44 protein-coding genes and 1 pseudogene (1 of these 45 running past the window's edge) are annotated in these 57,671 nt (G+C 40.9%); 35 read left to right on the forward strand and 10 right to left on the reverse strand.

Annotated features, from left to right (window positions below; translation table 11 throughout):
• Nucleotides 1-252: 252 nt before the first annotated feature.
• The 3 genes from rlmD to rocF all read left to right on the forward strand — a co-directional run bounded on the left by rlmD (nt 253) and on the right by rocF (nt 4,835).
• Nucleotides 253-1,626 (forward strand): 23S rRNA (uracil(1939)-C(5))-methyltransferase RlmD, encoded by a 1,374-nt coding sequence (gene rlmD / locus AAHB12_RS19140; RefSeq protein WP_342046531.1) that lies wholly within the window; start codon nt 253-255, stop codon nt 1,624-1,626.
• Between the two features lie 756 nt (nt 1,627-2,382).
• Complete coding sequence (locus tag AAHB12_RS19145; RefSeq protein WP_342046533.1) at nt 2,383-3,819, forward strand: amino acid permease; 1,437 nt, start codon at nt 2,383-2,385, stop codon at nt 3,817-3,819.
• A gap of 83 nt (nt 3,820-3,902) precedes the next feature.
• Nucleotides 3,903-4,835 (forward strand): arginase, encoded by a 933-nt coding sequence (gene rocF / locus AAHB12_RS19150; protein WP_342046535.1) that lies wholly within the window; start codon nt 3,903-3,905, stop codon nt 4,833-4,835.
• An 85-nt stretch (nt 4,836-4,920) separates the two neighbouring features.
• Here rocF and AAHB12_RS19155 read toward each other — a convergent pair whose 3' ends face one another.
• Nucleotides 4,921-6,279, reverse strand: a complete 1,359-nt coding sequence (locus AAHB12_RS19155) for a sigma-54 interaction domain-containing protein (RefSeq protein WP_425455960.1) — start codon at nt 6,277-6,279, stop codon at nt 4,921-4,923.
• A gap of 290 nt (nt 6,280-6,569) precedes the next feature.
• Here AAHB12_RS19155 and AAHB12_RS19160 point away from each other — a divergent pair.
• From AAHB12_RS19160 to AAHB12_RS19210, 10 genes and pseudogenes are all read left to right on the forward strand, one after another.
• Nucleotides 6,570-6,950, forward strand: a pseudogene (locus tag AAHB12_RS19160) (aldehyde dehydrogenase family protein); the annotation flags it as partial.
• A gap of 156 nt (nt 6,951-7,106) precedes the next feature.
• Nucleotides 7,107-8,309 (forward strand): ornithine--oxo-acid transaminase, encoded by a 1,203-nt coding sequence (locus AAHB12_RS19170; protein WP_342046588.1) that lies wholly within the window; start codon nt 7,107-7,109, stop codon nt 8,307-8,309.
• 45 nt (nt 8,310-8,354) lie between these two features.
• Complete coding sequence (locus AAHB12_RS19175; RefSeq protein WP_342046537.1) at nt 8,355-9,647, forward strand: Glu/Leu/Phe/Val family dehydrogenase; 1,293 nt, start codon at nt 8,355-8,357, stop codon at nt 9,645-9,647.
• A gap of 68 nt (nt 9,648-9,715) precedes the next feature.
• A complete protein-coding gene (locus AAHB12_RS19180; protein WP_165350912.1) occupies nt 9,716-9,859 on the forward strand; it encodes a hypothetical protein in 144 nt (47 codons plus the stop codon).
• 341 nt (nt 9,860-10,200) lie between these two features.
• Nucleotides 10,201-10,683, forward strand: coding sequence for a Cys-tRNA(Pro) deacylase (gene ybaK / locus AAHB12_RS19185; RefSeq protein WP_342046539.1), 483 nt, complete (start codon nt 10,201-10,203; stop codon nt 10,681-10,683).
• Between the two features lie 32 nt (nt 10,684-10,715).
• The gene (locus tag AAHB12_RS19190; RefSeq protein ID WP_342046541.1) at nt 10,716-11,336 is read left to right on the forward strand and encodes a class I SAM-dependent methyltransferase; all 621 of its coding nucleotides are present in this window, start codon (nt 10,716-10,718) and stop codon (nt 11,334-11,336) included.
• Nucleotides 11,337-11,342: 6 nt separating this feature from the next.
• Entirely contained in the window at nt 11,343-12,797 is a 1,455-nt protein-coding gene (locus tag AAHB12_RS19195; RefSeq protein WP_342046543.1) for a DEAD/DEAH box helicase, read from the forward strand.
• A gap of 439 nt (nt 12,798-13,236) precedes the next feature.
• A complete protein-coding gene (locus AAHB12_RS19200; RefSeq protein ID WP_342046545.1) occupies nt 13,237-14,712 on the forward strand; it encodes an NCS1 family nucleobase:cation symporter-1 in 1,476 nt (491 codons plus the stop codon).
• Between the two features lie 399 nt (nt 14,713-15,111).
• Complete coding sequence (locus AAHB12_RS19205; RefSeq protein ID WP_342046546.1) at nt 15,112-16,302, forward strand: MFS transporter; 1,191 nt, start codon at nt 15,112-15,114, stop codon at nt 16,300-16,302.
• 45 nt (nt 16,303-16,347) lie between these two features.
• Nucleotides 16,348-17,226: a sugar phosphate isomerase/epimerase family protein gene (locus AAHB12_RS19210; RefSeq protein WP_342046547.1), complete on the forward strand. Its 879-nt coding sequence runs from the start codon at nt 16,348-16,350 to the stop codon at nt 17,224-17,226.
• A gap of 234 nt (nt 17,227-17,460) precedes the next feature.
• Here the strand turns inward: AAHB12_RS19210 and gntK are convergent, their stop codons facing one another.
• Together gntK and AAHB12_RS19220 are read right to left on the reverse strand one after the other, a co-directional pair.
• Nucleotides 17,461-18,987: a gluconokinase gene (gene gntK, locus AAHB12_RS19215; RefSeq protein ID WP_379947835.1), complete on the reverse strand. Its 1,527-nt coding sequence runs from the start codon at nt 18,985-18,987 to the stop codon at nt 17,461-17,463.
• Nucleotides 18,988-19,077: 90 nt separating this feature from the next.
• Nucleotides 19,078-20,421 carry a GntT/GntP/DsdX family permease gene (locus AAHB12_RS19220; RefSeq protein WP_342046549.1) on the reverse strand — a complete coding sequence of 448 codons (1,344 nt, stop codon included), beginning with the start codon at nt 20,419-20,421 and terminating at the stop codon, nt 19,078-19,080.
• Between the two features lie 259 nt (nt 20,422-20,680).
• On the opposite strand from AAHB12_RS19220, the gene AAHB12_RS19225 reads away from it, so the two are divergent.
• The 12 genes from AAHB12_RS19225 (at nt 20,681) to AAHB12_RS19280 (ending at nt 33,611) form a co-directional block, all read left to right on the forward strand.
• Nucleotides 20,681-21,523: a MurR/RpiR family transcriptional regulator gene (locus tag AAHB12_RS19225; protein WP_129730517.1), complete on the forward strand. Its 843-nt coding sequence runs from the start codon at nt 20,681-20,683 to the stop codon at nt 21,521-21,523.
• Between the two features lie 420 nt (nt 21,524-21,943).
• Nucleotides 21,944-23,407 carry a sodium/proline symporter PutP gene (gene putP, locus AAHB12_RS19230; RefSeq protein WP_342046551.1) on the forward strand — a complete coding sequence of 488 codons (1,464 nt, stop codon included), beginning with the start codon at nt 21,944-21,946 and terminating at the stop codon, nt 23,405-23,407.
• Nucleotides 23,408-23,665: 258 nt separating this feature from the next.
• On the forward strand, nt 23,666-24,667 hold the full coding sequence (locus AAHB12_RS19235; protein ID WP_342046552.1) for a LacI family DNA-binding transcriptional regulator: 1,002 nt from the start codon (nt 23,666-23,668) through the stop codon (nt 24,665-24,667).
• A 76-nt stretch (nt 24,668-24,743) separates the two neighbouring features.
• Nucleotides 24,744-25,730, forward strand: coding sequence for a DUF4003 family protein (locus AAHB12_RS19240; RefSeq protein WP_342046553.1), 987 nt, complete (start codon nt 24,744-24,746; stop codon nt 25,728-25,730).
• 650 nt (nt 25,731-26,380) lie between these two features.
• Nucleotides 26,381-28,327 carry a BglG family transcription antiterminator gene (locus tag AAHB12_RS19245; RefSeq protein ID WP_342046589.1) on the forward strand — a complete coding sequence of 649 codons (1,947 nt, stop codon included), beginning with the start codon at nt 26,381-26,383 and terminating at the stop codon, nt 28,325-28,327.
• A 502-nt stretch (nt 28,328-28,829) separates the two neighbouring features.
• Nucleotides 28,830-29,156 (forward strand): PTS sugar transporter subunit IIB, encoded by a 327-nt coding sequence (locus AAHB12_RS19250; RefSeq protein ID WP_342046590.1) that lies wholly within the window; start codon nt 28,830-28,832, stop codon nt 29,154-29,156.
• 49 nt (nt 29,157-29,205) lie between these two features.
• Nucleotides 29,206-30,504: a PTS cellobiose transporter subunit IIC gene (celB, locus tag AAHB12_RS19255; RefSeq protein WP_410776883.1), complete on the forward strand. Its 1,299-nt coding sequence runs from the start codon at nt 29,206-29,208 to the stop codon at nt 30,502-30,504.
• Nucleotides 30,505-30,601: 97 nt separating this feature from the next.
• Nucleotides 30,602-30,931, forward strand: coding sequence for a PTS lactose/cellobiose transporter subunit IIA (locus tag AAHB12_RS19260; protein WP_342046555.1), 330 nt, complete (start codon nt 30,602-30,604; stop codon nt 30,929-30,931).
• A gap of 164 nt (nt 30,932-31,095) precedes the next feature.
• The gene (locus AAHB12_RS19265) at nt 31,096-32,424 is read left to right on the forward strand and encodes a 6-phospho-beta-glucosidase (protein ID WP_342046591.1); all 1,329 of its coding nucleotides are present in this window, start codon (nt 31,096-31,098) and stop codon (nt 32,422-32,424) included.
• Nucleotides 32,425-32,646: 222 nt separating this feature from the next.
• Nucleotides 32,647-32,958: a PTS sugar transporter subunit IIB gene (locus AAHB12_RS19270; RefSeq protein ID WP_342046556.1), complete on the forward strand. Its 312-nt coding sequence runs from the start codon at nt 32,647-32,649 to the stop codon at nt 32,956-32,958.
• Between the two features lie 35 nt (nt 32,959-32,993).
• Complete coding sequence (locus AAHB12_RS19275) at nt 32,994-33,320, forward strand: PTS lactose/cellobiose transporter subunit IIA (RefSeq protein ID WP_342046558.1); 327 nt, start codon at nt 32,994-32,996, stop codon at nt 33,318-33,320.
• Nucleotides 33,321-33,344: 24 nt separating this feature from the next.
• Nucleotides 33,345-33,611: a phosphocarrier protein HPr gene (locus AAHB12_RS19280; protein ID WP_129730535.1), complete on the forward strand. Its 267-nt coding sequence runs from the start codon at nt 33,345-33,347 to the stop codon at nt 33,609-33,611.
• Between the two features lie 58 nt (nt 33,612-33,669).
• Here AAHB12_RS19280 and AAHB12_RS19285 read toward each other — a convergent pair whose 3' ends face one another.
• Complete coding sequence (locus AAHB12_RS19285) at nt 33,670-35,319, reverse strand: glutamine--tRNA ligase/YqeY domain fusion protein (protein WP_342046559.1); 1,650 nt, start codon at nt 35,317-35,319, stop codon at nt 33,670-33,672.
• Between the two features lie 134 nt (nt 35,320-35,453).
• Complete coding sequence (locus AAHB12_RS19290; RefSeq protein ID WP_129730539.1) at nt 35,454-35,651, reverse strand: hypothetical protein; 198 nt, start codon at nt 35,649-35,651, stop codon at nt 35,454-35,456.
• Between the two features lie 221 nt (nt 35,652-35,872).
• Between AAHB12_RS19290 and AAHB12_RS19295 the strand changes: the two genes are divergently transcribed.
• Both AAHB12_RS19295 and purU read left to right on the forward strand, forming a co-directional pair.
• The gene (locus tag AAHB12_RS19295) at nt 35,873-38,248 is read left to right on the forward strand and encodes a WG repeat-containing protein (RefSeq protein ID WP_342046560.1); all 2,376 of its coding nucleotides are present in this window, start codon (nt 35,873-35,875) and stop codon (nt 38,246-38,248) included.
• Between the two features lie 153 nt (nt 38,249-38,401).
• Entirely contained in the window at nt 38,402-39,301 is a 900-nt protein-coding gene (gene purU, locus AAHB12_RS19300; protein WP_342046561.1) for a formyltetrahydrofolate deformylase, read from the forward strand.
• Nucleotides 39,302-39,427: 126 nt separating this feature from the next.
• Here purU and AAHB12_RS19305 read toward each other — a convergent pair whose 3' ends face one another.
• From AAHB12_RS19305 to AAHB12_RS19315, 3 genes are all read right to left on the reverse strand, one after another.
• A complete protein-coding gene (locus AAHB12_RS19305) occupies nt 39,428-40,984 on the reverse strand; it encodes an ABC-F family ATP-binding cassette domain-containing protein (RefSeq protein WP_129730545.1) in 1,557 nt (518 codons plus the stop codon).
• 539 nt (nt 40,985-41,523) lie between these two features.
• Entirely contained in the window at nt 41,524-41,916 is a 393-nt protein-coding gene (locus AAHB12_RS19310; RefSeq protein WP_129730547.1) for a C40 family peptidase, read from the reverse strand.
• 365 nt (nt 41,917-42,281) lie between these two features.
• Complete coding sequence (locus tag AAHB12_RS19315) at nt 42,282-43,952, reverse strand: glycoside hydrolase family 13 protein (RefSeq protein WP_342046562.1); 1,671 nt, start codon at nt 43,950-43,952, stop codon at nt 42,282-42,284.
• 812 nt (nt 43,953-44,764) lie between these two features.
• On the opposite strand from AAHB12_RS19315, the gene ilvA reads away from it, so the two are divergent.
• From ilvA to AAHB12_RS19335, 4 genes are all read left to right on the forward strand, one after another.
• Complete coding sequence (gene ilvA / locus AAHB12_RS19320) at nt 44,765-45,973, forward strand: threonine ammonia-lyase (protein ID WP_342046563.1); 1,209 nt, start codon at nt 44,765-44,767, stop codon at nt 45,971-45,973.
• Nucleotides 45,974-46,166: 193 nt separating this feature from the next.
• The gene (locus AAHB12_RS19325; RefSeq protein WP_342046564.1) at nt 46,167-47,399 is read left to right on the forward strand and encodes an aminopeptidase; all 1,233 of its coding nucleotides are present in this window, start codon (nt 46,167-46,169) and stop codon (nt 47,397-47,399) included.
• A gap of 510 nt (nt 47,400-47,909) precedes the next feature.
• On the forward strand, nt 47,910-49,268 hold the full coding sequence (locus tag AAHB12_RS19330) for a glutamine synthetase family protein (protein ID WP_129730555.1): 1,359 nt from the start codon (nt 47,910-47,912) through the stop codon (nt 49,266-49,268).
• A 394-nt stretch (nt 49,269-49,662) separates the two neighbouring features.
• Nucleotides 49,663-50,034, forward strand: coding sequence for a DnaJ family domain-containing protein (locus AAHB12_RS19335; protein ID WP_342046566.1), 372 nt, complete (start codon nt 49,663-49,665; stop codon nt 50,032-50,034).
• Between the two features lie 49 nt (nt 50,035-50,083).
• Here AAHB12_RS19335 and AAHB12_RS19340 read toward each other — a convergent pair whose 3' ends face one another.
• Nucleotides 50,084-50,854, reverse strand: a complete 771-nt coding sequence (locus tag AAHB12_RS19340; protein ID WP_129730559.1) for a class I SAM-dependent methyltransferase — start codon at nt 50,852-50,854, stop codon at nt 50,084-50,086.
• A gap of 130 nt (nt 50,855-50,984) precedes the next feature.
• Here AAHB12_RS19340 and AAHB12_RS19345 point away from each other — a divergent pair, with 130 nt between their 5' ends.
• The gene (locus tag AAHB12_RS19345) at nt 50,985-51,857 is read left to right on the forward strand and encodes a LysR family transcriptional regulator (RefSeq protein ID WP_342046567.1); all 873 of its coding nucleotides are present in this window, start codon (nt 50,985-50,987) and stop codon (nt 51,855-51,857) included.
• Between the two features lie 200 nt (nt 51,858-52,057).
• Here the strand turns inward: AAHB12_RS19345 and AAHB12_RS19350 are convergent, their stop codons facing one another.
• On the reverse strand, nt 52,058-53,050 hold the full coding sequence (locus tag AAHB12_RS19350) for an NADPH:quinone oxidoreductase family protein (RefSeq protein ID WP_342046569.1): 993 nt from the start codon (nt 53,048-53,050) through the stop codon (nt 52,058-52,060).
• Nucleotides 53,051-54,301: 1,251 nt separating this feature from the next.
• Between AAHB12_RS19350 and AAHB12_RS19355 the strand changes: the two genes are divergently transcribed.
• The 3 genes in view from AAHB12_RS19355 to hydA are tightly spaced (at most 48 nt apart) and all read left to right on the forward strand, a layout consistent with a single transcriptional unit that may run on beyond the window.
• Nucleotides 54,302-55,651: an NAD(P)-dependent oxidoreductase gene (locus AAHB12_RS19355; protein WP_342046593.1), complete on the forward strand. Its 1,350-nt coding sequence runs from the start codon at nt 54,302-54,304 to the stop codon at nt 55,649-55,651.
• 23 nt (nt 55,652-55,674) lie between these two features.
• Nucleotides 55,675-56,961 (forward strand): NAD-dependent dihydropyrimidine dehydrogenase subunit PreA, encoded by a 1,287-nt coding sequence (gene preA / locus AAHB12_RS19360; protein WP_342046571.1) that lies wholly within the window; start codon nt 55,675-55,677, stop codon nt 56,959-56,961.
• Nucleotides 56,962-57,009: 48 nt separating this feature from the next.
• Nucleotides 57,010-57,671 carry the 5' portion of a dihydropyrimidinase gene (gene hydA, locus AAHB12_RS19365; RefSeq protein ID WP_342046572.1) on the forward strand. 757 nt of this gene lie beyond the right edge of the window, so 662 of the gene's 1,419 nt are visible here — the first part of the coding sequence; its start codon is at nt 57,010-57,012; its stop codon lies off the right edge, out of view.

Below are 57,671 nucleotides of genomic sequence, written 5' to 3' on the forward strand. Positions count from 1 at the left end.
TATTGTAAGAAAGTATAAATTTCCAAGTGGAAGTGAATTCAGCGTAGTCGGAAATTTTGGAAATACAGTATAGGTAGGACTACCTTCTGTCTTCGTCAATCAGCGGGCTCTCTTGCTCGTGATTTAGAAGCTGTTGCTTTATAGGTGTAGGGTTTTGGAGCACTAGTAAGGTGTTGTATGAGGAGTTTTCTCTTTATAATTAAAATATGATAAAATGAACAGCAGCATAAAACTGAAAATGAGGTTGAATCAATGAAGATGGCACCACCCGTTGAAAAAAACGAGTATATAGATGCAGTATTTGAGGATGTAACACATGATGGTGCCGGCGTGGCGAAGGTGAACGGCTATCCTATTTTCGTTCCGTACGGCTTGCCTGGCGAAGAGGCAAAGGTTAAGGTTATTAAGGTGAAAAAAAATTATGCATTTGGGCGTCTTGTCGAGCTGTATAAAGAAAGCCCATATCGTCAAGAAGCGCCTTGTCCTGTTTATAAGCAGTGCGGCGGCTGTCAGCTGCAGCATGTAAGCTATGAGGGGCAGCTGCAGATTAAAGAAAAGCAGGTACGAGATGTGATGGCGCGCATTGGCGGCCTAAAGGATGTAACAATCCACCCTGTGCTTGGGATGGAGCATCCGTGGCTGTATCGAAACAAAGCACAGGTGCCAATTGGAGAACGTGAAGGAGGCCTTGTTGCCGGTTTTTATCGTCAAGGAACGCATGATATTATTGATATTGAAGCATGTCTTATCCAAGTTGAGGAAAATGATGTGCTTATCCAAAGGGTAAAGCAAATTTGCAGTAAGCATGGCGTTCAAGCTTACAATGAGAAGCTGCATAAAGGCACACTTCGTCATGTGATGGTTCGTTATGGTCAAGTAACAGGAGACATTATGCTTGTCTTTATTACCCGGAGCGATGAGCTGCCAAATAAGCAAGCGATGATTAAGGAAATTACAGCGGCATTTCCGAACATCAAATCGATCGTACAAAATGTAAATGAGAAACGAACAAATGTGATCTTTGGAGAGAAAACAAAGCTGCTTTGGGGTTCTGAATATATATATGACTATATTGGAAATGTAAAGTTTGCGATTTCCGCCCGTTCTTTTTATCAAGTGAATCCTGTGCAAACGAAGGTACTCTATGAAAAAGCGCTAGAGTATGCAAAGCTAACAGGAGAAGAAACCGTGATCGATGCCTACTGCGGAATTGGGACAATCTCTCTATTCTTGGCGCAAAAGGCAAAGCATGTATACGGCGTAGAAATTGTGCCGGAAGCAATTGAGGATGCAAATCGCAATGCGGAGCTAAATGGCATTAAGAACGTAGAATTTGCCGTTGGCGAGGCTGAGAAGGTGATTCCAAATTGGTATGAGCAAGGTGTTCAGGCAGATGTTATTGTCGTCGACCCACCGCGTAAAGGCTGTGATGAATCATTGCTTGAAACAATTATCGCGATGAAGCCAAAACGTGTTGTGTATGTGTCATGTGATCCGGCAACTTTAGCCAGGGATTTGCGCGTTTTGGAGGATGGCGGATTTAAAACCGTTGAAATTCAGCCAGTTGATATGTTTCCTCAGACGATGCATGTGGAAAATGTTGCAGTGCTTGAGAGGAACTTGTAGCCGTATAACACAAACATTTCTGGAATAACAGACCGAAGAACATCAGGTTCGTTGCCTGAGGATCTTCGGTTCTTTCATTTGGAAAGCAGTAAAAGGTAGGAGGAGTTGCACCGTCCCTCAAAATTTTGATAGAGCAGTGGTATAATGATTAGCTCGGATTAGCATTTACTGACTAAGCAGATGCTAATCATCGATTTTATATGAATCCCACATGAATTCTTAATGGGTAATCGGATAGGGGACATTACAGCTATATTTTATATTTAAAGTGACAGGACCCCTTTAATATGAGAAAGTAATTATAGTAAAATATTGTGAGAAAATATTGCAAATTAATGGGGGGAGAGAACATTATCAATTATGATCTTTTTGTATGCCTGTTTCCAACTAGAAAACGAGATCCAGGTACTGGTTTTAAGGCATTATTAAAAGTTTATCTTTATAAACGATAGATATTAGCAGATTTGTTTTATTATTAAAACCCGTTAAAAATTAGATAAATGGATATAGGGAAGCTAATAAATATTGTAGATAAACTGCCTTAGATGTCATAAAAATCTACATAAACCGCATGTAACCAAAAATTTTGCACTTAATATGCAAAAAAATTGTATATATGCATAAGAATTTGGCTGCAATCTCCGGAAAGTATTTAAAAATTCAGTTATTTTTTTGGCACGAAACTTGCATATGGAATAAATGAAGGTAAATGCTGGCTAGGTACAGTTGTTTACTATAATCGAAGGGGGAGCAGGAATGGAAAAAGCGGGAAAACAAGAGTATGAATTAAAGCGAGGAATGAAGGCAAGACATTTATTCATGATTTCATTGGGAGGGTGTATCGGTACAGGATTCTTTCTCGGGTCTGGTTATACGATCCATGAGGCAGGGGCGCTGGGTGCTATTCTTTCATACGTAGCAGGCGGCTTTATTATGTATTTAACAATGCTATGTCTTGGTGAACTTTCTGTAGCCATGCCGGTTTCCGGTTCATTCCAAACGTATGCAACAAAGTTCATTAGTCCTGCTATGGGGTTTGCAATTGGCTGGCTGTACTGGCTAGGATGGGCGGTAACAGTTGCATTGGAGTGCTTGTCGGCATCTCAACTCATGCAACGGTGGTTTCCTTCATCTCCCGCTTGGATGTGGTGTGCATTGTTCGTATGCTTGCTATTTTTGCTCAATGCCTTATCCGCAAAGGTATTTGGCGAGTCAGAGTTCTTTTTTTCTAGTATTAAGATACTAGCTATTATTCTATTCATTGTTCTTGGGGGAACTGCTATGTTTGGTGTTATTCCAATCAAAGGTGGACAAGAGGTACCATTATTCTCCCGCTTTTTCGATGAAGGATTGTTTCCGAATGGGGTAAGTGCATTACTTATCACGATGATTACGGTAAACTTCTCCTTTCAGGGAACAGAATTAATTGGAATTGCGGCAGGGGAAAGTGAAAATCCTGCTAAAACAATCCCAAAGTCTATTAAACAAACAGTTTGGCGGACCCTTTTCTTCTTTGTTCTATCTATAATTGTACTTTCAGCTCTTATCCCGAGGGAACAAGCTGGGGTTGCCGAGAGTCCATTCGTTGTTGTGTTAGATAGTTTAGGAATCCCGTACGCCGCAGATATAATGAATGTTATCATTTTGACAGCATTGTTATCCGTAGGTAATTCAGGCTTATATGCAGCAACTCGTATGTTGTATGCGCTTTCTAAGGAGGGGATGGCAAAGCCGTGGGTCGGCCAAGTAAATAAAAGGGGAGTGCCAATGAATGCCTTAATTATTACAATTGCTATCGCGTGTCTTTCGCTGTTATCAAGTGTAGTAGCAGAAGAGACAATATTCGTTTGGCTGCTCTCACTTGCTGGATTAGGCGCACAAATTGGTTGGATTGCCATTACAGCATCGCAAATTGCGTTTCGAAGAGCATACACTCGTAAAGGCGGTAAGGTAGAGGATTTAAAATTTAAAGTTCCACTCTATCCAATCCTTCCGCTGATTGCACTGCTGTTAAATTGTATTGTGATGATTAGTCTTGCGTTTGATTCGGAGCAACGGACCGCACTTTATTGCGGGGGTGTGTTTTTTATTGGTTGTTATATATTGTATGAATGGAAGATTAAGAGAACGCGTCAAGCAGAAACAAGACCGCAGGAAGTACAGCTTGAATCTAATAAAGAGATGATTATGTAAATGCTTCTGAGGGGCAACTGCAGGGGAGAAGCAATTCTTAGAAATAATTTATAGATTTCGCAGATATGGAGAGGGGAAAAAACATGAAAAGGAAGATAAGAGTAATTGGATGTCCAATGGATTTAGGTCAGACACGCCGCGGGGTAGATATGGGGGCAAGTGCTATTCGTTATGCAGGCCTTGTGGAGGAATTGGAGCATTTAGGATACGAAGTAAATGATATAGGTGACATATATGTAGCACCTCGTTCTAAGGATCAAGATGGTGTAAATGAAAAGTTGAAAAATCTACCCCAAGTACGTAATACGTGTGTACTTCTTGCTGAAGCAGTAAACCAGGCTGTACAGTCAAACAGCTTTCCGCTTGTACTAGGGGGGGATCATAGCATCGCAATTGGGACATTAGCAGGACTTGCTAGACATTATAGCAATTTAGGGGTAATTTGGTTTGATGCCCATGGGGATTTAAATACGGCGGAAACATCACCTTCAGGAAATATACATGGTATGTCATTAGCTGTTAGTTTAGGGTACGGTCATCCTTCACTGACGGAACTGTATGGAGCATATCCGAAGGTAAAGAAAGAAAACATTGTTATTATCGGGGCACGGTCACTGGATGAAGGGGAGAAAGAACTGATTTTTGAACAAGGTATTAAAGTATTTACAATGCAGGAAATTGACCGAATGGGTATGCCCCGTGTGATGGAAGAAACCATTGCTTACCTGGCCCATACGGATGGTATACACTTATCATTAGATTTAGATGGTTTAGATCCAAGCCACGCACCTGGGGTAGGAACACCGGTTATAGGAGGGCTGACGTATAGGGAGAGCCACCTTGCTCTAGAAATGCTGGCAGAGGCCAACATAGTCAAATCGGCTGAATTTGTAGAAGTGAATCCAATCTTAGATGAAAGAAACAAAACAGCGATTACAGCAGTGGAACTCATCCAATCATTAATGGGAAAGAGCTTGAAGCCTCAGCCTGTATTCGCAGAGCAAGTAAACAATTAACTATATTTATGCACACAAAAACGACCTGTTTTGGCAGGTCGTTTTTGTGTACTGCTATGGGGAAGACCGCGTCCTGTAGGGAGAGTTATCTTTCATTAAGTGTAATGTTGAGCTTTTTCATCCGATATTGCAAGCTTTGGCGACTTAGACCAAGCAGCTTTGCCGCGCGTGAGATGTTGTAGCTGCTTTTACGCAGTATATGCTCGATATAATGTCTTTCAAACAACCCCAACTGATCCTTTAAGTTGACTGTAATATCTAAATCCTCATTAATAAATGATTTAGTACTTGGAACAGATGCAGCCTGTTCTTTTGCCTGTATGCGGCTGCGATATTGAAACGGTAGGTGAGAATACTGAATAACATCTTCATCCGCTATGAAATTCATAGCTGCCTCAATTACATGCTCTAGTTCACGTACGTTACCAGGCCAATCATATTTAGAAAATAATTGAAGAACCTCGTCTGTTAAGCCTTTGACATCCATTTGAAATAAGGAGTTATACTTTTCAATAAAGCTTTGTGCCAAAAGAGGAATATCTTCTTTTCGTTGCCGTAAAGGAGGAATGAATAATGTTACGACACCCAGGCGGTAATATAAATCTTTACGCAAATGGTTATTAGCAATCGCATCGATCGGATCTTCATTAATATTTGCGATAATTCGCACATCAATAGGTATATCCTTTGTGTCACCAATACGCCGGATTGTTTTCTCCTGCAGCACACGCAGCAGCTTTGCCTGCAGGTTCGGGTTTAAGGAGTTAATCTCATCGAGCAGCAATGTACCTCCTTGCGCTTGTTCGAATAGGCCCGGGTGGTCAAGAGCACCTGTGAATGCACCACGCTTTGTACCAAATAGGAGCCCTTCTATTAAATTATCAGGAAGAGCGGCACAGTTTTGTGAAATAAATGGTCCTGATGCTCGGGCACTTCCATTATGAATGCTTTGAGCGAATAATTCTTTTCCTGTTCCAGTTTCCCCAACGATGAGTACATAAGAAGAGGTACGGGTTGCGCGTATTGCATTTTCAATGACCTCCTTGAGGTAGGGGCTGTCTCCAATAATGCTTTCGAAGGTAAATCTTGTGCTTCCCTTCTTTTTCATACTGCCTATTAATTGCTCCATCTTTGTGACGTCCTTAGCGATCTCAACAGCGCCGCGAATTTTACCATCTTCTATAATTGGAAAGGTATTGTTAATTGTTGTGATTTTCTTTCCCTTATTGTTGAAATACGTTTGCTTTACATTTACGGCCTCTTTTCCTTGCTGTACAGCCCGAACTAATGTACTCCCTTCTTCTTTAAAGGCGAATACATCGAGTAAGTCCTTATTTAACACATCCTTACTATCCATTGATTCCATTTGCATCATTTTTTTGTTATAAATGATCGTTGTTCCTGTTTCATCAACTGCATGTAAGCCTATATCTATCTCGTTCATAATTCTTTCATATACACGATTTATGTACTTTAAATGCTGTATAGATTGCTTAGAATATTCTGCCATGGCCCTACACCCCTTTATCTAAGTATCTCTTTTACTATTTAATCAAACATACTCCTCTGATGCAAAATATTTTTGCGTTTTTGAAAAAATAAATAATTACAAGCAAAAAAATATTGCATTTATTATTTGCGAGTTCCGAAAAGAATGTATATTTTCTCTGTTTCAAAGTTGGCATGAAAATTGCTTTATAAAATAGTGAAATCAAAATATTAGGGGGGAAATGTATGTCGTTTCCATATTCACATGAACAATTTACAAATTTTACAAAGGAATAAAATGTAAAAGAATTTCAAGAAGCACTATTATATGTTCAAACTCAGCTTGGCGCATCATACCCACTTGTAATTGGCGGTAAGCGTATTAAAACAGACAAACATACTATTTCGAGAAATCCAGCCAATAGGGAAGAGGTTATCGGCATTATGTCTATGGTTGATGAGAATTTAGCAGGACAGGCAATGTAAGCCGCACTAGCAGCATTTGAAAGCTGGAAGAAATAGGATCCGCAGCATCGTGCTAACATTTTATTTCGTGCTGCAGCCATTCTGCACCGCTGGAAGCATGAATTTTCCGCGTATCTTGTGAAGGAAGCAGGAAAGCCGTGGATGCACTGGGGCAATCGTCGGATACCAGCCATTTGGGGGATTTAATATGTCAGGTACGGATTCTAAGGCAGGCAGCCCTGATTATTTACTCCTTCATATGCGGGCAAAAACAACATCGGAAACTTTTTAAAATCTAAAGAGGGAAGGGGATATATGATGAAAACAATAGTGAATACAAAAAACATTATTAATCAAACAGAACAATATGGGGCGAACAACTATCATCCACTGCCAATTGTTATTTCGGGGGCAGAAGGTGTATGGGTAACAGATCCAGAAGGCAACAAATATATGGATATGTTAAGTGCATATTCGGCAGTTAATCAGGGACATCGGCACCCAAAGATTATTCAGGCGTTGAAGGATCAAGCAGATCGTGTAACCCTAACATCCCGTGCATTTTATAACGACCAGCTCGGTTCATGGTACGAAAAAATTTGCAAACTAACAGGAAAAAGTATGGCCTTGCCAATGAACACCGGTGCTGAAGCAGTGGAAACTGCGATAAAAGCGGCACGGCGCTGGGGGTATGAGGTAAAGGGGATCGAAGAAAATTGTGCTGAAATTATTGCATGTACGGGTAACTTTCATGGCCGTACAATGGCTGCCGTCTCGCTATCCTCAGAGGCGGAATATAAGAGGGGATTTGGCCCAATGCTACCGGGCATCACGTTAATTCCATACGGGGATATAGAAGCATTACGGGAGGCTATTAAGCCAAACACAGCAGCATTTTTACTTGAGCCGATTCAGGGAGAAGCCGGAATTATAGTACCGCCTGCCGGATTTTTAAAAGCTGCTTCTGATATATGCAAGGAAAATAATGTCTTACTCATTGCAGATGAGATTCAGGTCGGCTTAGCACGTACTGGGAAGATGTTTGCTTACGAGTGGGAGGATATCACTCCTGATATATTAATTTTAGGAAAGGCGCTTGGCGGCGGTGTATTTCCAATTTCCTGCATTGCGGCAAATAAAGAAATTTTACATGTATTTAATCCAGGCTCACACGGGTCTACATTTGGCGGAAATCCGCTTGCTTGTGCGGTATCGATTGCAGCACTTGAGGTGTTGGAGGAGGAAAACTTGACGGAGCGTTCCTTGAAATTAGGAGAGTACTTTAAACAGCAGTTACTTCAGATTTCAAGCCCAATTATTAAGGAAGTAAGGGGGAGAGGCTTGTTTATTGGCGTGGAACTTCATGAAGCCGCTAGGCCTTACTGTGAGAAATTAAAGGAAACAGGGCTGCTCTGTAAGGAGACACATAGTACTGTTATCCGCTTTGCACCGCCGCTTACTATTTCCCAAGCGGAGCTTGATTGGGCAATTAATAGAATTCACAATGTATTATCTTACTAATTATGAAATGGGAGCTTGTATTCTACTATGAATGAGGTGAAGTGTATGTCGTCTGTAAAAGAGAAGGAAGAGGTACTTAAACGGGAGGAAGAGAAGGATGGATCTGATGATCTATTTTTCTCTACACAACAGGTTATTAAAGAAGCACTTACAAAGCTAGGATACAGAGATGAGGTATTTGAGCTGTTAAAGGAACCAATTCGTATGCTTACTGTCCGTATACCCGTAAAAATGGACAATGGTTCAATCAAAATTTTTACCGGTTTCCGTTCACAACATAACGATGCTGTAGGCCCGACCAAGGGGGGAGTTCGCTTTCATCCTGAGGTAACGGAGGAAGAGGTAAAGGCATTATCTATTTGGATGACTTTGAAGTGCGGGATTACTAACCTGCCGTATGGAGGGGGAAAAGGCGGCATCATTTGCGACCCAAGGAAAATGTCCTTTGGTGAACTTGAACGGCTTAGCCGCGGGTATGTCCGGGCTGTTAGTCAAATTGTTGGACCAACGAAGGATATACCAGCACCCGATGTGTATACAAACTCTCAAATTATGGCTTGGATGATGGATGAGTACAGTCGCCTTCGCGAATTTGATTCCCCTGGCTTTATCACAGGTAAGCCAATTGTACTGGGCGGTTCGTACGGACGAGAGACGGCTACGGCACGAGGTGTGGCTATCTGTATTGCAGAGGCATTAAAAACAAAAAATCTGCGGTTGCAGGATGCTCGCATTGTTGTGCAAGGCTTTGGAAATGCCGGAAGCTTCCTCGCAAAGTTCATGCATGATGCGGGTGCGAAAGTAGTTGGGATTTCAGACGTACACGGAGGATTGTATGATCCTAATGGATTAGACATCCCATATTTACTTGATCGTCGTGATAGCTTCGGGATGATTTCACAGCTATTTCAGAATACAATTTCTAATGAGGAACTGCTCGAGCTTGATTGTGATATTTTAGTGCCAGCTGCTGTATCCAATCAAATTACAGCACAAAATGCACATCGTATAAAGGCATCTATTATCGTCGAAGCGGCAAATGGACCGACAACAATGGAAGCGACAAATATATTGACGGAACGAGGTATTTTGCTTGTTCCTGATATATTAGCAAGTGCAGGTGGCGTGACAGTTTCATATTTTGAATGGGTACAAAACAACCAAGGGTACTATTGGTCAGAGGAAGAGGTTTATGGGAAATTGCAACGTGTAATGATCGATTCCTTCGAAACGGTTTTTGAAACGGCACAAGCTCATCAAGTCAATATGCGCATGGCAGCCTATATGATAGGTATTCGGAAAACAGCCGAAGCAGCTCGCTTTAGAGGGTGGATTTGAACTATAAAACTCTTTCCTTTTGCAGTTTGTAGAAGGTAAGGGAATAACAGGGGAGGGGGAACTCCTTCATGTGGGTCATTACCGTGTATGTAAAGAATGATATTGAAATCTTTGAATTTGAAAATGAGAAGGAAGCAAAGGAAGTATATAAGGGCATACAAGGATGTAAAATTTTGTCCGAGATAATTTGTGAGCCGCTCAGTTCGTTGTGATCATCCTGCAATAATGTAATATGAAAGGGAAAATAATGGAGTAGAGGAGCAGGTCACTATGGGGACTTGCTCTTTTTTTGACTTATGCTGCTTATTCCGTTTTTCTTTTAGAGAATTCTGGTAAAGGATAGACTATGTTATATGAAAGGGAAGTTTTTTTGTTATATCTTAATTTCTGAAAGAGATGATGTTAATTAATCTAGGATTATTTATAAGTTAGTAAAACAATATTAATAGGGTATCGTACATACTCACGAAACAATTAACTTAGGGACAGGATAAGAAAAAATAGTACAATTTAGGATAAAATAGAGCTAAGTAATTGGAAAAGGGGAAACAAAATGGCACAAGGAAAAACGAATGCAATGCGGATGTTAGATGCGAAAAAGATGATGTATAACGTTATGACGTATACTAATGAAGATGGACAGATTGATGGTGTGTCAGTGGCCAGGAAGATTGGTAAGGATGCAAAGGTTGTATACAAGACGCTTGTAACGCAAGGGTTGACAAAGAGCTTATATGTATTTGTAATTCCGGTTGAGGCGGAGCTTGATTTGAAAAAGGCGGCAAAGGCAGCGGGAGAAAAGAAATTGGAAATGCTGCCTGTCAAAGATATTCAAAAGTGGACAGGCTACATTCGCGGCGGCTGCTCGCCAATCGGGATGAAAAAGTTATATCCTACCTTTATTGATGAAAGTGCCGCAGAGCTTTCCAGTATAGTAGTAAGCGGCGGGAAGATTGGGATGCAAATTGAGTTAAGTGTAGGGGATTTACAGACTGTTGCAGAAGCTGTTATGCATGATGTTAGAAAGACTGTATAATAGAAGTTTCTGCATGAGAAAATGAAGGAAACATGGTGATAAGGTTGGAATGGACTGGAGAACGAATTATTCCGAAGCTAATGAAGCCAATGAACGGGATGCTGCTTGAGCATATTGCCCGTTATTATTTTGCGATCCCTTATATAAAGGGGAGAGTATTGGATATTGCATGCGGGACAGGGTATGGCTGTCATATGGTAGCGAAGGATCGCAAACGGGAGGTTCATGAAATTATTGGTGTCGATGTGGACCCAGAAACGATTTTGTATGCAAATCGGGAATATAATCATCAAAAGGTGACATACATACAGGGAGATGCGTTAGATCCAGAGCTTCCGGAGAAGCTTGGGTTGTTCGATACAATTTTAAGCTTTGAAACAATTGAACATGTGCAGGATGACCAGTTATTTATGGATAACTTATATCGGATACTAAAGCCTGGAGGGAGGCTAATCTTATCGAGCCCATTTGGAAGAGGCAGGGGGATGCCTACGAGTGAGCCATTTCATGTTCACCAGCTCACACCGAAAGAGTTCGAAGAGCTTTTTACTCGCTTTTCCAGTATGGAGATGTATTACCAAAGAGGAGTAACCTTTGAAAAACCAAGGGATGACGTTCGTTATTTTATCGGCGTTGCAGTGTGCACCAAATAAGAAGGAGTGAAGATTTTGACAGATTTTATACAGCTTGGTGTTGGCCAGCATCTGCAGAGGGCGTTGCGTTCGCATGGGCTTGTTCAGCCAACGCCAGTGCAGGAATGGGCAATTCCATTCTTACTCGAAGGAAGAGACGTAGTGGCACAGGCGCAGACAGGGACAGGAAAGACGTTGGCATTTGTTCTTCCTATGCTGGAAAGGATTAAACGGGATGAGTCTCATGTACAAGCTTTAATTGTTACGCCGACGCGAGAGCTAGCTGTGCAAATTACAAGCGAGGTGAGAAAGCTAACCGCTCATATAGAGGGTGTTCATGTGCTCGCTGTATATGGCGGGCAGGATGTAGAGCAGCAAATGAAAAGGCTAAAGGGGTCGACTCATATTGTTGTTGCTACGCCAGGCCGATTGCTCGACCATATCCGGCGCGGCACAGTAGACTTGTCAGGGGTGTCGATGCTAGTGCTTGATGAAGCAGATCAAATGCTGCATATTGGCTTTTTAGGGGATGTGGAGGAGATTATTAGAAAGACTCCTGCAGATAGACAAACAGCCTTGTTCTCGGCAACGATGCCTGCTGAGGTTCGCAAGCTTGCAAAGAAATATATGAATAGTCCGAAGGATGTACGTATCCAAAGTGAGGAAGTGACGCTGCGTGATATCCAGCAGCTTGTTGTGGAAACAACAGATCGTGCAAAGCAATCGGCACTTAGGCAGCTGCTTGATCAGTATCGTCCGTTTTTGGCGATTATTTTTTGCCGCACAAAGCGAAGAGCAAGCACGCTGCAGGCTGCCTTACGAGAGCATGGTTACAATTCTGATGAGCTGCACGGAGATTTATCTCAGGCAAAGCGTGAGAAGGTAATGAAGAAATTCCGCGATGCCGAAATACAATATCTCATCGCGACTGATGTAGCGGCACGCGGACTTGATGTCGAGGGTGTAACACATGTTTTTAACTACGATATTCCGCTTGATACAGAAAGCTATATTCATCGAATCGGCCGGACCGGCCGCGCTGGTGAAAAAGGTGTAGCGATTACGTTGGTTGCACCGAAGGATCGCCAGCTGCTAGAGGCTATCGAAAAAGGGATTGAATCAGTGATTCCAAAGACAAGAATAGAGGGGCAGCAGGCTGAGCAAAGAGAAGGAACGGCACCGCGCGGCCAGAATAATCATCCGAAGGCGGAGGCAGCACCGCGTAGTAAGGCTGCTTCAAGGGCAAAAATGGATCGGCGCGGTGAGAAAGGCACTTCAAAGCCAAGAGCGGAGCAGCGTGGTCAGAGCGCATCAAGCTCTAGGACAAAACAAGATAAGCAGCCGAGAAGTGCGGCAAAAGCAGATTCATCAACTTCTCGTTATTTCGGTCAGGATAAACAAAGGCAGGATGCGGCGTCGGGAAGGCAGAGACGAGGAAGAGCTGCTTCCTCAGCAAATAAAGGCCGTAGCAAAAAACGTTAATGTATTTCCTTTTATATCGAAAAGAATAGTACAAAACAGATGTCCCATCCAGTTGATTAAGCCGGATGGGATATTTTTTTACACTTGATCAAATAGAAGACAGTTCATTGTATCTATCAACTATGCTTTTAGCTAAAGGCTTGTTGATTGGTGAGGCTTCTTTCAATAGTGTTTATTTGCCATCCCGGAGTTCCCGCTGTTAACCCTTTTTTGTGAAAATATGTAATTAAATCTTACATATATTAGGACTTCAGTCTATCAGATATATAGAATGAGGATACAAGGGAAGTAAACGTGACAAGTAGATGGAAATTCAATTGAAGCATTTTCAGTCTATCGGTTTCCCTTGCAGGCATTAAAAATAACTTTTCGGGGAGGAGATCTTATCTAGTGCCATGCAGCTAAAGCTGCAAGTCCATTACAATAGGGAGGTGTCGTATTGAGTAAGGCGATGGAGGATACGAGCAACCTGATAGAATTGGACCCGGATCTTTATAATGAGGATCTTGCCCCTGTTGCAAAGGAAAAGCGAAATTGGAGCTGGATTAACTTTTCAACGGTATGGATGGGCATGGTTCATAACATCGTAGCTTACGAGACAGCAGGAAGCCTGCTTGGGCTAGGGATGAGTGTATGGCAAGCACTTGGCACCGTTATCGTTGCGAATATTGTCCTAATCGTGGCGATGTGGCTAAACGGTATTGCTGGAGCAAAATACGGATTGCCGTTTCCTGTACTAGTGAGAGCCGCGTTTGGCTATAAGGGAGCACATATTCCAGTATTAGTAAGGGCGTTCGTAGCTATCTTCTGGTTCGCTGTGCAGGCCTATGCAGGCAGTAAAGCTGTTGGTGCTGTTTTAGGAGTTTTAATTCCTGGCTGGGCTTCTCTCTCTTCCTATCATGTAATTGGAATGGGCTTAAATGATGCAATTGCTCTTGTGTTATTTTGGGTGCTGCATGCCTATATTATCTCCCATGGAATGGAGCGCGTTAAATTCTTTGAACTTTGGGCGGGACCGCTCGTTATCATCTTAGGACTTGGCCTGGTTGCTTGGGCAATTTATACAGCGGATGGAATGGGTCCATTGTTTCAGGAGAAATCCACATTGTCTGGCGCAGAGTTTTGGAAGGTTTTCGCGATCTCAGTTACCGGGCTTGTCGGAACATGGGCTACTTTGATTTTGAACATTCCAGACTTTACAAGGTTTTCGCGGAGCCAAAAAGATCAAGTGGTTGGTCAGGCAATTGGCTTGCCGGGAACTGCTATTATCTTCTCTCTTATGAGTGTTATTATTACCTCTGGAACAATTATTGCTTTTGGAAGGCCAATTTGGGATCCAGTAGAATTACTGCAGCAATTTGATAATCCTCTTGTCCTTATTTTAGGCGCCTTCTCTCTTTTAATTGCTACTTTATCAGTAAATGTTGCAGCAAACGTTGTTTCACCAGCGTATGATCTTGTAAACTTGTTTCCGAAAAAATTGAATTTTGTTAAGGCAGGTTTGATATCCATTGTTGTTGCGATCTTCTTCATGCCATGGCTCTGGTTTGATAATGCTGGAACCATTTTTAATATTCTCGGTGCCATTGGCGGTGCATTGGGCCCAGTTGCTGGAATTATGATTGCAGACTTTTATATCGTACGACGAAGAGAATACAGTATATCAGCCTTTTATACAAAACGAGGGGTATATACCTATAAAAATGGCTGGAATCCAGCTGCTCTCATTGCGCTTGCTATCGGTTTAGCTGCATCATTTATTGGTCTGGTTGTCCCTGCCTTGGAAGTGCTGTATACGTATTCCTGGTTTTTAGGAATCGGCTTTGGATTTGTTTCTTATGTGTTGTTAATGCGTTCTGCAAGTCAAAGTATGTCAGAAAGCAGTGTAGATGATATAACGCCTTCTGTACAATGAGAAGGATATTTGCTTGCACTGTAAGAAAGTATAGATTTCCAGCCGGAAGCCACTTCGACGTAGCCAGAAACTTTAGGAATACAGTATAAGTGCAACTACGCCTCTGTCTTCGCCAAAGGGCAGGGCTTGCTAATCGGCGAGTTTTCTTTAAAACAGACCCGGTAATCCATGCTGGGTCTGTGTTTTTTGCACTATAGCATTAAAATGAAATGGAGCTGTTTGTTCTTACTGACAGCTACTATATACAAGCAGCGAAGCTTATCATGCAGAGATATAATACAAAATTAATAAAAAATTGATGTAATCGATTGCAAATAAACATAGAATAGATTATAATCAGGGATGTAATCGATTGCATCACTGAATGTAATCGATTGCACTTGGAATGGAAGTGATATATTGGGTACACCGAGTCTCATTAGAGACAGATATCTTTTTCTGGTTGTTTCCTTTATCTTTTGGTTTTCACATTTTATTTACATTCCTACCTTGGCTCCTTATGTGCAGTCGCTAGGGGGAAGGTACACATTTACGGGTATTGTTTTGGGAAGCTATGGACTCATGCAGCTATTATTCCGGCTGCCGCTCGGGATTTTTTCAGATCTCACTAAGCTAAGAAAACCATTTATGATTTTTGGAATGGTAGTGAGCGCGTGTAGTTGTTTCGCGTTCGCTCTCACTGATAGCTTAGGCTGGACACTTGCAGCTCGTTCGCTTGCCGGACTTGCAGCTGCGACATGGGTTGCTTTTACCGCACTATATCCGACTTACTTTGCCAGTCACGAGGTTCATCGTGCGATGGGCAGTATCTCATTCATTGTCGTTTTAGCACAGCTGCTTGGTATGAGTTTAAGCGGTTATGTTGTAGATGAATGGGGGTGGCACGCTCCTTTTTGGATAGGCGGGGTAATTGGTATTGCAGGTTTAGTGCTCTCATTACTTATTTTTGAGAAAAAAGAGGAAGTGACAAAGGCTCCAATCAAGCTAAAGGATTTAATGTCCGTTATGCGGGAACCGTTATTGCTCAAGATTTCCTTCTTATCTATTTTGGCCCACAGTATTATTTTTACAACAATGTTTGGATTCATACCTGCCTATGCATTGAGTGTTGGGCTGAAGACGAGTGATATTAGCATGATTGTGTTTTCATTTATGATTCCTCATGCTATCGCCACCTTATTTATGGGAAAGGTGCTTGTGCCTCTTCTTGGTAAGTGGAGATCTTTAGAGATAGCTTTCTTTTTCACAACCTGCTTTACACTTATAACACCTTTTGTTCAGACAAAAGTATTACTATGTGTGATTCAAGGCTTTAATGGCTTCTCCCTGGGGCTGCTTTTCCCTCTGTTTCTGGGAATGGCCGTTGAATCAATCCCGCTTGAAAAACGAGCCACTGCTATAGGAGGATATCAAGCATTATACGCACTTGGCATCTTTGGCGGACCGTTTTTTGCAGGGATATTAAACTCCATGCTAGGAATTGAGGCAGGCTTTTATTTTGCGGGAGCATTAGGATTATTGGCTACTACTCTAGTTCTTATTTGGAGAAAAAGGGAACATACTTATGAAGTTCCGAGTCTGAACAGATAAAGATAGCAATTACATCAAAACAGTTAAAGAAAGGGGAAATTTACAATGCGTTTAGCATACGATCCGTCACATTATCGTGATAATACAAATTTAAAAGATACAATTGAGACAGTTGCTCGATTAGGGTATGAATATGTGGAGTTCTCTCCGCGTAAAGATTTCATTTGGTTTTATGAGTATCCAAAGGTTGATAGACAGCTGATCAAAGATTTAAAAAAATATTGTTCAGATGCTGGCGTTAAAATCTCTTCTGTACTTCCTGTTCAACAATGGTCTTCACCAAATGAAGAAGAGCGTCAGGCTGCAGTAAGAAACTGGAAACGTTGTATTGAAATCACTTCTGACCTAGGAGTAGATTTAATGAACAGCGAATTTGCCGGCGACAAAAGCCGTCCGGTTGAAAGTGAAGCTGCTTTTGTGAAATCAATGGAAGAGCTAATGCCAATTTTTGAAAGAGAAGGCATCAAGCTTAATTTACAATCCCACCCTAACGATTTTATTGAGTTGAATACAGAAGCAATTCGAATGATTCGTGCACTGGATAAAGACTGGATTAAACTGGTATACTCTGTTGCACATGCTTTCTTCTATGACGATGGTATTGGCGATGTAGCAAAACACTTAGAAGAAGCAGGAGATTTACTTGCTCATGTTCTAATTGCTGATACTTTGAATCATAAAGCAGGATTCGGATTACGATATATTGTGAATCCTCCGAATGCAAACGTAACAATTCACCAGCATTTGAACCCTGGTGAAGGTGAAATTAACTTTGAAGCATTATATCGACAATTAAGAGAAATGAAGTTCGATGGCATTGTGACAAACTCAGTATTCGCTTACCCTGATAGACCAGAATGGTCCAACGAATTAACGTTGAAGTCCATTAGAGAAGGATTAAATCTACAATCCATTAAACTTTAATTAGCTAGCTTTTGCTAATTCTAGCAGTCCAGACTGTGGGGAAGATATTCTCCGCAGTCTGTTTCTTTTTACACTGTAAGAAAGTATAAATTTCCAGCGAGACGCGAATTTGACGTAGCCAGAAATTTTAAGAATACAGTATAAGTAGGGCTCGTCAATCGGCGAGTTTTCTTTATTTGGAAAATGAAAAAGAGTTGGTTCAAAATTCAAACCAACTCTTTTATGTCTTTTTAATTAACCTAATGTTTTTCTTTGAAAGTCTGCAATGGCATTGTATTCTTCATTCAGCTTACGGGAAACACGCAGGAAAATAGGAACTAATTCACGATATACTTCAACATGCTCTTTTATCGGACGATGTGTATGGGTAGCTCCTACCATGTTGGAAACAACACGAAGTGAGTCAATTTCTTTTAAGGCATATAGGCCAAGAATAGCTGCACCAAGGCAAGAACTTTCAAAGCTTTCTGGAACGGTCACTTCTTGATCGAAAATATCTGCCATCATTTGGCGCCATAGCTCTGAGCGTGCAAAGCCGCCGGTTGCTTGTACCTTCGTCGGCGCACCAATCTGCTCCTCAAGTGCGAGCAAAACGCTATATAGGTTGAAAATTACACCTTCTAATACAGCACGAATCATATGTTCTTTTTTGTGATGTAAGGTTAGACCAAAGAAGGAGCCTCTAGCATTGGCATTCCACAACGGTGCGCGTTCTCCAGCTAAATAAGGGTGGAATAGCAATCCATCTGCACCGGGAGAAACACGTGCTGCAATTCTAGTGAGTACTTCGTATGGATCAACCCCTAAGCTTTTAGCTGTTTCCACCTCAGCTGCGGCGATTGTATCCCGCACCCAGCGGAATGTCATGCCGCCATTGTTTACAGGGCCGCCAATGACCCAGTGGTCTTCGGTTAAGGCATAACAGAAGATGCGTCCTTTTGGATCTGTAACAGGCCGGTCTGTTACGGTACGAATCGCTCCGCTTGTCCCAATTGTTACAGCTACAACTCCAGGATCAATAGCGTTTACACCAAGATTGGATAGCACACCATCATTTGCGCCAAGGACAAAAGGAGTAGAAGGAAGAATTCCTAATTCCTTTGCGATATCTTCGTTAAGTCCCTGCAAGTAGTGAGTGGTAGGAGCGAGCTTAGATAGGTGATCTCTTGTAATGCCGGCCACCTCAAGTGCTTCCTCATCCCAATCCAGGTTGTGTAAGTTCATCATCCCAGTTGCTGAAGCGATGGAGTGATCGACTACAAATTCTTTAAACAGTTGATAAAATACATACTCTTTAATGGAAATAAACTTAACAGAATTTGCGAAAATCTCTGGTTTTTCTTCCTTCATCCAGCGGATTTTGCATAACGGCGACATCGGGTGAATCGGTGTTCCCGTACGCATGTAAATGCTATGACCATTCCACTTCTCTTTAATCGCTTCTGCCCACTTTGTGCTTCTGTTATCCGCCCAAGTGATACAATTTGTAAGAGGCTTTCCTGATTCATCAATTGCAATGACACTGTGCATAGCTGAGCTGAATGAAACGCAAAGGAGATCCTCCGGTTGAATGGAGCTTTTTCCAATCGCTTCTTTAATCGTTGCTAGTACTGCTTCGTAAATTTCTCCAGGGTTTTGCTCAGCAGTTAAAGGCGTTGGAGTTAATAAGGGATATTCAACTGTGTGGTGGGTAATTACTGTGCCGTCCTTTGAGAAAAGGACCGCTTTCGTGCTTGTTGTTCCAATATCAACACCTAACATATATCCAGTTTGCTTCATCATTATAGTCTCCTATCTATGTAGCATAGATCATCTATACAAGGTTAGAGGCCTTTTGCTACATTCAAATTGTTAAGTAATAAATAAACTAATCAAAAATACAACTACAAATGCTGTGAGGGAGCTTAATGTTTCCATGATTGTCCAAGAGCGAAGGGTATCTTTTACATCCAATCCAAAATATCGATTGATAAGCCAAAAGCCGGAATCGTTTACATGAGATGCAATGGTGGCACCGGCCGCTATGGAAATCGCAATTAATCCTAGAATGGGTCCTTCTAAACCAAGATTGATTATAAAGGGAGATAATAAGCTGCCGGATGTTACCATGGCAACTGTTGCAGAGCCCTGGGCAATTCTTACAGCGGATGCTATTAGAAATGCAAGGACAATGGGCGGAAGAGAAGAATGTTCCATTGAATTAGCTAATATCTTTCCTACGCCAGAATCCATTAGAACCTGCTTAAATACACCGCCAGCACCTGTGACAAGAATAATCATGCCTGCCGGCTCCAGGGCTTTGCTGGCAATCATTTGTACCTCTTGCTTTGAATATCCGCGTTTAACACCTAAAAAGTAAAATACAAGGATTGTTGAAATAAGCAGAGAGACAAATGGGTGGCCTAAGAATGCAAGGAATGTGCGGATAATATTTCCTTCTTGCAAGACAACCTTTGAAACTGTATTCAAAAGAATCAAAAGTAATGGCACTAAAATAATATTTGCAATGAGTCCAAAGCTTGGCAGTTCTTGATCATCTTCAATTTCCTCTACATTTATATAGCGCGGAACAGCCACATGTATTTTTTTTGCAATGTATTTTCCAAATAATGGTCCTGCTATTATCATCGCCGGCAAGCCTGCGATGGTTCCAAATAAAATGACCCATCCAAGATCGGCACCAATTAAATTGGCAACAACAATGGGACCGGGAGTTGGTGGAATGAAGCTATGGGTAATAGCCAGGCCGGCAAACAGCGGAATACCATAATAGAGAAGGGAGCGTCCGGTTTTCCTTGCCAGGCGGTAAACAATGGGGACTAAAACAACAAAGCCGACATCAAAAAAGACGGGAATCCCTACGAGAAACCCTGTAAAACCTAATGCCCAAGGAATTTTGTCTTCTCCAAACTTTTTTATCAGAGTTTTGGCAAGACGCTCTGCTCCGCCTGATACCTCAAGCATTTGGCCAAACATAGCCCCTAGACCAACGACAACTGCTACAAAACCGAGTGTTTCACCCATACCTTGTTGCATGGAAGCAATAACCTTATGTAAAGGCATTCCTGCAGCTACTCCAACAAGCAAACTAACAAGAAGAAGTGCGACAAACGCGTGAAGCTTCGTTCGAATAACTAAGAATAGAAGTAATGATACCCCAGCGGCAGTGGCTAGAATAGGTATAAATTCGGACATGGTAAGTCCTCCGATATCTTATAGAGTGTTACTGCATTAGGGCCTCTAAGTGCTCCACTCCAATCCCCCTTCCGATTCTTCATACAGCCATAAGCGTATTTGTTTCGGTTTCTCCTCGAGCCGAGGAGAAAAATTTTTCTGATATGTTCATTATACGAAAAAAAATTCCTTGTGCAATCGTTTCCAAGAAAAAAATTTCTTTGTTAAAGGATTTTAGTTATAATATAGAGTAAGATGCTGTGGGAAAGGGGTGAAAAAAATGGAACAGCCTCAACAGTGTTTCACTAGAATCCAGTCCTTTTACCCGGAGCTTAGTGAAACAGAAAAAAAAGTTGCTGATTATATTTTGCAGTTTCCAGAGAAAATCATGCATCAAACGATTACACAGGTTTCTGAGGATATTGGTGTAGCAACTTCAACTGTTTTTCGCTTTTGCCAAAGAATGGGTTTTAAAGGATATCAAGCCATGAAAATTGTATTGGCTTCTGAAGTTGCCTTGCCGATTCGAGAAATGGTTCAGGAAAAGATTCAAGAGCATGATAATGAAAGGGCCGTTACGGAAAAAATCTTTAATACCAGTATTCGGACCTTTAAAGATACGATTCAGATGATGGATTTTTCCCTAATCAAAAAGGCGGTAAAAGCTATATTACAGGCAGAACGGGTTGAATTTTACGGGATAGGCGGCTCAGGAATCGTAGCGCTTGATGCCCATCATAAATTTATTGGTTCAGGAATCACTACGGTAGCCTATACGGATCCATATCTACAGCTGCGAGCGGCATCACAGCTTACCGAAAAGGATGTAGCAGTCATTATTTCAGATTCAGGTGCCAATACAGATACGGTCCAAGTTTGTGAGGCGGCAAAAGAAGCAGGGGCTAAGACAATTGTCATTACTAATTTGACAAAATCCTCTCTCAATAAGAAAGCAGATGTCCTTTTGCGTACAGTTTCTAATGGAGTTGAAATGCGCTCTGAGGATGTCTTTTCCAGAATTGTTCAGTTAAGCCTCATTGACGCTTTGTATACAAATGTAATCAAAGGTAAAAAGGAAATGGGTCAGGGGCCAATGGGAAGGATTAAAAAGCTATTTGAGTAATATTTATACAATTAAATAAATAATTACAAAGAGACCTTGGATGCATATACATTCAAGGTTTTTTACATTGGAAGAGAGTATAAATTTCCAGTTGGAGATGAATTCAGCGTAGTCGGAAATTTTAGGAGTACAGTGTAAGTGCAACTACACCTCTGTCTTCATCCAAGGTCAGGGCTCGCCAATCGGCGGTTTTTCTTTATATTTTAAGGTTATTCCATCATTTGTAACCTCGTACTTCATTATAATTAAAATCTGCAAAATTTCCCCATAAAGAGGTGCTTTGAACTTGATGGGAATAGTTTCTTATTAGTCTTCAATACGCAGTGTTTCTAGGGAAAACAATAGAGTATATTATGTATAAATTATTGCGATATTCAGGACAAACCATTATATTAGAAAAGGTGAAAGGGGGAAATATAGATGAAGGTTGAGTTATTAGCTTCTATTGGTGTATACATGTTAGGCATGCTCATTATAGGTTACTATGCTTACAAGCGTACGTCTAGTTTGTCTGATTATATGCTAGGCGGAAGAACGGTTGGTCCGGCAGTTACTGCAATCAGCGCAGGGGCAGCCGATATGAGTGGATGGTTATTGATGGGGCTTCCAGGAGCCATGTTTGTTCAAGGAATTAGTGCGTCTTGGATCGCGATTGGTCTTACATTAGGTGCTTTTGCGAACTGGCTGTATGTTGCGCCGCGATTAAGAAGCTATACCGAAGTTGCAAATAATTCTATGACTATTCCAGCTTTTTTAGAGAATCGTTTTGGTGATGCTTCTAAGATGCTACGTTTAATTTCTGGACTTATTATTATGGTATTCTTTACATTTTATGTATCCTCTGGAATGGTATCCGGCGGGGTCTTGTTTGAAAACACATTTGGTTTGGACTACCACATCGGTCTTTGGATCGTTGCAGGTGTTGTTGTTTTTTATACATTGTTCGGCGGGTTTCTTGCGGTAAGCTGGACAGACTTTGTTCAGGGATTAATTATGGTAGTTGCTCTTATTATGGTTCCTTTAGTGACCGTTATGCATGCTGGCGGAATTGGATCAGCGTTTACTGAGATTAAAACTATTGATCCTACCTTGTTTGATCTGTTTAAAGGGACAAGTCTCTTAGGGATTATTTCTTTATTTGCTTGGGGTCTTGGTTATTTCGGCCAGCCGCATATTATTGTCCGATTTATGGCTATTTCTTCTGTGAAGGAAATTAAAAAAGCACGCGGCATCGGGATGGGATGGATGATCTTTTCTGTAGGCGGCGCTATGCTTACAGGGTTTGTAGGAATTGCTTATTACTCTAAGCAAGGGTTGAACTTAGCAAACCCAGAGACAGTATTTATTGAATTAAGTGAAATCTTATTCCATCCTATTATTACTGGATTTTTGCTGGCGGCACTTCTGGCGGCAATTATGAGCACAATTTCTTCACAGCTTCTTGTTACTTCAAGTGCGTTGACTGAAGATTTATATAAGACGTTTTTTAGACGCTCTGCAACAGAGAAGGAGCTTATACTAGTCGGCCGTCTTGCTGTTTTGCTTGTTTCAATTGTTGCTGTAGTGCTTGCTTACGGTAAAACAGGTACAATTCTATCATTGGTAGGATATGCATGGGCTGGATTTGGGGCCTCGTTTGGGCCGGTTATTTTATTGAGCCTATACTGGAAGCGGATGAACCGCTGGGGAGCTTTAGCGGGAATGCTTGCCGGGGCAATTACTGTTATCATCTGGACAAGCATTCCCGTTTTGAAGGACACACTTTATGAAATGCTTCCAGGATTTGCTGCAAACCTACTTGCTATCTATGTAGTAAGCCTATTAACTCCAAAGCCAGGTAGGGAGACGGAGGAAAAATTTGAGCAGTATAAGCAATCAGCTTGATCTGAAAAGATAAAGAAGGCTTGCTGAGATATTTGAGAGATACCGAGCATATTTTGTAGATATGCTCGGTATTGTTGTTTTATGAGGAAGAACTGTATGTTAGGTATTTTAAGAATCTATAGGGTAGTTGATTCTTTTAGTCATTATCCGTTATCATATAAGAAGTATCTTTCTATTTAAGCTACTTGTGTTAAATAGATAATTATTTATTATAAATTTCTTTGTAATCGATTACATCAAGAGGAAGAGTGAATATAGATGATGAAAATGATTGATGTGGCAAAGCGTGCAAATGTATCTACAGCAACTGTTTCCCGGGTTCTCAGAAAACCGGATAAGGTAAGTAAGGATACAAGAGAAAAGGTGTTGGAGGCTATTAAAGAGCTGAATTATCAGCCGAACATGGTTGCCAGACAATTTAGGACAAAAGAAACAAAAACAGTTTTAGTTGTCATTCCAGACGTCACAAGTCCTTTCTTTTCCGAAGTGCTTAGAGGAATTGAGCATATAGCACTTGAAAGTGGCTATCGGGTGATTTTAGGGGATACAGAGAACAATATCAACAGGGAACATGAATATATTGAGTTGTTACTTCAGCAGCAAGCGGATGGCATGATTTTATTAACAGCCAGAATGGATCGAACACGTTTAGAAGAGATTGCAAATCAATTTCCAGTGGTGCTCGCCTGTGAGTATATTGATGAACTGGATGTTCCGACTGTGTCTATCGATAATATTAGCGCAGCTAGAAAAGCAACTGAACATTTTATCCAGCTGGGCCATACTAGAATTGCGCATATAGCGGGACCTATGAATGTTATATTAAGCCGGGATCGACTGAAGGGCTATGAACAAGCTATGATCAGTCACCAATTGCACATTGAGCCTCTGTACATTAAGGAAGGCGATTTTAGCCTTGAGTCAGGTTACAATCAAATGCTGCATTTGCTTGAGCTAGAGGTTCCGCCTACTGCCGTTTTTGTCTTTAATGACTTAATGGCGATAGGAGCAATTAAAGCCATAAAAGATAAGGGATTGCGTGTACCGGAGGATATAGCAGTGGTAGGCTTTGATAATATTAAGATGACTTCCGTATTCGAACCTAACATAACAACGATTGACCAGCCAAAGTATGAAATTGGAAAAAAGGCCATGGATTTATTACTAAATCTGATGAACGGAGAAACGTTACAGAAGAAAAAGTTTGTATTGAAGGATGAATTAATTATTAGGGAATCCTCAGGTTTTAAGAGAATATAGAAGGTAAGCAAGGAATATGCCCCTCCTGTTGCGAATGTATGAGTAAGAGCTATTGTGAGAACGGGAGGGGATTACGATGACAGTGGTACAGGAGAAACTAGATGAATATAAGCATATATATGAACAATTGAAAGAAAAGCTAAGATGGAAGATTAATGATAAACGCACATTAATGATTGTTGCGTCTATGTATGTTGTAAATGATAAGCCGTTTCACTTCCCGCAGTTTTTCGAGCTGAGTCAATATGTGAAAGCGCAGGCTGGTTTCTTCTCATCGCTGAAATCGTATTCACGTTTTACAATAGCAGCTATGCTTGATGTACGTTTTGAGCAGCCGATTGAAGCATTTCATAGACTGCTAGAACTGTATGACAAGCTTGTAGCTGGCGGCTTTTCGAGAGGAATCTTCACTTATATTGCAGCGGCAGCAATGTTGTCTAATCGAGAGGAGTATGGGGAGATTCTTACACGGTCGTTAACTATATATAAAGGAATGAAGGCAAAGCATAAGTTTCTAACATCAAGCAGTGACTATCCATTGGCGGTGCTTCTCGGAAAGCATGAGGAACCTGTAGAGCTCCTGCTTGAACGGATGGAGGACTTCTATGAAAAGCTAAGTAGGGCAGGCTTTTCAAAGGGAAATGATTTGCAATTTCTAAGCCATATTCTCTCCTTGCATCGTGAAGTAGAGCAGGATATTTTGATTGGACGCTGCGCGGTATTACTGCAAGCCCTGAAGCAATCGGGGCAGAAGGTAAAGAAGATGCATTATTCTACGATAGGCTTACTCGCGCTATTAGAGGACGGCACGGAGGTCATAGAAGAGGTTGGTAAAGCTATGGAGCATTTAAATCATGAAAAACGATTTAAAGCTTATCGAGATGTAAACTTCATGATGGCTGTAAACTTTCTTGTGAGTGATAAAATATCAGATTCACGTATGCTTGAAACAGGGTTATATACGGCAATTGAAGCCATTGTTCAAGCACAGCAGGCAGCGATGGTTTCGTATGTTGCTGTTATTTCCACAACCTCTTCCGTTTCCTCCAGCGATGGATCGTAGGAATTTTTTATATGAAAACAACAAAAAGGAATCAGTTTGATTCCTTTTTGTATTTAATAAGACAATATAATTTTGTGAACACTGTCTGGCTCTTATGATCCGTCTTCATATTCCATACAGGGAAGAAACGCTTATCCTCTTTTCGTGGTGTGAGGTGTAACGGAAAAAATAAGTATAAATGCAAATAGTATTAGTGTACAATAAAAATATTGTCAGTGTATAATTTAATAAAAACGGTATTTAAAAAATGTACAGTGTTTATTAGAATGGTTGAGAACGCCGATAAGGAGCGGTAGCTGTTTATCCAGACATAGCATAAGGCTAACGGCCAGAGTGCAATCCCTTATAAAGAAAAGCTAAGATATTCTGAAAAGCTGACCCAATCACTTTGAAAGCGTTGACAGTTTTTAAAATTCATGTTAATTTTTGAATGCAAAATGAACGTGAGGAAAACTTAGGATTGTTACTGGTTAAGCAGGCAAAACCTAAATTGCTGGAACAGTAGGACGGTTATTTTCTTACTTTCTAGTAATTTAGGTTTTTTATTTGTAGATGGATGTAATTTTGAAGTCGTGTTTATCTTTAGCAAAATAAGCTCTGAGCATAATATCAAAAGGAAAAATTATATATCCAGGGAGAAGGTGATCATGATGTGTAATTCCCGAATAGCTACGATTCTGCGTGAATTAGTAGCTGCGAAGTCTGCTTCATCCATTGTGACAGGTGAATACTTGGCAAACATAAATCGAGTTACCTCCCGGACTGCCAGAAATGATATGAAGGAATTGGATACATTGCTTTCTAAGCATGGTGCTGGGGTTAAATCAATAAGAGGGACTGGCTATGAACTAGAGGTTTGGGATGATCAGGCTTTCCACAGGCTGCTGCAAGAAATGTTCCGAGATGAATCAATGCAGCAAGGTGGGATCCCAGACACACAGGAAGCGCGTGTTCAGTATCTCTTGCAGCGTTTGCTGCTTACAAATGAGTATATGAAGCTTGAAGATTTAGCAGATGAATTATACATTAGTAAATCGACTGTTCAAAATGATTTACGGGATGTAAAAAAGATCTTGCAGCAATACGGAATTGTTTTAGAAAAGCGCCCCAATTATGGACTAAAACTAAAAGGGGAAGAAATTAAGCTCCGCTTTTGTATGTCGGAGTATATATTTAATCAGAAGGCAAGAGAGCTAAATAAGATTAATGAGCAGCTTTCTATTATTGCAAAAGAAGAAATAATAATAATCCGAAATATCATCCTAGGACAAATTAAAGAGTACGGAATCACACTCTCTGATGTAGCACTTAATAATCTTATTGTTCATATTGCAATTGCTTGTAAACGTATTAGAAGTAGTAATCATGTATCTATCTATGGAAATGAACTAGTTCACATTATTAAACAATATGAATATAAAGCAGCATTAGAAATTGTTGAAGCCATTGAACAGAGCCTGCAAATATCGTTTCCGCAAACAGAGGTTGCGTATATTGCCATGCATTTGTTAGGGACAAAGCTAGTCACCCATACAGACATGGATGAAGAAAACCTCCAAGTGTTAATGGACAAGGAAATCTATCCTCTTACACTCAAGGTTCTAGAGGGGATTGAGAGTAAATTAAATTTAGGAATTAGGTATGATAAAGAGCTTATTTTCGGAATTAGTCTGCACCTAAAGCCAGCAATGAATCGATACCGATACGGAATGAATTTACGAAACCCTATGCTTGCAGCGATAAAAACAAATTATCCACTCGCTTTTGAGGCAGCAATCCTTGCTGGAATGATTTTAGAAAAAGAATTAGAAATTAAAATAGATGAAAATGAAATCGGTTATCTTGCCCTTCACATAGGAGCAGCTATAGAGCGGAAAAAGATGCTGCATCAGCCAAAGAGATGTATGATTGTCTGTGCTTCGGGTGTAGGAAGTGCCAAGCTCGTATACTATAAGCTGCAATCCAAGTTTGGTTCAAGGATGGAAATAGCAGGAACAACGGAATACTATAAGCTTCATCAGGTACCTATGCATACACTTGATTTTATCATTAGTACGATTCCAATCTCCGACTCCTTGCCTATTCCAGTCATTGAAGTGAATACCATTCTAGATGGAAATGATATTCAAAAGATTGAACATACTATGCTAGATCATTCTAATGAAACACTGGAATACACAAGAGAAGAATTGGTGTTCCTTCAACAAAGGTTTGAAACAAAGGAAGAAGTGTTGCGGTTTTTAGGGGATAATCTCCAGAAGCAGGGGCTTGTTAAAGAGGGATTTATAGATTCTGTATTTCAAAGGGAAGCTATGTCACCTACTAGCTTTGGTAATTTAGTAGCTATCCCTCATCCTATTATGCCGGAGACAGATACTACCTTTTGGTCTATTTGTACGTTACAAAGACCTATATTGTGGAAGGACAAACAGGTCCAGTTTGTCTGTTTGTTAAGTGTAGAAAAAAACAGCACAACAGACCTGCAAAAAATGTATAATTTGCTAGGAAAGGTAGTAGAGGATCAGAGTTTGGTGCAGCAATTATTGAAATGTAAGAACTATAACGAATTTACTCGCGTGTTTTTAGGGAAAAGATAATAGTTATGGAATATTCCTCTGCTATGAACGATTGTAGCGGAGGATTTTTTTATTGCGGAGAGTTATGTGACCCAGCCTTCTTCTACAAAGAATATTCTTTTGCACTTCAAGAAAGTATAAATTCCTAGCTAGAAGTTCATTCGACGTAGTGGGGAATTTTAGGAATAAAGTATAAGTGCAACTAAGCCTCTGTCTTCGCCCAAGAGCAGGGCTCGCCAATCGGCGAGTTTTCTTATCAATCCGAGGACTGCTTATAGTGAGGAAGGGTAAGTGGGGGAGTTGTACTTGCATGTTTCCAGGGATAGATAGGGCATCAGTGCTTATACAGTGAACAGTTTTATAGTTCTAGTTAGTACCATTTAACCTAATAAATAGTCTAAAGATTCTATTATCTTTTTCCGTTGTGTAACGGAAAAAGGTTATGTGTAGTTGAAATCGCTCTCAAGTTAATATAAAGACATGAAAAGGAAACGCTTTCATACATGATTACAAAAAGTAGAATATAGCCAAGGAGGAATTTTACATGAATATTTTATTATGCTGCGCTGCAGGAATGTCTACAAGTTTACTAGTTACAAAAATGGAGAAAAGTGCACAAGAGCAAGGTAAAGAGTATAAGATCTGGGCTGTTTCAGGTGACTCCGTACGAAATCATGTTGATCAAGCAGACATTTTGTTGTTAGGCCCGCAAGTACGCTATATGCTTCCTCAATTAAAAAAATTAGGAGAAGAGAAAAGTATTCCGGTTGATGTGATTAACTCAGTTCACTATGGAACTTGTAACGGTGCAGAGGTAGTGAAATTTGCAGAACAATTAGTTTCTAAATAGGAGCGTGAATGCTGTGAGCAAATTTACAGATGTATTAGAAAATAAGGTTATGCCAATCGCTGGTCGTATCGCAGGGCAACGTCATTTACAAGCCCTGCGCGATGGAATTGTACTCTCTATGCCCCTTATCATCATCGGTTCTGTTTTCTTAATTCTGGCGAACTTGCCGATACCAGGCTATAACGAATTTATGGCAGGAATATTTGGAGATCAATGGGCAACGAAGCTTTCATATCCTGTAGGAGCAACATTCGACATTATGGCGCTTATTGCCGCATTTGGGATTGCCTATCGATTAGCTGAAAAATATGGAGTAGACGCACTATCAGCAGGAGCTATTTCTGTTGCTGCTTTCTTACTGGCAACGCCGTACAAAGTATCCTTCCTTGCAGAGGGAGCAAAGGAAGCTATTTTGGTAGATGGTGGAATTCCTACTGCTTTAATGGGAAGTAAAGGGTTATTCGTTGCAATGCTTATCGCAATGCTTTCTACTGAGATTTATCGTTGGATTATTCAAAAGGATATCATCATTAAAATGCCAGATGGAGTACCGCCATCTGTAGGAAAATCATTTGCCGCACTCATTCCTGGATTTGCAGTTATTACATTGATTTGGGTACTACGTTTACTTGTTGAACAAACAGATTTTCAAAGCTTACACAATATTATTGGAGAAGTATTAGGAAAGCCGCTTGGTATCCTAGGTGGAACATTAGGTGGAAGTATTGTTGCTGAGCTAGTTGTTGTATTGTTATGGTCTTGCGGCTTGCACGGATCTAACATTGTAAGTGGTGTAATGGCACCGATTTGGTATGGCGCAATGGATGAAAACCGTTTAGCCTTCCAAAATCATGAGGCATTACCGAATATTGTAACACAGCAATTTTTTGATAACTTTATTAACATTGGTGGAAGCGGTGCTACTTTGGCGCTTGTAGTAGCTATGGTTCTACGTTCTAGAAGTACGCAAGGAAAGCAATTAGGAAAATTAGCAATTGGACCCGCTATTTTTAATATCAATGAACCGATTATCTTTGGTATGCCGATTGTTATGAACCCTATGCTGATTATCCCGTTCGTCTTAACACCAATTCTTACAGTGATCGCAACATATATTGGAATGTCAACGGGCTTAGTTGCTAAAACAGCGGGAATTGCAGTGCCTTGGACAATGCCGCCGCTTCTATCAGGATATTTAGCTACAGGCGGGAAAATTTCCGGGGCTGTGATGCAGCTGGTAAATATCGCGATTGCGTTTTGTATGTACTATCCATTCTTCAAAATGTGGGATAAGAAGAATTTCGTTGAAGAAGGCGGAAGTGATGCAACAGGTAATAAGATTGCATAAGCTCTTTTCAAACAATTTGTCTATATCAGGCAGGAGACAATCTGCCTGACATACATTTTATCTGTGTCAAATTGATTTCATAAAGGAGGAATATATCATGAACAACTTAGAAGAAGTGATTTTTCAAATCATCCTTCATGCCGGAAATGGAAGAAGCTCCTCAATGGAAGCTATCGCAGCGGCGAAACAGGGTAATTTTGCAGAAGCAAGAGAGAAGCTGAAGGAAGCTGGAGAGGAGCTCAATGGGGCTCATCATTTCCAAACATCCTTAATTCAAAGGGAGATTCGCGGGGAGAAGACAGAAATTTCTCTTCTTATGATTCATGCGCAAGACCATTTAATGAATGCGATCACAATGAAGGATCTAGCAACAGAGATGGTAGATATGTATGAGCTAATAAAGTTACCCCAAGGTGTCAGTGTTTGAGCAATTTAGCTATGAATGTAGACGAAGACGATTTGAGTAACATGTTTTCTCCGGGATGTGCTCATAGCTAGGGCTCTTCCCGGTGTTATAACGCATAAACTGGTTGGAATCACCATATACATACCACTTATTTAAAGAGGAGGATTACTATGGAAAACAATCCATTGAAACAAGGTATCAAAATTGTAACGATTGGCGGAGGATCAAGCTATACACCGGAATTAGTAGAAGGTTTTATTAAACGCTATGAGGAACTGCCTGTACGTGAATTATGGTTAGTAGACGTAGAAGAAGGAAAAGAAAAGTTAGAAATTGTAGGAAACCTTGCTAAGCGTATGATTGAAAAAGCAGGTCTAGATATCGAGGTACATTTAACGTTAAATCGAAGAGAGGCCCTGCCTAATGCAGACTTTGTTACAACTCAGTTTCGTGTAGGATTACTTGATGCTCGTGCGAAGGATGAAAGAATTCCTTTAAGCCATGGAGTATTAGGACAAGAGACAAATGGTCCAGGTGGACTATTTAAAGGATTACGCACAATTCCAGTTATCTTGGATATTGTAAAGGATATTAAGGAATTATGTCCAAATGCTTGGTTAATTAACTTCACAAACCCGGCTGGTATGGTAACAGAGGCTGTTCTTCGTTATACAGATCATAGGAAAATCGTTGGTTTATGTAATGTTCCGATTGGAATTGAAATGGGGATTGCAAAGCTGCTAGATGTGGAGCATTCCCGCATTCGTATTGATTTCGCCGGTCTAAACCATATGGTATACGGATTAGATGTGTATGTAGATGGAGTAAGTGTAAAAGATAAAGTGATTGAAATGCTATCAAATCCAGAAAACAGCAGCTTTGTTAAAAATGTAGAAGGACAAGGATGGGAACCGGAATTCATTCGAGCGCTCAACGCTTTAACTTGTCCATATCATTTGTACTACTACAAAAAAGATGAAATGCTTCAAAAAGAGCTGAAAAACTTTAAAGAGGGTACAACAAGAGCAGAAGTGGTCAAGAAGCTTGAGGATGAATTATTTGAGCTGTACAAAGATCCTAATTTGGCTGTGAAGCCGCCTCAATTAGAGCAACGCGGCGGGGCTTACTATAGCGATGCAGCTGTTCGTCTAATTTCTTCTATCTATAATGATAAACGTGATATTCAACCGGTTAATACGATTAATAACGGTGCGATTGCAAGCATTCCACATGACTCTGCTGTTGAGGTGAGCTGTGTAATTACAAAAGAAGGTCCAAAGCCAATCATTAGCGGAGATTTACCAGTTGCAGTCCGAGGACTCGTACAGCAAATCAAGTCCTTTGAACGTGTAGCTGCCGAAGCAGCTGTAACAGGCAGCTATGATACAGCTTTACTTGCTATGACAATTAACCCGCTTGTTCCTTCCGATAAGGTTGGTAAAAAAATCTTGGATGAAATGCTAGAAGCACATAAAGATTATTTACCACAATTTTTTGCAAAGGTTGAAGCATAATAGAGAGGCTGGTTCCGGTACGAATCAAATTGTACCAGGACCAGCCTTTTTGTACCACTGCAGGAAGGTATAAGTTTCCAGACAGTAGTTATCTTGTATTTAAACTTTCCGTTACATAACGGAAAAAGCATATGTTTAATTGTAAGCGTTTTTATAATAGAATGAAATCATCAAAAAAACACAATTTCATCTCAATTATTAAATAAATGGAGGAATCCTTATATGAATATTTTATTATGTTGTGCAGCAGGAATGTCGACTAGCTTATTAGTAACGAAAATGGAGAAAAGTGCAGAGGCGCAAGGGAAGTCGTATAAAATCTGGGCAGTTCCAGGGGATGTAGTGAAAAATCATATTGATAGTGCTGACGTGTTATTGCTAGGTCCGCAAGTGCGTTTCTTGCTGCCACAGCTGAAACAGCTAGGGCAACAGAAGGGGGTTCCAGTTGATGTAATTAATCCTGTTCACTATGGAATGTGCAATGGGGAAGAAGTAGTGAAGTTTGCAGAGCAATTAACAGCTAAAATAGAATAAGCGAGTTTGCTCATAGTTCAAAGGAGGAAAAGGTTGTGGGAAATTCAGAAGAAGTTGTCTTTCAAATTATCCTTCATGGGGGAAATGGTAAAAGCTCAGCAATGGAGGCTCTTGCAGCAGCAAAGCAAGGGGATTTTGCAACTGCAAGAGAAAAGATTCAAGAGGCTGGCGAGGCATTAAATCAGGCTCATCATATACAAACTTCTTTAATCCAAGGTGAAATTAGAGGAGAAAAGAACGAGATTTCTCTTTTAATGGTTCATGCTCAAGACCATTTAATGAATGCGATTATGATAAAGGATTTAGCAATGGAATTTGTAGAGTTGTATGAGTATGTTGCAACCTCTAAGGATCGGGTATAAATATAAATAGTCAGGAGATTGATTATGGTTGAAAAAACATTTACAGTGATTGAGGAGGCAGGGATTCACGCACGACCTGCAACTGTATTAGTGAGCCAGGCGAGTAAATGCGCATCTGAAATTACACTGGAGTACAACGGGAAAATAGTAAACTTGAAATCGATTATGGGTGTAATGGCTCTTGGGATTCCAGCAGGAGCGAAAGTAAAGATTTCTGCGGAAGGACAAGATGAGGCGGAAGCTCTTCTAAAGCTGGAAGAGGTATTGAAAAGCGCAAATTTAGTGGCATAAGGTATATAAACATAAAATGAGGCTGTGGAGAATTTTTTCACAGCCTCATTTCTACTTATTATATTCTAAATGAGCTTTTCAAGGAAACAATTTGGTTAAACACTATATGATCCTTCGATGTATGTTTAGGGTCTACATTAAAGTAACCGTGACGGAAAAATTGGAATTTATCCTGAGGCTGTACATCCTTCATATTTTCCTCAATATAGCCTTGTAGAATTTCTAAGGAATTTGGATTTATATGATCAAGGAAGGTTTCACCTTCTTCTTGTTTTTGATCATCTAGAATAAGCGGCTCATATAAACGGAATTCAGCTGATATCGCTTTGGAAGCTTCAACCCAGTGAATCGTTCCTTTTACCTTACGTCCTGTAAAGCCGCTGCCGCTCTTTGTTTCCACATCATACGTACAGTGGAGTTCAATCACGTTTCCATTTTCATCCTTCACAACATCATTGCATTTAATGAAGTATGCATGCTTTAGGCGTACTTCATTGCCAGGGAAGAGACGGAAATATTTTGCTGGCGGGTTTTCCATAAAGTCATCCTGCTCAATGTAAATTTCACGAGAGAACGGAATTTTTCTTATACCCATTTCAGGATTTTCTGGGTTAATTTCCGCATCGAGCCATTCCACTTCGCCTTCCGGATAGTTTGTAATAACAACCTTTAATGGTCGGACAATCCCCATTGTGCGCGGTGCTTTTAATTTTAAGTCTTCGCGGACAAAATGCTCCAGCATCTGCGAGTTAACTGTGCTGAATGCCTTTGCGACACCAATTTCACGGCAGAATGTACGAATAGCTTCCGGTGTGTAGCCTTTTCGGCGCAAGCCGGAAATTGTCGGCATACGTGGATCATCCCAGCCATCTACTATACCTTCATCTACCAATTGCTTTAGCTTTCGTTTGCTCATAACAGTGTTTGTGAGATTTAAGCGACCAAATTCAATTTGCTGCGGTTTGCTTTCTGTTTCACAATTCTCGATAATCCAATTGTATAAAGGACGTTGATCTTCAAACTCTGTTGTACAAATAGAGTGCGTAACATTCTCAATTGCATCCTCAAGAGGGTGGGCGAATGCGTACATTGGATAGATGCACCATGCATCGCCTGTATTATGGTGCGTTGCATGAGCAATACGGTAAATAACAGGGTCGCGCAGATTGATATTAGGTGAGGTCATGTCGATTTTCGCCCGTAATACCTTTTCGCCGTCCTTAAATTCCCCGTTGCGCATCTTGTTAAATAGGTCGAGATTTTCCTCGATAGAACGATTACGGAATGGACTTTCCTTGCCAGGCTGTGTAAGAGTACCACGGTATTCACGGATTTCCGCTGCTGATAGGTCATCCACATAAGCCAGTCCCTTTTTAATGAGAAGGACTGCGCGCTCATACATTTCTTCAAAATAGTCAGAAGCGAAGAATAAGCCGTCCCAGTCGTAGCCGAGCCATGTTACGTCTTCCTTAATGGAGTTTACATATTCGACATCTTCCTTTAAAGGATTCGTATCATCGAATCGTAAATTTGTTTTTCCTTTAAATTCATCTGCCAGTTCAAAGTTTAATACAATCGATTTTGCATGACCAATATGCAAGTAGCCGTTTGGCTCTGGCGGGAAGCGGGTAATAACATAATCGCGCTTACCTGTTTCTAGATCTTCTTTTACAATATTTCGAATGAAGTTAGACGTGTTATGCTCCATCTTTTAAACCTCCTTGTAGCACAATTTGTTTCGAACGATTTGAAAGCCTTGTTTTTTACGTATTCACAAGTGCTGTTCTCGTCAATATTTTCAGGAACTGAATATATTATAATAATAAATTCCCAAAAAAACTATTATACACCTGTTCTTCGTCGTTGATTGTTTGGTTTTTTCGTCTGCTGGCTTTTCATTGCTTTTGTATTTTTGACAAGACCATTGTCTGTTTTACCAGCTGTCTGTCCTTGCTTCTTATTAGCGAGCATCTGTTTCATCGCTTCTTGAAGACTGACTTTCTTTGGAACTGCTTGCTCATTATTTTCTAAATTAGACATGGAAATAAGTCTCCTTCGTAAATTGTGTCAGTATCTATCATATACTGAAAAGAATCGGAATAAAAGAAAGTGTTGCTGTATTTTCATTCTAAGTAAATTTGCTTCGTGTAAAAGTATTACAAGTACCCTGTTTAGTCTATCTCTTATAAAAGAGGATTATTTATATGCAATAAGTGCAGCTCACGAACATTCAGACTTATAAGGAAAATAGGGGGGAGCGCATGGGAGGATACGCGAGTCTTTTACAAGCATTTTTACCGGTTCATGCAAGCTTGCTTATGGATGGCGATCATGCAGTTATCTATGAGGCCGACATAGACGGTGACGGAGCAAATGAAATAACTGGTGCCTACAGATGGTATGGGGAGATCTATCTCTTAACCCTGAAGCAGTTTAACCAGGGGTGGAGGGTAATTGCTCATATACGAGGACGCGGCTATGATATTTCCTATTTATATGCGGCTCCTGTTACAGGAAGAGGGCTGGTGAATATTATTGCAGGCTGGCAGGTAAGGGAGACTTGGTCAGAGCTTGCCATATATGAGTGGACGCAGAACGGAGTACGAGAAATTACAAGGCCGGGTATCTATTTTAGCGGGATAGAGGTTGAGGATATGCCGGTCCTAGATGGACAATATGAAATTGCCTTATGGCTGCGTGAAAATGAAGAGATGTATCAGCTTGGGGTATACAGGTGGAGAAATAACAGTTTAGAGCCTGCAGCGGATCTGTATCCATACTACCGAAAAAAGGTTGCAAGATACTATCAGGAAAAGATGAAAGAGATTCCGAATCAAGCCCTCCTATCAACCGGTACTGCTACAAGCTTAACTGCTCCTCCTATGCTTAAAGGAGAATGGCCGCAGCTAAGGGAAGAACTATCGAACATGAGGGCGGCCTACTTATACCGTGTTTCCATTCAAACACTACAAGGTGAGAAATGGGGATATATCGATGGCGGGGGACGGTTTATTTTGCCGCCGCAATACGATGATGCGCTTCGTTTTCAAGCAAATGGCTTGGCCGTTGTGAGAGTCGGGAGGGTATTCGGGGTAATTGATGCATCTGGAGCATTCGTTGTAAAACCTAGATACGGAACCATTTCGGAATTTTCAGAAGGACGTGCCGCTGTTACAGATAACCGTGGATTTCATGTTATTGATGAGAAAGGAAATGTACTAACGAGCAAGCCCTACAGCTATATTGGGACATACAAAGAAGGGCGTGCTATATACGCTGATACAAACCAACAGGGTAAATATTTATACGGTTATTTAGACGAACAGGGCAGGGAGGTTATTCCTCTTTCGTATGAATTAGCTAGGGACTTTAAGGGTGGAAAAGCTGTTGTACAAATAAGTGATTCTCAATTTGCATTGGTTGATAGAAGCGGAACAATTGTCCATACTTATCCGTATGCCTTTGTTGGAGATATCGGGGAAGGTTTATTAGCCTTTCAAGAGAAGTCAGATAGTCGGTATGGGTTTATAGATGAAACCGGACATGTTGTGATTGAACCGAAATATACAGGAGCACAGACGTTTCAAGAAGGAAGAGCTGTCGTGAATACAGCGGAGAATTACATGAACGCATTTGGACTTATTGATAGGAATGGTCGATTGATCATTAAGCCTGCGTATAATGATATTCTGCCTCTTGGAGAAGGTAGGCTTGCGGTAGGGAAGGCACTTGATAAAAAACAACCTTTTATCGGATCACGCTATGCTATCACAGATACAAGCGGTTTGTTTTTAACGGATTTTGTGTATTATGATGTAGGCAATTATGAGAAGGGGTTAACTTCTGTAGATGATGGCAGGAATACCTTTTTTATCGGTAAGAATGGAAAAGCTGAGACGGGTCTACCAATTGTGCATGGAAACGGGACGGTTCGCATCGTTGGAAATCTGATTGAAGCAAATGTAGATAATCGTTTATCATATCGAAACAGATTTGGGGATGTCGTATGGCAGCAAAATCGAACGATACGTTTAAATAATTTGTATACAGTGAGGGAAGAAAAATATAAACCGAACCGTCATTATCTTGTATATTATCCGAGAATAGAAGGCATGGAGAATAAAGCTGCACAAGAAGAAGTAAATCAGGAGTTGAAGCGCCTTTCCCAGGTGAAACCGATTGATAGCACTGCGCAGCAATATAGCTATACAGGGGACTTTTCATTGTCGCTTTTCCAGAAGCATTTACTTGTATTAGAGCTGAACGGATATAAATTTCCATTTGGAGCAGCTCACGGTATGCCAACGAAGGTATACGTCCACATAGATGTACGAGATGGAACGCTTTATCAGCTTGAAGACCTATTTATAAAGGACAGTAATTATGTGAAAGTATTAAGTGACATCATCAAACAACAAATTGAAACAGAAAATCAATATTCGTATGTATTTCCTGATGCGTATAAGGGAATACAAGCAGATCAGCCATTCTATGTAACAGATAAGGCATTATATATTTATTTCAAACCGTATGAAATTGCTCCCTTTGTAGCAGGTTTTCCAACGTTCACGATCCCTTATATTAGAATAAGAGATATTCTTCATACACAAGGGAAGTTTTGGAGAGCATTTCATTGAAATGATACGGATCTGTTCCTTATATGATGAATATGAAAAGCTATGATTTAGCGTACACCTATCATTTCCAATTCAAAATTGTAAACATTATATTTGCATATTTCTCTGCGCAAAGTATAATTGATAATCAATAGTAATAGAGAGGTAGAACAAATGAAACCATATATTCAGAAGCAAATGCAAGCATTTCAGGAGCAAAATCGAAATAGAGGGCGTTTATTAATTAGCTGCCCTGACCAACCAGGGATTGTGGCAACGGTATCTCGATTCCTATTCGAATATAATGCTAATATTATTGAATCCAGTCAGTATTCTACAAATCCAGAGGGCGGTACATTTTTCATGCGTGTTGAATTTGAGTGCCCAGGATTAAGCCAAAAAGCAAAAGAGATAGAGCAAGCTTTCGAAGAGATTGCTGAGCAGTTTTCTATGAAATGGAAGCTATCCTATGTACATGATTTAAAACGCACAGCGATTTTTGTTTCAAAAGAATTGCATTGCTTATTAGAATTGCTTTGGGAATGGCAAAGCGGAGGTTTATTAACAGATATCGCTCTTATCGTCAGCAACCATGAGGATGCCCGCGAAACAGCAGAGTCATTTGGCATTCCTTTTTGCCATGTTCCTGCAAACAAGGAAAATCGTGCAGAGGCAGAAGCACAGCAACTGCGATTGCTAGAGGAGTATAAGATTGATGTAATTATTTTAGCGCGTTATATGCAAATTCTAACTCCTAATTTTGTAGCTGCACATCCGAATCGAATTATCAATATTCATCACTCGTTTCTTCCGGCCTTTATTGGCGCGAGACCTTATGAGCGTGCACATGAGCGTGGGGTAAAGCTAATTGGGGCTACATCTCATTATGTAACGAACGATTTAGATGAAGGTCCAATTATTGAGCAGGGGGTAGAGCGAGTGCGTCATCACCACAATGTGGAGGCGCTTAAAAAAATCGGTCGTTCCATCGAGCGCAGCGTATTGGCGCGTGCTGTGAAATGGCATTTAGAAGACCGTGTAATCGTTGATCGAAATAAAACAATCGTATTCTAATACTAGGAAAAACGCCCGGCTTTGTCATAGGCCGGGCGTTTTTCCTTACACTTTAAACTTTGATAGTTTATGCTGAAGATTTTGTGCTGTATTAGCAAGTGTTGCCGAATTGGGATTCCGTTTATATTAAAAGACCTTTGTAGTCCAGGATTCACAATTCCAAATATCTGTAGTCACATCGCGGTAAAATTCCGGTTCGTGGCTGATGAGAAGAATGCTGCCCTTATACTCTTTTAGGGCACGTTTTAGTTCTTCCTTTGCATCTACGTCTAAGTGGTTTGTCGGCTCATCGAGTACAAGAAGGTTTGTCTCCTTGTTGACAAGCTTACAAAGGCGTACCTTTGCTTTTTCTCCACCGCTTAGCACTGCTACCTTACTTTCGATATGCTTTGTTGTTAATCCGCATTTCGCGAGGGCGGCGCGTACCTCGTATTGATTAAAGGAAGGGAACTCGTTCCATACCTCTTCAATACATGTATTATAGTTTGCTTCCTTGATTTCCTGTTCAAAATAGCCGATATGCAGGTGCTCACCTAATTGAACAGAACCAGAAACTGGCTGAAGTTCACCAAGAATGCTTCTGAGAAGCGTTGTTTTTCCGATCCCGTTTGCTCCGACAAGGGCGATTTTTTGTCCGCGTTCCATCCGCAGGTTTAACGGTTTAGAAAGAGGGCTGTCATAGCCAATAACTAGATCCTTTGTTTCAAAAATTAGCTTTCCGGAAGTGCGAGCAGGCTTAAAATGAAATTCTGGCTTTGGTTTTTCCTGTGCAAGCTCAATAACCTCCATTTTATCCAGCTTTTTTTGGCGAGACATCGCCATATTACGGGTAGAAACGCGCGCTTTGTTGCGAGCTACGAAATCCTTCAGATCTGCAATCTCTTGCTGTTGCTTTTTATAAGCTGATTCAAGCTGCTGTTTCTTTACTTCGTATACTTGCATGAAGTTATCATAATCACCGACATATCGATTTAACTCTTGATTTTCCATGTGATAAATTAAGTTGATTACATTATTTAAGAATGGGATATCGTGGGATATTAAAATAAAGGCATTTTCGTATTCCTGTAAATAACGCTTCAACCATTCGATATGCTGCTCATCAAGATAGTTTGTCGGCTCATCCAGTAAGAGAATTTCGGGTTTTTCAAGAAGAAGCTTAGCAAGAAGAACCTTTGTACGCTGACCGCCGCTCAAATCCTGAACATCTCGATCAAGACCGACATCATCAAGTCCAAGTCCGCGGGCCACCTCTTCAACCTTAGAATCAATTACATAGAAATCATTGTTAGTTAACATATCTTGAATAACTCCAACGTCTTCAAGCATTTGTTCTAGCTCTTCCGGAGTTGCTTCCGCCATCTTGACGTAAAATTCATTCATTTGCGCTTCCATATCAAATAAATATTGAAATGCGCTCCGTAATGCATCGCGAATCGTCATACCACGCTGCAGCACTGCATGCTGATCCAAGTAGCCAACACGTACGTTTTTCGACCATTCAACCTTTCCTTCATCGGGCTGAAGCTTGCCTGTAATGATATTCATAAATGTTGATTTTCCTTCACCATTCGCACCGATGAGCCCGATATGCTCTCCTTTGAGCAATCGAAAGGAGACGTTATTAAAAATAGCACGATCACCGAAGCCGTGGCTTAAATCTTTTACTGTTAAAATACTCATAGCTATGCACCTTATCCTAAATGTATTTGAAATGTTTCCTTTTAAAATCAGTTTTTATTCATACATAGTTGATTATAGCGGAGTTAGGAAGGACAGAAAAGAGGATTAACATGTAAAAGCGCCTTAATATTGTAAATGCTGATGAAACATCGACTGGTGCGCAGGAGGTTTCTCAGGTAACAATGAAGCAATCTGAGAACATTGCAGTCATTGATAAGCTGGCTGAGGATTTAGGGACGTGAGCCTGCGAATTAAAACGGAACATTGAACAGTTTACTAGCTAAGATAAAAGATGGAGCAGTTACACAAGCTGCTCCTATGTCTTATATATTAAACAATTTATAAATTTCCAGCTAGAAGTCATCCGAAACAGTCAGAACTTTTAGGAATACAGTGTAAGTGCAATCGCGACGCTGTCTTCGCCCAAGGGCAGGGCGGAGGGTTGTCTATATGCTAAAGATCTCTATCTATCGAGGCAAAAGGCGCCTCAGTATGCGAGGAACTGTCTTCCTCAGAAGCGGGGCGACCGTGCGCTTTTCCTATCCGAATCGTTTTGCACCGATGAACCTTTCTTTCCAATTACCCGCAAATTGGACAACAGATACCTTTCCTTCCCTACGAGAGGTGTGGAGCATGCGACCTTGTCCAATATAGATAGCTACATGCCCAATCTTTTCTATCCCTTGTCTGTTCATACGCCGTGGTGTTGTAAAAAATAACAGGTCTCCCTTTTGTATATTAGAGTAGGGAACGTTGACACCAGCTCGATACTGCTGCCGTGAGTTTCTTGGAAGAGTGACACCGTGTCGTTTGAAAATGTGCTGCATAAAGGAACTGCAGTCAAAGGTGTTAGTTTGATACGGTGACGAATTAAATACATATGGTGTTCCTAAGTATTTCATCCCTGTTTTAATAATATTGTCTGAAAGCACGCCAAATCTCCTCTTTTTAAAGAATTCTTCTTTCTATATTAATGCAGAAAGAGAGGAGTTGGATTGGACAAGGGTCTTATAAAATGAAAATAAGGCGCCCTTTTGATTAAGAGAGTAGGACCCCTGAGACTGTTGTCTCGTGCTTGCTTAGGAAAATGAGTGGGTTATGGTTCGTCTGAGTGACGTGATAGAAGGGTAACAAGGTGAGAGAATCGCGAGGGAATATCAAGAGGGGGTACTCAAAGTAGTCCCCCCTCTTTCGCTTTAAGAAAGTATAAGTTTCCCGATCGAAGTTAATTCGACGTCATGGAAAATTTTAGTAATGAAGTGTAAGTGCAACTACGCTTCTGTGCTCGCTTATGGTGTTACATTATTAAATAGACACGGGTTTCGTAAGGTCTTAGGGTGAGACGCTTAGGCAGAGCTTTATCCACAACTACATAGTTATTCATAACAAGTTCTGAAACAGAATGACTGAAACGATTCGGGACTTTAAAACTAGTTTCTGCTTCGCTAAAGTTGCAAATGATTAGGGCTTTTTGGTTTCCTAATGTGCGAGTGTATACGAATAGCTTCGGATGATTTGGCAATAACAATTCATAAGTGCCATATACAAACACTGGGTTTTCTTTTCGCAAATGAATCAAGCTTTTATAAAAATGTAAAATAGAGTCAGGATCCTTTAATTGTTCTGTTACGTTAATTTCTTTATAATTTTGATTTACACCTAACCAAGTTTGGCCCGCGGTTGTAAATCCTCCCATGTTGGTTGCATCCCATTGCATCGGAGTACGGGAATTATCTCGACCTTGTTTCCAAACGACTTCCATAATCTCCTCATGGGAACGGCCTTTTGCCGTTTCAACCTTATAGTAGTTAATCATACCGACATCATTGTATTCGTTAATAGACGGAAACTGGACATTCGTCATCCCAATTTCCTGGCCCTGATAAATAAATGGTGTGCCCTTCATGAGAAAATATAAAGCGCCTAGCATTTTGGCACTTTCTTTCCAATACTCCTGATCATTTCCCCAGCTTGAAACCCTGCGTGGCTGATCATGGTTTTCGATGAAGAGGGCGTTCCAACCTCTACCTTCTAAACCAGTTTGCCATTTGGTTAATGCTTTTTTTAATGCACGTACGTCGACAAGATCTTCTGAATTCTTATCCCAAAGACCTAGAAATTCAAACTGAAAAACCATATTGAAATGGCCATTTTCTTCACCAACCCATTTTTCGGCATCATCAATCCCTACACCATTTGCTTCTCCAACAGTCATAACATCGTAGTTCTTGATTGTTTTTTGGGAAAGTTCTGTTAGCCATGTATCAATCCCCTCAACATTCATCATATAAGGAAAGCAGGGAACGTAATCTAAGTTATTTGGGTTCGGCATATCCGGGAAGCCTGGCTCCTTTTTAATATGGGAAATTGCATCAACACGGAAACCATCAATCCCTTTTTCCAGCCACCAATTGACCATATCATGTAAAGCATTTCTTACTTCAGAGTTCTCCCAATTTAGGTCAGGCTGTCGTTCGGAGAAGATGTGCATAAAATATTGTTCTGTTTCTTCATTATATTTCCAAGCAGAACCACTGAAAATAGATTCCCAGTTGTTTGGTTCCTTGCCGTTTTTGCCATCCCTCCAGATATACCAATCACGCTTTGGATTATCTTTAGAGGAGCGAGATTCAATAAACCAAGGGTGTTCATCGCTTGTATGATTGATGACCAAATCAAGAATCAATCGCATTCCGCGTTGATGAACTTCTTCTAGCAGTTCATCAAAGTCCGCTAGCGTACCGAATTCCTCCATAATGTCCTGATAATCTGAAATATCATAGCCATTATCGTCATTTGGAGACTTATACATAGGACATATCCAAATAACATCAATTCCTAATTCTTTTAAGTAATCTAATTTTGAAAGAATTCCCTTGAGATCCCCAATTCCATCCCCATTACTATCCATAAAGCTTCGAGGGTAAATCTGATATACGACACTTTCCTTCCACCATTTTTTCTCCATATTTCTTCTCCTTTCTCTTCTAAAAATAAATAGTTGGCGTTCTTAGCTTCTCCTGAAAGCCTGTTCCACAATTGGGACTTTGGCATTCTTGCTTGTAGGACTCTTTTTGGATATTTGACATAATCGCTGTATAAAGGGAAAATTGCATTGCTCTTTGATTGAGTGTACTGCATTATTTTGGTATCGCTTTCAAAACGAGATATAAAAAAATATTTTAAACGTTATTAAAAAATAAATTAGATAAGAGCTTTTTTTATTTAACACTGTAAGAAAGTATAAATTGTCAGCTAGAAGTCAATTCGACGTAGTCGGAAATTTTAGGAATACAATAGAAGTGCAACTACGTCTCTGTCTTCGCCTAAGGGCAGGGCTCGCCAATCAGCGAGTTTTCTTTATCCCGTTCCTTTTTTCTTAATTCAAACCTAATTTTATTATATTGTGGTATCGGTTTCAATGGTTTTGTCGTCTTATTTTAAAACAAACTGAAGGTTTCTGTATGAAGGCTATTTATGCATTTAGCCATTTTTAGATGTGTATATCAAAAAAAATGTTGTTAAAAAGCCTTGAGAAGCTAACCTTATATCAAAAGCGCTTCCTTGGGGTTGAAAGTATCTTTAATAGTAGGAGGGATATTTGATGACCTTATATTAGGAAAACGATTCCATGTAGCGCCCATTTAGGATGGGCACAAAATTTATCATTTTGTATATTATTTAGTATGAACGTCGCATCAATACAGGATGAGAATAAACTCATCATCCTTACAAACAATACAGTTGTATTATGCAATGTAGAGACATGGGGGATTGGGCATGGTATCCATACAGGATGTTTTCGCAGCGCGGAAGAAAATGAAGGGAATTGTTCACGAAACTCCTTTAGATTATTCCCGTACATTCAGTGAATTTACAAACAATGAGGTGTATCTAAAGCTAGAAAATTTACAGAAAACAGGATCGTTTAAGGTGAGAGGTTCCTACAATAAGATTATGTCCTTGTCAGAGGCTGAGCTTAGAAAAGGGGTCATTGCTGCTTCTGCGGGTAACCATGCCCAAGGTGTAGCGTACTCAAGCAGCATGCTGCAAATTCCGTGTACAATTGTGATGCCAAAAGGTGCACCGCTTAGTAAGATTGCAGCAACAAAAGGATACGGCGCAAAGGTAGAACTGCAGGGGAATGTCTTTGATGAGGCACTCGCCTATGCGCTCCAGCTTAAAGAGAGAACAGGAGCAACATTTGTACATGCATTCGATGATGCGGCAATTATTGCAGGACAAGGGACAGTCGGCCTAGAAATACTAGAGGGGATACCCGATGTTGAAGTTATTCTGTGTCCAGCTGGAGGAGGGGGGCTTCTTGCGGGTGTAGCATTAGCCATTAAAGAGCAGAAGCCTTCTGTGAAGGTATACGGTGTGCAAGCCATAGCCTGTCCAAGTATAAAAAAATCATGGGATGAAAAGCAAGTCACAACAGTTGATGCACTTCCGACAATGGCAGATGGCATTGCTGTCAGAAGACCGGGGGAATTAACCTTTCAATTGATTCAAAAATATGTAGATGATATTGTTACCGTTGATGAAATGGAGATCGCCCGTACGATGCTAATGGTGTTAGAGCGCAGCAAGCTTCTTGTAGAAGGGTCTGGTGCTAGTGCGCTTGCAGCGCTTCTATACAAAAAGCTTCCGATTGAGGGGAAAAAAATTGCTGTGATCCTAAGTGGCGGTAACGTAGATGTGAATGTTATCGCTCGCATTATCGAGCGCGGCATGGTAGAAGCTGGCCGCTTTGTCCATTTTTCTACTACCTTGCCTGATAAGCCGGGACAATTGCAAAGGGTGCTGCAAATTATCGCGGAGGCTGGAGCAAACGTATTGAATGTTCAACATGAGCGTATTGGCATGAAGGTATTCCCTGGTTACGCAGAGCTGCATCTTTCACTTGAGACAAAGGATCAGGCTCATATTGATCAGGTTTTTGAAAAGCTGCAGCAAAAGGGCTATTGTATACAAATGATCGAATAAATGAATTAGAACGACATCTTACTCAGGAAGCCGCCAGCAGCGGCTTCTGTGTTTGGAAACATAAAGAAGCTGGAGGGCTTTAATATCTCTAGCTAAATTTGTAATTAACAGTTCAGCTGCACATAACTTCTTTGCGTTCTGGAATTCGTATTAACATAGTGAAATGAATACATACATATGGAGGGGACAATAGATGAAACAACTCGAACAAATGCTTGAAAAATATGCTGATTTGGCAGTACGTATCGGAGTAAACATTCAACAAGGACAAACGCTTGTCGTAAATGCCCCGCTTCCAGCAGCGGAGTTTGTACGTAAAATTGTTGCAAAGGCATATGAAGCAGGCGCCAAAAATGTACATGTAGAATTCCAAGATGAAAATATCACACGCATTAAATATGAAAAGGCACCAGATGAAGCCTTCACAGAATATCCGATGTGGAGAGCTAAGGGTATGGAGGAAATGGCGGAAAATGGAGCTGCATTTTTGTCTATTTATTCTCCGAACCCTGAGCTTTTAAAAGGAATTAATCCGCAGCGTATTGCCATGTGGAATAAAACAGCTGGTACAGCGCTGAAAAAATATCGCAGCTATATGATGGCAGATCAAGCACGCTGGTCATTGATTTCAGTTCCAACAGCAGAGTGGGCAGCAAAAGTGTTTCCTGATGTGGAGGAAGCAGAAGCCATAGAGAAGCTATGGGATGCTATTTTTAAAATTGTCCGTATTGATCAAGAAGATCCGATTGCGGCATGGCATGCACATAATGAAACATTAAAGCAAAAGGTAATGTACCTAAATGACAAGCAGTATGTGCAGCTTATGTATGAAGCGCAAGGGACGAGTCTTACTGTAAACCTGCCGGAGAATCATGTATGGCAGGGTGGGGGTTCTGTAGACCAAGGCGGTATACGATTTAATCCAAATATGCCGACGGAGGAAGTATACACAATGCCGCATAAGGATGGCGTAAACGGTACAGTGCGCAGCACGAAACCGTTGAATTATGGCGGTAACGTAATTAATAACTTTACGCTAACATTTAAAGATGGAGTTGTCGTGGATTTTACAGCAGAAACAGGCTATGAAACACTAGAGCAGCTGTTAAATATGGATGAAGGTTCACGTCGGCTTGGAGAAGTAGCGCTTGTTCCACATCGTTCCCCGATTTCTAATTCTGGATTGACGTTTTATAATACGCTATTTGATGAGAATGCATCAAATCATCTTGCGTTGGGCGAAGCATATCCAGTTAATCTGCAAAATGGAACAGCAATGACACCAGAGGAGCTGTCGGAGCGCGGTGCAAACAAAAGCCTTGTGCACGAAGATTTTATGATCGGATCAGCTGATATGAATATCTACGGTGTAACAAAAGATGGAAAGCGTGAACCGATTTTTAAAAACGGCAACTGGGCATTTTAAGATAAAGAAGAGCAACGAGTATTTGGCTCGTTGCTTTTCTTTATGAGAATGAAGCTTAAGAAAAATAATTCTTCTTAATACTGCATACTGCTGATGTCATTGCTTTAGGCGGAAAGCATCACTTTTGTGTATAAGCTCTATATTTGATGCTTTGAGGTAATTCTTGTTTATAGAACAACATTTTCTATATGTTATACTTTAGGAAAATATACAATTCCAGCTTGAAGTCATTTGACGCAGTCGGAAATTGTCGAAATACAGTGTAAGGCAACTACATCTCTGTTTCCGCCAATGATGAGCTTTCTTTAGTTTTTGTAGTCCTTTTTTGCTTGTAATAATGAACATTTTCTAAAAAGAAAACGTTTTTGTTAAGGAATTATCGAAAATTTGACCCGTTTAGGAAAATTTTAACGAATAAAAGTTCAAAAAAGCTATTGAAAAGACCAAGTTATTTGGATTATAATAAGCCTATGTTAAAAAATATGACACGGAAATGAGAGGGAGAGTAACATGAGTCAAATTTCTCAAGCAAATAGCGGTACACTTACTCTTGAAAAAATTAAAGAAATCGTAGAGCAAAAAAATGTGGAGCTTCTTCACTTACAATTTGTAGATATCGAAGGTATTTTAAAGCACGTAACAGTTACATCTGCACAATTAGAAGATGTTGTAGAAGGCAAAATGATGTTTGACGGTTCTTCTATTACTGGATTTTCTCCAATCAACAAATCTGACTTATATCTGCAACCAGATTTAAATACATTCGCTGTTCTTCCTTGGACAGTAGAAGAAGGCTATTCTGAAGCGCGTTTCCTTTGCAGCGCAGCTAACCCAGATGGCACTCCTTATGAAGGTGACACTCGTAACGTATTGAAAAAAGTAGTAGAACAAGCAGGTGAACAAGGCTACACAATTTCTGTAGGTCCTGAGCTTGAGTTCTTCTTATTCAAAACAGACGACAACGGTAACCCAACAATGGCTTTACATGATAACGCTGGATACTTCGAGCCATCTCCAAAAGACTTTGGCGAGCGCGTTCGTTTAGAAATCTACCGTGCATTAAAAGCAATGGGCTTCACAATCGAAGCGTCTCACCATGAAGTAGCTGAAGGTCAACATGAAATCAACTTCAAGTATGCAGATGCTTTAGGTGCTGCAGACAGCTCTACAACTTACAAATGGGTTGTAAAAACAATTGCAGCGAAATATGGTCTTCATGCAACATTTATGCCAAAACCAGTTTTCGGTATTAACGGTTCTGGAATGCACGTAAACATGTCCTTCTTCAAAGATGGCCAAAATGTATTCTTCGATCCAGCTGATTCTCGCCAGCTTTCTCAAACTGCATACCAATTTATCGCTGGTCTAATCGCAAACGTAAAGAGCTTTACAGCGGTTACAAACCCTCTAGTAAACTCTTATAAGCGTCTTGTGCCTGGCTACGAAGCACCTTGCTACATCGCATGGTCTGCATCTAACCGTTCTGCATTGATCCGTATCCCTGCAAAACGTGGTCTTGCTACACGCGTTGAGCTTCGTTGTCCAGATCCATCTGCGAACCCATACCTAACATTTGCGGTAATCGCAGCAGCAGGTTTAGATGGCGTAGAGAAAGGCTTAACTGCTCCAGCTCCAGTTGACGAAGATATCTTCCACATGACTGATGCAGTTCGTGCTGAATACGGCATCGACAACCTTCCTGGCAGCTTAGAAACAGCTGTAGCTGAGCTAGAGAACGGTACAATCGGCCGCGCTACATTAGGCGAGCACGTATTTAACGAATACGTTGCATTGAAAAAAGGTGAGTGGGATAGCTATCGTACAGCTGTACACACTTGGGAAATCGAAAAATATCACGCGAAATTCTAATATAAATAAAAAGCCCTCAGTTTTTAAAACTGAGGGCTTTTTGACACTTTAAGAAAATATAAATCTCTAGCCAGAAGACAATTCGACGTAGTGAGAATTTTAGGAATAAAGTATAAGTGCAGCTACGCCTCTGTCTTCGCCCGAAGGCAGGGCTCGATTATGAACGAATAGCCTGGGAGCTGTAGGCAGTTTGTTCGTTCATAGATATAAAAAGTATATGAATAGGATATGTCGCTCATGTCTATAATTAAATAAATGTAATAAAATGATACTTGTATGTATTAAGTGTTTTTACAAAGCAGCAATAGTAGAGATAAAATGTAATGGAGGAAAATAAGTAACATTTGCAGGAAACAGATAGATAAGACTTTGAAACTGCAAGGGAGGCGAAACAATGGATATATTCTTAATTATGGCGGAAGAACGCATTCGACAGTCAATACAAAATGGTGATTTTGAGAATTTGCCTGGTAAGGGTAAGCCATTAAAACTCGATGACTTATCTGGTGTGCCAGAAGACTTACGAATGGGATATAAGATTTTAAAGAATGCTGGAATGGTTCCAGAGGAGGTTCGGCTTAAAAAGGATATGCTGAAGCTTGAAGATTTGCTTGCCTGCTGCATAGATGAACAGGAACGAACTTCATTGCAAAGCAAGTTAACGGAGAAGGAACTTCGTTTCAATCAATTAATGGAAAAGCGAAAGATGCGAAGTACAGGTGCGTTTGGCATGTACCGGGAGAGGCTGCTTCGGAAGTTTCGGTAAGGAGAGCAGGATTTCTGCTCTCCTTTTGTGGATAGGAAGATCAACATGTCTATTCCTTAATGCCTATTACGCGAATTCTTTTGTAATCAGCAATCCATTTTCCATCATGAAACAAGCTCTTGCCAAGATTCTCTTGAACTGCCATAATCATCTGTTCTCTTACATCCTCAGGCACTCCGATAAAAAGTCCACTTCCAAACATATGCAGCCAATTCCGGATTCCATCCTTCCCCTCTAAAGGTGTCGGTCTATAAAAGTATTGAATATAAGCGACGGTAAAACCTACCTCCTCCATGAGAGCTGCATATTCACCAGTGCTCGGAAAATACCAAGGAAACTGTGCCATGTCGTATTCTAATTCATAAGCTGCATATTGATTGATCACTTCATCTGTAATCATTTTAATATTACCTTTACCGCCAAATTCCGCAATAAATCGGCCTCCTTGCTTCAGACTCTGATATATGCTGTGCAGAGCTTGCCTTTGCGGCTTAATCCAGTGAAGTGCCGCATTGGAGAATACCGCGTCAAACTCCTCGTGATAATCTAGCGCAGTTGCATCATGAACAGCAAACTGTATCTGCGGATATTTATGCTGTGCTTGCTGGATCATATTCTCTGATGCATCAATTCCTATCACTTGGGCTCCAAGCTCGTGAATTTTATTTGCCAAATCTCCTGTACCACAGCCAACATCCAAAATGTGTTCAGCTTCTCTTGGAGCTAATGCAGTAATTAAGTCCTGACCGAATCTTGAAACGAAGGAGTGGTTTGTGTCATACATTGTAGCGTTCCATGCATCTTGCCCAGCATGCTTCATTTTTTATTCCCCCTTAGTATCTGTGGTTTACAAATCATGTAGTGTTTGTAATTGTATTGTACAAAAACGGATATATAATGAAAATTAACAAAAGAAAGGGATTTTGATAACGCATCGTTATCACGGGGGGATGATTTTGGAGATTAAGTGGTTAAAAACATTTATCGTTGCAGCTAAATACGAGAATTTTAGGAAGACGTCCGAAGAGCTTTTTTTAACGCAGCCTGCTGTCACAAAGCATATCAAACGTCTTGAGGAGGAGCTCCATGTTGAGTTGTTTGAGAGAACAAAGAAAAAATCAGTTTTAACTGCTGCTGGCTATCAGTTTCTTCCATACGCAAGGAGCATCGTAGATAAATACGAGGAAGGTCGAACCAGTCTCGAGTCATGGAGGCAGGGCTATAAGCGGAGGTTAGTAATTGCAGCAGCACCGCAAATTGCATCCTCTATGTTTCCGTCGTTACTAAGGACCTTTATGGATGAAAATCCTGATATAGACGTAGTGGTTCAGATAACTTCTTCTTTTCAGGTAGGAGAGGAGGTTAGCTTAGGCAGGGCGGATTTGGGCTTAACGCGAGTGGAAGCAATGCAAACAAATATATATAGCGAGGTTGTACATGAGGAACCGGTTGTTTTGGTAGGTCCTTATAATGAGTATTGTCTTGAAGAACATATGGCACTTAGTACATACAGAGTCATTACGGATAATCATCCGGATTATTGGGATTATCTTTTACAACAAATTAAAAGCTATTATCCGAATGTGAGAACGATGGCTGTAAATCAAGTGGAGATTACAAAGCGTTTTATTGAACAGGGGCTTGGTGTATCTTATTTACCAGTAACGATGGTTAGAGATGAAGTGCAAAATAGCAGACTGAGAGAGATAAGGGGAGAGCGGGTTATAGCGCCGAAATCGAAAACATATCTGTTGCAAAAGACAAAAACAGAGGAGGCGGAAGTCTTTAGGGTATTTTTGAAAGAGGTGCTTACTAAATTTTAATTGGAGAGGACATAAACAAAAAAGCAGGTCATGTTACAGGAAGTTAGCTATAACATGACCTGCCTTTTTACAATGCAGGAAAGCATCAATTTTCAGCTAGGAGTCATTCGACGTAGTCGAAAATTTTAGGGCTACAGTGTCAGGGCAGTTTCGCCTCTGTCTTCGCCCGAGGGCAGGGCTCGCCAATTGACGAATTTTCTTTACAACTTTACAATTGCTCTTCCACGCATTTCAGCTTTTAAAATTGAGGAAAGTACCTGAGGCAGTTCATCCAATGTAACTTCTTGAGCAATGTAATTTAGAAGTGCCTCTGGCTTCAAATCAGTTGCCATACGTTCCCAGAGCGTTTTACGCAGCTCCATTGGGCAGTACACTGAATCAATGCCGAGCAAGTTTACTCCGCGCAAAATAAAAGGATATACAGTTGTCGGTACATCTCCGCCACCTGTTAAGCCGCTTACTGCAACTGAGCCCCCATATTGCAACATGATTAATATGGAAGCAAGTGCTTTGCCTCCGACAGGGTCAATTGCAGCTGCCCACCTTTGCTTCCCGAGCACTGGAATTGGGTCAATCGAAAAATCCTCACGAGAAAGTATGTCAGCAGCCCCAATTGCTCGCAAGTACTCATGCTCAGATGCCTTGCCTGTGCTGGCAACAACGTGATAGCCGCGTTTTGCGAGCATTGCGACAGCTGTGCTTCCAACCCCGCCTGTTGCACCTGTTACGAGCACAGGTCCCTTTTCTGGTGTAAGTCCGTTTTCTTCTAAACGATGGATGGATAGGGCTGCTGTAAAGCCGGCAGTTCCAAATACCATTGCTTCTTTTAACGTTAATCCTTTCGGAAGCGGGACAATCCAGTCACTTGGAACCCGTGCATACTCGCTAAAACCGCCAAAATGGGACACCCCAAGCTCATAGCTTGTCACAATAACCTCATCTCCTGCCTGAAAGCGGGAATCATTTGATTCTGTTACTGTACCAGCAAGGTCAATGCCCGGTATGAATGGATATGATCGAACGATTTTCCCCTTTGGGATACTTGCTAAGCCATCCTTATAATTGACGCTTGAGTAAGCTGTACGGATGGTTACATTTCCCTCAGGTAAATCATCTAATGTTAGGTGTTGAATATCTGCAGAGAAATTGTCTTCTGTTTTGTTCACAACAAAGGCACGGAATGAATTTGTCAAAAGTGCACCTCCTACATAATTTATATAGTTATAGTATACCTTCGCCTTGAATTAGGCAAAAAATAGAGGTAATTAGCAAGCCTTCTTTAGAACAACAGTGCTATATCAAAGATCTAGCCATATTAGGATACATAGCACCCAAAAACATTGGGAAATGTGCTATCTGTTTTACCTTGAAAGCGACTGTTTGTCGTAAGGGGTTGAACCAAGGTGAAATTTATTCGCATGAATACAAGGAATTGTCTGACTGGCACACAGAAAAAGCATCGATAACGAAAGTATGAAACGAATGGAAGATATGCTCGAAAATCCTTTTTTTTACAAAGGATTAATAAGCGATTTACAAACCAATGTTACAGTAGGAAGTGGGTAGGGCAGCATGCGTGGCTGCCAAGGTATAGAGCGTAGGTGGGGCTGATACCAGGGGCGGGCTAATCATAACGTCCTTTCTATTTTATATTTGAAATTAAAATAAAAGCAAACTATTCCAAGAAGCTATCCAAATTGTGGACAAGCTTTTTTTACATTGTAGGAAAGTATAAACTTCCAGCTAGAAGTGAATTCGAAGTAGTCGGAAATTTTAGGAATACAGTATAAGTGCAACTATGCCTTTGTCTTCGCCCAAGGGCACGGATCGCCAGTCGGCGAGTTTTCTTTATTTGTATACAAATTTCTTGTACAGAGGTTGTTTGCTCATCAAAAAGAAGCGAGTATCTGCACTTTTCCTGCTTAGAAGTTTTATGGAATCCTTGATAACTATTTAAACAAACGTTTGATTGAACAGGAATAGAAGCGTATTTTGTCAAGAAATATTGTCGAAAACCCAAATTTTCCTGGGAAATAAGGAGAAGAGTAAACAACTTAATAAAAAATCTGTCAAAGTAGCTTATTTATGATGGAGGTTCTTATGGGTTTAAAGTTTGAAAGAGATTGCAAATCATTGGTTATTTTCACTGATAGTGATTGGCTGAAATTTTACATTATGCTTAATAAAAACATGTAAACTTTTTACAAATTGTATAATGGAAAGAATTCAGAAAATTATTACAATAAGAACAAGTACAAAAACGACCGGGACATCTGCATACATACAAGGCGATATGATTAGGGAATGGATGCGGGGGAGGACCGCAATGCAAAATCAGTTTAGATAGCGATTTGTTTTTGAAATGAAATTCTCACTCTTTTTCATAGAATTCGTTTTTCCTATTTTCTAAAGGGGGTTGAGGGAGATTGAATAAAACGAAAAAAGTGGCTCTTTCATTAACAGACTTGCGGTCAAATTTTAAGGAGGTTCAGAGCGGGCTTTCAAATAGAGAGGCAGCTGAAGAAGCAAATCGTTGTTTATATTGTTACGACGCTCCTTGCATAAAGGCATGCCCGACGGAAATTGATATTCCGAAATTTATTAAGAAGATTGCTTCAGGAAATCTAAAGGGATCGGCAGCAACGATTATGCTGTCAAATCCAGTTGGTGCTAGCTGCTCACGTGTATGTCCAACGGAGGAGCTATGTGAGGGTGCTTGCGTGTTAAACCATGCTACTAAGCCGATTCAGATTGGAAATTTGCAGCGTTATGCAACGGATTGGGCGATCCGAAATGAACAGATATTGTTTGAGGCAGGGGAGAAGAAGGGGAAAACAGTAGCGGTCGTCGGTGGAGGGCCTGCAGGCTTGTCGGCAGCAAGGGAGCTTGCTCGTCTCGGATATACTGTAACCATTTTTGAAGCGGAGGCACAGGCAGGAGGATTGAACACGTACGGCATTGTTTCATTCCGTCTGCCACAGGCTGTGTCTTATTGGGAAGTAGATCAAGTGAGAAGCTTAGATGTGGAGATTCGAACTAATACATGTGTGGGTCGTGATGTTTCAACAGAGGAGCTTTTGGAACGATATGATGCTGTTGTGCTTGCAATTGGTATGGGAAAGGTTCCGATGCTTGGCATTGATGGAGAAGAGCTGGACGGTGTGTATGATGCTATTGATTTTGTGAAACGGACAAAAACAAACGAGCTGACAAACGAATTTATTGGAAAACGAATTGTGGTTATTGGTGCGGGGAATACAGCTATTGATGGTGCGACATGTTCGGTAAGGCTTGGTGCAGAGAATGTTAAGATTTTATATCGCCGCACACGTGAGGAGATGAGTGCGTACGATTTCGAGTACGAGTTTGCCAAGCAGGATGGCGTAGAATTCCGGTGGCTGACTGCGCCTAAGCGTATTATTGGTGAGAATGGAAGTGTTACAGGTATCGAGTGCGTGAAAATGGCCCTTGGTGATCCTGATAAGGACGGTAGACGGCGTCCGGAAGTGGTAGCAGGCTCTGAATTTGTGATTCCTGTGGATGTTGTAATTAAAGCGATTGGCCAATCGCGTTACATAGAGATGATTGAGGGATTTGGTCTCACACATAGCCACGGTGTTGTAATGGTTACGAAGGGAACATTTCAAACATCAAACCCGAAGGTCTATGCATGTGGTGATGTGACATTTGGTAAAGGACAAGGCGAGGCGATGGTCGTAACTGCAGCTCAGCAAGGAAAGCTGACGGCTCATGAGATACATAAGCAGTTTGCGTCTGTGACAGAAACCGTTTAATTCAGGAGAAGGGGGAACGGAAGATGGCGGATTTAAAAATAAATTTAGCAGGTATTGAATCTCCAAACCCGTTTTGGCTGGCGTCAGCGCCGCCTACGAATTCTGGTTACCAAGTACAGCGTGCATTTGAAGCAGGCTGGGGCGGAGCTGTATGGAAAACGCTTGGAGATCCAATTTTAAACGTTTCTTCCCGATTCGCAGCGGTTAGCTTTAACGGTCAGCGAGTAGCCGGTTTTAATAATATCGAATTGATTACAGACAGGCCATTAGAGGTCAACTTAAAGGAAATTTACGAAACAAAAAAGAGATTTCCTAATCATGTGATCGTCGCCTCGCTTATGGTTGAACCAAAGCAGGAGAAATGGCATGAAATTGTAAAGCGTGTCGAGGAGGTTGGTGTGGATGGACTTGAGTTGAACTTTGGCTGTCCGCACGGTATGGCAGAACGAGGTATGGGCTCTGCTTCCGGTCAGGTTCCTTCTCTTGTTGAAAGACAAACATACTGGGTGAAGGAAGTCGCAAAAACACCAGTTATTGTAAAGCTTACGCCAAATATCACCGATATTACAGCAACAGCGGAGGCAGCGGTGAAGGGCGGTGCTGATGCTGTTAGTATGATTAATACTATTAATAGCTTAATGGGTGTCGATCTTGATACGTGGAATACAATTCCTCATGTTGCTGGAAAAGGAGCTCATGGCGGCTATTGTGGACCGGCGGTGAAGCCAATTGCGTTAAACATGGTAGCGGAATGTGCTCGTCATCCGCGTATTAATGTGCCCATTTCAGGTATTGGCGGTATTTCAAACTGGCAGGATGCTGCAGAATTTTTACTTATGGGTGCGACAGGGGTTCAAGTTTGTACCGCTGCCATGCACCATGGCTTCCGTATTGTTGAGGATATGATCGATGGGCTCAATAACTATCTTGATAGCAAAGGAATTGCTTCTGTCAGGGATATTATCGGAAAATCAGTTCCGCGTTACTCTGACTGGGGAGATCTTGACTTGAACTATAAGATAGTTGCTCGTATTAATACCGAAACGTGCATTAATTGTAATAAATGCCATATTGCCTGTGAGGATACATCCCATCAATGTATTGATATGCTGAGGGATACATCAGGTAAAGGCTTTCTCCGTGTTCGTGAGGAGGATTGTGTAGGCTGTAATTTATGCTCTATTGTTTGTCCAGTGGACGGTGCGATTTCAATGGTAGAGCTTCCAAGTGAAATTGCGCCAATGACGTGGAATGAGCGTCAAGCTGCATTGGGGGCTTTATCAGATTGTGAGACTAATATTGTAAAGTAAGTGAATTGTGAAGGTGAGGCGGAAGATATATAGGGGGGAACTTATACAATGGGAAAGCTGATTAAAAATGGAACAGTTGTAACGGCTGCTGATATATACGAAGCGGATGTATTGATTGAAGACGGAAAGATAGCAGCTATTGGTACAGATTTGAAGAGTGAGGGTGTAGAGGTAATTGATGCAACAGGACGCTATTTGTTTCCAGGAGGTATTGATCCGCACACCCACTTGGATATGCCTTTTGGCGGGACAGTTACGAGAGATGATTTTGAGACAGGTACGGTAGCAGCTGCGTTTGGCGGAACGACTACTATCATTGACTTTTGCTTAACCAATAAAGGGGAGCCGCTAGGCAATGCAATCCAGACATGGCATGAAAAATCAAAGGATAAAGCGGTTATTGATTATAGCTTCCATTTAATGATTGGCGAAATGAATGATGATGTGCTTAGGGAGCTTCCGCAGGTTATTCATGAGGAAGGGATTACTTCCTTTAAAGTATTTATGGCTTACAAAAATGTATTTCAGGCAGATGATGGGACGTTATACCGTACGCTGCTCGCGGCAAAGGAGCTTGGTGCGCTTGTCATGGTTCACGCGGAAAACGGTGATGTGATTGATTATTTAACGAGACAAGCACTCAAGGAAGGGAATACAGATCCTATCTATCATGCGCTTACAAGACCGCCCGAAATAGAAGGAGAAGCGAC

Source organism: Bacillus sp. OTU530 (assembly GCF_038440375.1).

What these genes read in the sequence shown, in the direction of transcription:
- rlmD (WP_342046531.1), top strand. Translation starts at nt 253, where the DNA reads ATGAAGATGGCACCACCCGTTGAAAAAAACGAGTATATAGATGCAGTA.
- AAHB12_RS19145 (WP_342046533.1), top strand. Translation starts at nt 2,383, where the DNA reads ATGGAAAAAGCGGGAAAACAAGAGTATGAATTAAAGCGAGGAATGAAG.
- rocF (WP_342046535.1), top strand. Translation starts at nt 3,903, where the DNA reads ATGAAAAGGAAGATAAGAGTAATTGGATGTCCAATGGATTTAGGTCAG.
- AAHB12_RS19155 (WP_425455960.1), bottom strand. Translation starts at nt 6,279, where the DNA reads ATGAACGAGATAGATATAGGCTTACATGCAGTTGATGAAACAGGAACA.
- AAHB12_RS19170 (WP_342046588.1), top strand. Translation starts at nt 7,107, where the DNA reads ATGAAAACAATAGTGAATACAAAAAACATTATTAATCAAACAGAACAA.
- AAHB12_RS19175 (WP_342046537.1), top strand. Translation starts at nt 8,355, where the DNA reads ATGTCGTCTGTAAAAGAGAAGGAAGAGGTACTTAAACGGGAGGAAGAG.
- AAHB12_RS19180 (WP_165350912.1), top strand. Translation starts at nt 9,716, where the DNA reads ATGTGGGTCATTACCGTGTATGTAAAGAATGATATTGAAATCTTTGAA.
- ybaK (WP_342046539.1), top strand. Translation starts at nt 10,201, where the DNA reads ATGGCACAAGGAAAAACGAATGCAATGCGGATGTTAGATGCGAAAAAG.
- AAHB12_RS19190 (WP_342046541.1), top strand. Translation starts at nt 10,716, where the DNA reads ATGGTGATAAGGTTGGAATGGACTGGAGAACGAATTATTCCGAAGCTA.
- AAHB12_RS19210 (WP_342046547.1), top strand. Translation starts at nt 16,348, where the DNA reads ATGCGTTTAGCATACGATCCGTCACATTATCGTGATAATACAAATTTA.
- gntK (WP_379947835.1), bottom strand. Translation starts at nt 18,987, where the DNA reads ATGTTAGGTGTTGATATTGGAACAACAAGCACGAAAGCGGTCCTTTTC.
- AAHB12_RS19220 (WP_342046549.1), bottom strand. Translation starts at nt 20,421, where the DNA reads ATGTCCGAATTTATACCTATTCTAGCCACTGCCGCTGGGGTATCATTA.
- AAHB12_RS19225 (WP_129730517.1), top strand. Translation starts at nt 20,681, where the DNA reads ATGGAACAGCCTCAACAGTGTTTCACTAGAATCCAGTCCTTTTACCCG.
- putP (WP_342046551.1), top strand. Translation starts at nt 21,944, where the DNA reads ATGAAGGTTGAGTTATTAGCTTCTATTGGTGTATACATGTTAGGCATG.
- AAHB12_RS19235 (WP_342046552.1), top strand. Translation starts at nt 23,666, where the DNA reads ATGATGAAAATGATTGATGTGGCAAAGCGTGCAAATGTATCTACAGCA.
- AAHB12_RS19240 (WP_342046553.1), top strand. Translation starts at nt 24,744, where the DNA reads ATGACAGTGGTACAGGAGAAACTAGATGAATATAAGCATATATATGAA.
- AAHB12_RS19245 (WP_342046589.1), top strand. Translation starts at nt 26,381, where the DNA reads ATGTGTAATTCCCGAATAGCTACGATTCTGCGTGAATTAGTAGCTGCG.
- celB (WP_410776883.1), top strand. Translation starts at nt 29,206, where the DNA reads ATGCCAATCGCTGGTCGTATCGCAGGGCAACGTCATTTACAAGCCCTG.
- AAHB12_RS19260 (WP_342046555.1), top strand. Translation starts at nt 30,602, where the DNA reads ATGAACAACTTAGAAGAAGTGATTTTTCAAATCATCCTTCATGCCGGA.
- AAHB12_RS19270 (WP_342046556.1), top strand. Translation starts at nt 32,647, where the DNA reads ATGAATATTTTATTATGTTGTGCAGCAGGAATGTCGACTAGCTTATTA.
- AAHB12_RS19280 (WP_129730535.1), top strand. Translation starts at nt 33,345, where the DNA reads ATGGTTGAAAAAACATTTACAGTGATTGAGGAGGCAGGGATTCACGCA.
- AAHB12_RS19285 (WP_342046559.1), bottom strand. Translation starts at nt 35,319, where the DNA reads ATGGAGCATAACACGTCTAACTTCATTCGAAATATTGTAAAAGAAGAT.
- AAHB12_RS19290 (WP_129730539.1), bottom strand. Translation starts at nt 35,651, where the DNA reads ATGTCTAATTTAGAAAATAATGAGCAAGCAGTTCCAAAGAAAGTCAGT.
- AAHB12_RS19295 (WP_342046560.1), top strand. Translation starts at nt 35,873, where the DNA reads ATGGGAGGATACGCGAGTCTTTTACAAGCATTTTTACCGGTTCATGCA.
- purU (WP_342046561.1), top strand. Translation starts at nt 38,402, where the DNA reads ATGAAACCATATATTCAGAAGCAAATGCAAGCATTTCAGGAGCAAAAT.
- AAHB12_RS19305 (WP_129730545.1), bottom strand. Translation starts at nt 40,984, where the DNA reads ATGAGTATTTTAACAGTAAAAGATTTAAGCCACGGCTTCGGTGATCGT.
- AAHB12_RS19315 (WP_342046562.1), bottom strand. Translation starts at nt 43,952, where the DNA reads ATGGAGAAAAAATGGTGGAAGGAAAGTGTCGTATATCAGATTTACCCT.
- ilvA (WP_342046563.1), top strand. Translation starts at nt 44,765, where the DNA reads ATGGTATCCATACAGGATGTTTTCGCAGCGCGGAAGAAAATGAAGGGA.
- AAHB12_RS19325 (WP_342046564.1), top strand. Translation starts at nt 46,167, where the DNA reads ATGAAACAACTCGAACAAATGCTTGAAAAATATGCTGATTTGGCAGTA.
- AAHB12_RS19330 (WP_129730555.1), top strand. Translation starts at nt 47,910, where the DNA reads ATGAGTCAAATTTCTCAAGCAAATAGCGGTACACTTACTCTTGAAAAA.
- AAHB12_RS19335 (WP_342046566.1), top strand. Translation starts at nt 49,663, where the DNA reads ATGGATATATTCTTAATTATGGCGGAAGAACGCATTCGACAGTCAATA.
- AAHB12_RS19340 (WP_129730559.1), bottom strand. Translation starts at nt 50,854, where the DNA reads ATGAAGCATGCTGGGCAAGATGCATGGAACGCTACAATGTATGACACA.
- AAHB12_RS19345 (WP_342046567.1), top strand. Translation starts at nt 50,985, where the DNA reads ATGATTTTGGAGATTAAGTGGTTAAAAACATTTATCGTTGCAGCTAAA.
- preA (WP_342046571.1), top strand. Translation starts at nt 55,675, where the DNA reads ATGGCGGATTTAAAAATAAATTTAGCAGGTATTGAATCTCCAAACCCG.